This is a genomic window from Kitasatospora sp. NE20-6 (assembly GCF_045862635.1).
This window is the reverse complement of sequence record NZ_BPRL01000017.1, coordinates 1-53,658: the sequence shown is the minus strand read 5'-3', so window position 1 is coordinate 53,658 and position 53,658 is coordinate 1. Positions and strand designations below refer to the sequence as shown.

58 protein-coding genes and 3 pseudogenes are annotated in these 53,658 nt (G+C 71.8%); 28 read left to right on the top strand and 33 right to left on the bottom strand.

Translation table 11 applies throughout. The features are described 5' to 3' along the window. The 4 genes from SNE206_RS15560 to SNE206_RS15545 all read right to left on the bottom strand — a co-directional run. Positions 1-147, bottom strand: a 147-nt coding sequence (locus SNE206_RS15560) for a transposase domain-containing protein (RefSeq protein ID WP_407913943.1), incomplete at its 3' end; no start/stop codon positions are given. Positions 148-312: 165 nt separating this feature from the next. After that, positions 313-684 carry a hypothetical protein gene (locus tag SNE206_RS15555; protein WP_407913941.1) on the bottom strand — a complete coding sequence of 124 codons (372 nt, stop codon included), beginning with the start codon at positions 682-684 and terminating at the stop codon, positions 313-315. After that, positions 681-1,187, bottom strand: coding sequence for an STAS domain-containing protein (locus tag SNE206_RS15550; RefSeq protein ID WP_407913940.1), 507 nt, complete (start codon positions 1,185-1,187; stop codon positions 681-683). The genes SNE206_RS15555 and SNE206_RS15550 overlap by 4 nt, the downstream gene beginning before the upstream one ends. Beyond that, a complete protein-coding gene (locus tag SNE206_RS15545; RefSeq protein ID WP_407913939.1) occupies positions 1,184-1,507 on the bottom strand; it encodes a hypothetical protein in 324 nt (107 codons plus the stop codon). Before SNE206_RS15545 ends, SNE206_RS15550 begins: the two co-directional genes overlap by 4 nt. 284 nt (positions 1,508-1,791) lie before the next feature. Here SNE206_RS15545 and SNE206_RS15540 point away from each other — a divergent pair, with 284 nt between their 5' ends. From SNE206_RS15540 to SNE206_RS15520, 5 genes and pseudogenes are all read left to right on the top strand, one after another. Further along, positions 1,792-3,255, top strand: coding sequence for a cation:proton antiporter (locus SNE206_RS15540; RefSeq protein ID WP_407913938.1), 1,464 nt, complete (start codon positions 1,792-1,794; stop codon positions 3,253-3,255). After that, positions 3,255-3,728 carry a CBS domain-containing protein gene (locus tag SNE206_RS15535; RefSeq protein ID WP_407913937.1) on the top strand — a complete coding sequence of 158 codons (474 nt, stop codon included), beginning with the start codon at positions 3,255-3,257 and terminating at the stop codon, positions 3,726-3,728. Before SNE206_RS15540 ends, SNE206_RS15535 begins: the two co-directional genes overlap by 1 nt. Continuing rightward, a complete protein-coding gene (locus tag SNE206_RS15530) occupies positions 3,725-5,023 on the top strand; it encodes an ArsB/NhaD family transporter (protein WP_407913936.1) in 1,299 nt (432 codons plus the stop codon). Before SNE206_RS15535 ends, SNE206_RS15530 begins: the two co-directional genes overlap by 4 nt. Before the next feature lie 141 nt (positions 5,024-5,164). Next, positions 5,165-5,404, top strand: coding sequence for a hypothetical protein (locus SNE206_RS15525; RefSeq protein WP_407913935.1), 240 nt, complete (start codon positions 5,165-5,167; stop codon positions 5,402-5,404). 310 nt (positions 5,405-5,714) lie between these two features. After that, positions 5,715-6,068: pseudogene (locus SNE206_RS15520) on the top strand (PucR family transcriptional regulator); the annotation flags it as partial. 107 nt (positions 6,069-6,175) lie between these two features. Here the strand turns inward: SNE206_RS15520 and SNE206_RS15515 are convergent. Beyond that, positions 6,176-7,039, bottom strand: a complete 864-nt coding sequence (locus SNE206_RS15515) for a potassium channel family protein (protein ID WP_407913934.1) — start codon at positions 7,037-7,039, stop codon at positions 6,176-6,178. Here SNE206_RS15515 and SNE206_RS15510 point away from each other — a divergent pair, their 5' ends adjacent. The 5 genes from SNE206_RS15510 (at position 7,040) to SNE206_RS15490 (ending at position 9,552) form a co-directional block, all read left to right on the top strand. Beyond that, entirely contained in the window at positions 7,040-7,168 is a 129-nt protein-coding gene (locus tag SNE206_RS15510) for a hypothetical protein (RefSeq protein ID WP_407913933.1), read from the top strand. A 90-nt stretch (positions 7,169-7,258) separates the two neighbouring features. Beyond that, positions 7,259-7,513, top strand: a complete 255-nt coding sequence (locus SNE206_RS15505) for a hypothetical protein (RefSeq protein WP_407913932.1) — start codon at positions 7,259-7,261, stop codon at positions 7,511-7,513. A 56-nt stretch (positions 7,514-7,569) separates the two neighbouring features. Continuing rightward, positions 7,570-7,959: a hypothetical protein gene (locus tag SNE206_RS15500; RefSeq protein WP_407913931.1), complete on the top strand. Its 390-nt coding sequence runs from the start codon at positions 7,570-7,572 to the stop codon at positions 7,957-7,959. Positions 7,960-8,699: 740 nt separating this feature from the next. Further along, the gene (locus tag SNE206_RS15495; RefSeq protein ID WP_407913930.1) at positions 8,700-9,155 is read left to right on the top strand and encodes a DUF1524 domain-containing protein; all 456 of its coding nucleotides are present in this window, start codon (positions 8,700-8,702) and stop codon (positions 9,153-9,155) included. 85 nt (positions 9,156-9,240) lie between these two features. Further along, on the top strand, positions 9,241-9,552 hold the full coding sequence (locus tag SNE206_RS15490) for a hypothetical protein (protein WP_407913929.1): 312 nt from the start codon (positions 9,241-9,243) through the stop codon (positions 9,550-9,552). A 615-nt stretch (positions 9,553-10,167) separates the two neighbouring features. Here the strand turns inward: SNE206_RS15490 and SNE206_RS15485 are convergent. Further along, positions 10,168-10,416: a hypothetical protein gene (locus tag SNE206_RS15485; protein WP_407913928.1), complete on the bottom strand. Its 249-nt coding sequence runs from the start codon at positions 10,414-10,416 to the stop codon at positions 10,168-10,170. Then, the gene (locus SNE206_RS15480) at positions 10,391-11,077 is read right to left on the bottom strand and encodes a hypothetical protein (protein ID WP_407913927.1); all 687 of its coding nucleotides are present in this window, start codon (positions 11,075-11,077) and stop codon (positions 10,391-10,393) included. Before SNE206_RS15480 ends, SNE206_RS15485 begins: the two co-directional genes overlap by 26 nt. A 109-nt stretch (positions 11,078-11,186) precedes the next feature. On the opposite strand from SNE206_RS15480, the gene SNE206_RS15475 reads away from it, so the two are divergent. The 6 genes from SNE206_RS15475 (at position 11,187) to SNE206_RS15450 (ending at position 13,265) form a co-directional block, all read left to right on the top strand. After that, positions 11,187-11,621 carry an Hsp20/alpha crystallin family protein gene (locus SNE206_RS15475; RefSeq protein ID WP_407913926.1) on the top strand — a complete coding sequence of 145 codons (435 nt, stop codon included), beginning with the start codon at positions 11,187-11,189 and terminating at the stop codon, positions 11,619-11,621. Between the two features lie 128 nt (positions 11,622-11,749). Further along, positions 11,750-11,887, top strand: coding sequence for an STAS domain-containing protein (locus tag SNE206_RS15470; RefSeq protein ID WP_407913925.1), 138 nt, complete (start codon positions 11,750-11,752; stop codon positions 11,885-11,887). 5 nt (positions 11,888-11,892) lie between these two features. After that, positions 11,893-12,042, top strand: a complete 150-nt coding sequence (locus tag SNE206_RS15465; protein ID WP_407913942.1) for an STAS domain-containing protein — start codon at positions 11,893-11,895, stop codon at positions 12,040-12,042. 41 nt (positions 12,043-12,083) lie between these two features. Continuing rightward, a complete protein-coding gene (locus tag SNE206_RS15460; RefSeq protein ID WP_407913924.1) occupies positions 12,084-12,488 on the top strand; it encodes a DUF2267 domain-containing protein in 405 nt (134 codons plus the stop codon). A 57-nt stretch (positions 12,489-12,545) separates the two neighbouring features. Beyond that, a complete protein-coding gene (locus tag SNE206_RS15455) occupies positions 12,546-12,944 on the top strand; it encodes a DUF2267 domain-containing protein (RefSeq protein WP_407913923.1) in 399 nt (132 codons plus the stop codon). 87 nt (positions 12,945-13,031) lie between these two features. After that, positions 13,032-13,265: a DUF6296 family protein gene (locus SNE206_RS15450; protein WP_407913922.1), complete on the top strand. Its 234-nt coding sequence runs from the start codon at positions 13,032-13,034 to the stop codon at positions 13,263-13,265. Between the two features lie 562 nt (positions 13,266-13,827). Here SNE206_RS15450 and SNE206_RS15445 read toward each other — a convergent pair. Then, complete coding sequence (locus tag SNE206_RS15445; protein WP_407913921.1) at positions 13,828-14,265, bottom strand: ATP-binding protein; 438 nt, start codon at positions 14,263-14,265, stop codon at positions 13,828-13,830. 212 nt (positions 14,266-14,477) lie between these two features. Here SNE206_RS15445 and SNE206_RS15440 point away from each other — a divergent pair, with 212 nt between their 5' ends. Continuing rightward, complete coding sequence (locus SNE206_RS15440) at positions 14,478-14,810, top strand: STAS domain-containing protein (protein WP_407913920.1); 333 nt, start codon at positions 14,478-14,480, stop codon at positions 14,808-14,810. A gap of 202 nt (positions 14,811-15,012) precedes the next feature. Here SNE206_RS15440 and SNE206_RS15435 read toward each other — a convergent pair whose 3' ends face one another. From SNE206_RS15435 to SNE206_RS15410, 6 genes and pseudogenes are all read right to left on the bottom strand, one after another. Further along, entirely contained in the window at positions 15,013-15,267 is a 255-nt protein-coding gene (locus SNE206_RS15435) for a hypothetical protein (protein WP_407913919.1), read from the bottom strand. A gap of 124 nt (positions 15,268-15,391) precedes the next feature. Then, positions 15,392-15,976: pseudogene (locus SNE206_RS15430) on the bottom strand (transposase family protein); the annotation flags it as partial. Positions 15,977-16,056: 80 nt separating this feature from the next. After that, positions 16,057-16,599 carry an MOSC domain-containing protein gene (locus SNE206_RS15425; protein WP_407913918.1) on the bottom strand — a complete coding sequence of 181 codons (543 nt, stop codon included), beginning with the start codon at positions 16,597-16,599 and terminating at the stop codon, positions 16,057-16,059. 76 nt (positions 16,600-16,675) lie between these two features. Further along, a complete protein-coding gene (locus tag SNE206_RS15420) occupies positions 16,676-17,215 on the bottom strand; it encodes an ATP-binding protein (protein WP_407913917.1) in 540 nt (179 codons plus the stop codon). A 133-nt stretch (positions 17,216-17,348) separates the two neighbouring features. Further along, positions 17,349-17,732, bottom strand: coding sequence for a hypothetical protein (locus tag SNE206_RS15415; RefSeq protein ID WP_407913916.1), 384 nt, complete (start codon positions 17,730-17,732; stop codon positions 17,349-17,351). Positions 17,733-18,121: 389 nt separating this feature from the next. Next, positions 18,122-18,427: a chaplin gene (locus SNE206_RS15410; RefSeq protein WP_407913915.1), complete on the bottom strand. Its 306-nt coding sequence runs from the start codon at positions 18,425-18,427 to the stop codon at positions 18,122-18,124. A gap of 260 nt (positions 18,428-18,687) precedes the next feature. On the opposite strand from SNE206_RS15410, the gene SNE206_RS15405 reads away from it, so the two are divergent. The 6 genes from SNE206_RS15405 to SNE206_RS15380 all read left to right on the top strand — a co-directional run bounded on the left by SNE206_RS15405 (position 18,688) and on the right by SNE206_RS15380 (position 23,118). Then, the gene (locus SNE206_RS15405; protein ID WP_407913914.1) at positions 18,688-19,185 is read left to right on the top strand and encodes a hypothetical protein; all 498 of its coding nucleotides are present in this window, start codon (positions 18,688-18,690) and stop codon (positions 19,183-19,185) included. A gap of 203 nt (positions 19,186-19,388) precedes the next feature. After that, complete coding sequence (locus SNE206_RS15400; protein WP_407913913.1) at positions 19,389-20,288, top strand: DUF4394 domain-containing protein; 900 nt, start codon at positions 19,389-19,391, stop codon at positions 20,286-20,288. 413 nt (positions 20,289-20,701) lie between these two features. Further along, complete coding sequence (locus SNE206_RS15395) at positions 20,702-21,058, top strand: hypothetical protein (RefSeq protein WP_407913912.1); 357 nt, start codon at positions 20,702-20,704, stop codon at positions 21,056-21,058. 125 nt (positions 21,059-21,183) lie between these two features. Further along, positions 21,184-21,399, top strand: a complete 216-nt coding sequence (locus tag SNE206_RS15390) for a DUF6296 family protein (RefSeq protein WP_407913911.1) — start codon at positions 21,184-21,186, stop codon at positions 21,397-21,399. Positions 21,400-21,982: 583 nt separating this feature from the next. After that, complete coding sequence (locus SNE206_RS15385) at positions 21,983-22,396, top strand: hypothetical protein (RefSeq protein ID WP_407913910.1); 414 nt, start codon at positions 21,983-21,985, stop codon at positions 22,394-22,396. A 272-nt stretch (positions 22,397-22,668) separates the two neighbouring features. Next, positions 22,669-23,118, top strand: coding sequence for an SRPBCC family protein (locus tag SNE206_RS15380; RefSeq protein WP_407913909.1), 450 nt, complete (start codon positions 22,669-22,671; stop codon positions 23,116-23,118). A gap of 172 nt (positions 23,119-23,290) precedes the next feature. On the opposite strand, the gene SNE206_RS15375 is transcribed toward SNE206_RS15380, so the two are convergent. The 3 genes from SNE206_RS15375 to SNE206_RS15365 all read right to left on the bottom strand — a co-directional run bounded on the left by SNE206_RS15375 (position 23,291) and on the right by SNE206_RS15365 (position 26,564). Further along, positions 23,291-23,476 carry a hypothetical protein gene (locus SNE206_RS15375; protein WP_407913908.1) on the bottom strand — a complete coding sequence of 62 codons (186 nt, stop codon included), beginning with the start codon at positions 23,474-23,476 and terminating at the stop codon, positions 23,291-23,293. Between the two features lie 156 nt (positions 23,477-23,632). Further along, positions 23,633-23,911, bottom strand: coding sequence for a hypothetical protein (locus tag SNE206_RS15370; protein ID WP_407913907.1), 279 nt, complete (start codon positions 23,909-23,911; stop codon positions 23,633-23,635). A 1,078-nt stretch (positions 23,912-24,989) separates the two neighbouring features. Beyond that, positions 24,990-26,564: a sensor histidine kinase gene (locus SNE206_RS15365; RefSeq protein ID WP_407913906.1), complete on the bottom strand. Its 1,575-nt coding sequence runs from the start codon at positions 26,562-26,564 to the stop codon at positions 24,990-24,992. Positions 26,565-26,694: 130 nt separating this feature from the next. Between SNE206_RS15365 and SNE206_RS15360 the strand changes: the two genes are divergently transcribed. Together SNE206_RS15360 and SNE206_RS15355 are read left to right on the top strand one after the other, a co-directional pair. Then, a complete protein-coding gene (locus SNE206_RS15360) occupies positions 26,695-27,216 on the top strand; it encodes a response regulator (RefSeq protein WP_407913905.1) in 522 nt (173 codons plus the stop codon). 340 nt (positions 27,217-27,556) lie between these two features. After that, the gene (locus SNE206_RS15355; RefSeq protein WP_407913904.1) at positions 27,557-28,195 is read left to right on the top strand and encodes a carbonic anhydrase; all 639 of its coding nucleotides are present in this window, start codon (positions 27,557-27,559) and stop codon (positions 28,193-28,195) included. Positions 28,196-29,064: 869 nt separating this feature from the next. Here SNE206_RS15355 and SNE206_RS15350 read toward each other — a convergent pair. Continuing rightward, positions 29,065-29,754, bottom strand: coding sequence for an HNH endonuclease family protein (locus SNE206_RS15350; protein WP_407913903.1), 690 nt, complete (start codon positions 29,752-29,754; stop codon positions 29,065-29,067). A gap of 825 nt (positions 29,755-30,579) precedes the next feature. Here SNE206_RS15350 and SNE206_RS15345 point away from each other — a divergent pair. Continuing rightward, complete coding sequence (locus SNE206_RS15345; protein ID WP_407913902.1) at positions 30,580-31,248, top strand: helix-turn-helix domain-containing protein; 669 nt, start codon at positions 30,580-30,582, stop codon at positions 31,246-31,248. 187 nt (positions 31,249-31,435) lie between these two features. On the opposite strand, the gene SNE206_RS15340 is transcribed toward SNE206_RS15345, so the two are convergent. Together SNE206_RS15340 and SNE206_RS15335 are read right to left on the bottom strand one after the other, a co-directional pair. Further along, positions 31,436-32,071: a hypothetical protein gene (locus SNE206_RS15340; protein ID WP_407913901.1), complete on the bottom strand. Its 636-nt coding sequence runs from the start codon at positions 32,069-32,071 to the stop codon at positions 31,436-31,438. Between the two features lie 757 nt (positions 32,072-32,828). Then, entirely contained in the window at positions 32,829-35,042 is a 2,214-nt protein-coding gene (locus SNE206_RS15335) for a tetratricopeptide repeat protein (protein WP_407913900.1), read from the bottom strand. Between the two features lie 99 nt (positions 35,043-35,141). Between SNE206_RS15335 and SNE206_RS15330 the strand changes: the two genes are divergently transcribed. Further along, positions 35,142-35,318: a hypothetical protein gene (locus SNE206_RS15330; protein ID WP_407913899.1), complete on the top strand. Its 177-nt coding sequence runs from the start codon at positions 35,142-35,144 to the stop codon at positions 35,316-35,318. A 179-nt stretch (positions 35,319-35,497) separates the two neighbouring features. Here SNE206_RS15330 and SNE206_RS15325 read toward each other — a convergent pair whose 3' ends face one another. Together SNE206_RS15325 and SNE206_RS15320 are read right to left on the bottom strand one after the other, a co-directional pair. Then, positions 35,498-35,947, bottom strand: a complete 450-nt coding sequence (locus SNE206_RS15325; RefSeq protein ID WP_407913898.1) for a hypothetical protein — start codon at positions 35,945-35,947, stop codon at positions 35,498-35,500. A gap of 155 nt (positions 35,948-36,102) precedes the next feature. Next, the gene (locus SNE206_RS15320; RefSeq protein ID WP_407913897.1) at positions 36,103-37,992 is read right to left on the bottom strand and encodes a tetratricopeptide repeat protein; all 1,890 of its coding nucleotides are present in this window, start codon (positions 37,990-37,992) and stop codon (positions 36,103-36,105) included. 915 nt (positions 37,993-38,907) lie between these two features. Between SNE206_RS15320 and SNE206_RS15315 the strand changes: the two genes are divergently transcribed. Continuing rightward, positions 38,908-39,126 (top strand): hypothetical protein, encoded by a 219-nt coding sequence (locus SNE206_RS15315; protein ID WP_407913896.1) that lies wholly within the window; start codon positions 38,908-38,910, stop codon positions 39,124-39,126. 151 nt (positions 39,127-39,277) lie between these two features. Here SNE206_RS15315 and SNE206_RS15310 read toward each other — a convergent pair whose 3' ends face one another. The 11 genes and pseudogenes from SNE206_RS15310 to SNE206_RS15260 form a co-directional block, all read right to left on the bottom strand. Continuing rightward, positions 39,278-39,700 carry a transposase gene (locus SNE206_RS15310; RefSeq protein ID WP_407913895.1) on the bottom strand — a complete coding sequence of 141 codons (423 nt, stop codon included), beginning with the start codon at positions 39,698-39,700 and terminating at the stop codon, positions 39,278-39,280. A 33-nt stretch (positions 39,701-39,733) separates the two neighbouring features. Beyond that, complete coding sequence (locus SNE206_RS15305) at positions 39,734-40,753, bottom strand: hypothetical protein (protein ID WP_407913894.1); 1,020 nt, start codon at positions 40,751-40,753, stop codon at positions 39,734-39,736. A gap of 140 nt (positions 40,754-40,893) precedes the next feature. Further along, on the bottom strand, positions 40,894-42,999 hold the full coding sequence (fxlM, locus tag SNE206_RS15300) for a methyltransferase, FxLD system (RefSeq protein WP_407913893.1): 2,106 nt from the start codon (positions 42,997-42,999) through the stop codon (positions 40,894-40,896). Positions 43,000-43,020: 21 nt separating this feature from the next. Further along, positions 43,021-44,277 carry a lanthionine synthetase C family protein gene (locus tag SNE206_RS15295; RefSeq protein ID WP_407913892.1) on the bottom strand — a complete coding sequence of 419 codons (1,257 nt, stop codon included), beginning with the start codon at positions 44,275-44,277 and terminating at the stop codon, positions 43,021-43,023. Then, positions 44,274-47,228 (bottom strand): lantibiotic dehydratase, encoded by a 2,955-nt coding sequence (locus tag SNE206_RS15290; RefSeq protein WP_407913891.1) that lies wholly within the window; start codon positions 47,226-47,228, stop codon positions 44,274-44,276. The genes SNE206_RS15295 and SNE206_RS15290 overlap by 4 nt, the downstream gene beginning before the upstream one ends. Positions 47,229-47,319: 91 nt before the next feature. Next, a complete protein-coding gene (gene fxlA, locus SNE206_RS15285; protein WP_407913890.1) occupies positions 47,320-47,481 on the bottom strand; it encodes an FxLD family lanthipeptide in 162 nt (53 codons plus the stop codon). Between the two features lie 296 nt (positions 47,482-47,777). Then, positions 47,778-49,550: pseudogene (locus SNE206_RS15280) on the bottom strand (glycoside hydrolase family 15 protein); the annotation flags it as partial. A 220-nt stretch (positions 49,551-49,770) separates the two neighbouring features. Then, a complete protein-coding gene (locus SNE206_RS15275; RefSeq protein WP_407913889.1) occupies positions 49,771-49,998 on the bottom strand; it encodes a hypothetical protein in 228 nt (75 codons plus the stop codon). After that, positions 49,995-50,477 (bottom strand): LuxR C-terminal-related transcriptional regulator, encoded by a 483-nt coding sequence (locus SNE206_RS15270; protein WP_407913888.1) that lies wholly within the window; start codon positions 50,475-50,477, stop codon positions 49,995-49,997. Before SNE206_RS15270 ends, SNE206_RS15275 begins: the two co-directional genes overlap by 4 nt. Before the next feature lie 83 nt (positions 50,478-50,560). Then, a complete protein-coding gene (locus SNE206_RS15265) occupies positions 50,561-52,018 on the bottom strand; it encodes a Mur ligase domain-containing protein (protein WP_407913887.1) in 1,458 nt (485 codons plus the stop codon). A 101-nt stretch (positions 52,019-52,119) separates the two neighbouring features. Continuing rightward, positions 52,120-53,382: a cytochrome P450 gene (locus tag SNE206_RS15260; protein ID WP_407913886.1), complete on the bottom strand. Its 1,263-nt coding sequence runs from the start codon at positions 53,380-53,382 to the stop codon at positions 52,120-52,122. Between the last annotated feature and the right edge of the window lie 276 nt (positions 53,383-53,658).

The following is a 53,658-nucleotide window of genomic DNA, read 5'->3' as shown; positions in this document are numbered from 1 at the left end:
CGAGGGCAGGTCCCGCAGCCGACGCTGCACGCACCCGGTCTCCTCCAGGACCGCGTCGACGAGCTCGAATGGTATGACCTGCGTCAACTCGCCCAGATGGCCGGGCGCGAACCGTCCGGCGGCCACGGTGAACTCACGGGAGAGCATCGCCAGACCCGGCGGCGCGGCACAATGACGTACGGGCAACGGGGCACCTCGAAGATCAGCAGTCTTGGCGGACTATCTGATCAACGCGGCCCCGTTGCCCACGTCACGACCCGGCGCTGAAACCCCTTGCCACCAGCGGAAATCCGTTAACTACCCGGCCTTGGGTCAAGGCCCGTCGGCCATGGGCCGGTCGAGGTGGCTGCGGAGTTCGTCGGCGATGAGGAACGCCGTGATCGTGCCGGTGGCCGTGGCATCGGCAGCGGGCCGGGTGTGCTGTGGATGGCGCTGCAGGAAGCGGTGGCCGATGAAGGCCACGGGCAGCGCCGGTACGGGGATGTGGGGTGCGCCGGTGACGGCGTCGACGGCGTAGGCGGTGGCACAGCCGAGCCAGCCCGCGGCCAGGAGCTGTAGCCCTTGGGGCCAGGTGACGGGTGGCGTGGTGCCCGGGCCGAGGGGCGAGGTCCGTCGTAGGCGCGTTGTCCTGCGCTCCTGCGAGGTGCCTGCCGCAGATGAGGAGGTGGGTCCGGGGTGTTTCATGGCCGGGTGTCGTTTCGGTAGGTGACCAGGTGGTCGAGGCCGCTGTAGTGGAGGGTGCGGCGCACGCCGGGGCCGGCGCCTTGGACGGTGACGGGCACGTGGTCGCGGGCCGCCTTGCCGGCGGTGGCCAGGAGGACGGTGCTTCCGGCAGCATCGATGACACGGACGTGCGTCAGATCGATGGTCAGGCCTCCGGCGGGGGTGGCGGCTTTGCGCGCGGTGTCGAGGTGGCGGGCGGTGCGGGCGGCGGTGCGGGCGTCCAGGCTGCCGCGGAGGGTGACGACGACGGGCCGCCGGCGGGCGGTGAGGCTGAAGCGCCGCCACAGTTGCTGCAGGGTGATCCGGATCTCCAGGACGGCCTGTCTCAGGACGAACGGGATGGCGATCACCACGGCGTACTGGGACCAGCGCTGGTCGGCGTAGCGGACGCCGATCCAGGTCGTGGCGAGGGTAACGGCGCCGAACGCGGCGGCGAACGCAGCCTTCTCGGCCCGGGACCTCATCGCGTGTTCGGATTCGGGTCGGCCCCGGCCTGCTTCTTCTTCCGTCGGCTGTCGGCGATGAACAGGACGAGGAGGCCGGCGAGCATGCAGGGGGCGGCTGCCGCGGTGCACAGCAGCACGATGCCGGGTGCGGCGCCAATGGCGCGGGGGATCGCGTTGAGGGCCATGGCGAGGTAACACGTGATCAGGCTCCAGCCGCGGGCCCGTACGGGCTCCAGTCGCCGGCGCAGCCGTCGCGGTGCCCGGCCCGCCGTCAGGGCGAGGGCCGGGGGCAGGAACAGCACGGTGACCGAGAGGAGGAGGATCCACTGGAGGTTCACTGGCGCACCGTCACCGGGGCGGTGGGGGCGGGGTGGTGGTGCTGGTGCACGGGGCGGCTCCTGGGCATGGGAGGGTCACATGCCGACCAGGCTTCCCGGCTCACCTGCGGCAGAGCGTAGCGTGCGCCGGGGCCGGGGTGTGACGGCCGGGGCGCGCGCCACGGGCTGCCTGCGGTGGGCGGGGCTGTCGGGGAGGGGTGAACGTCGGTTAAAGTCATGACCGGAGTGCCGGGAAGCCTGGTCGGCGATCAAGGGACAGTTCTCTCCATCGCCCGGGGGTTTCCATGGTGCTCATCGCTGTTTTCGGGGTCGCGCTGCTGGTCGCGGTCCTGCTGTCCGGGCTGGCGGCCCGAACCGTGCTGTCCACGTCGCTGCTGTTCCTCCTCGCCGGTGCGCTGGCCGGGGACGGCTTCCTCGGTCTGGTGCACATCGACGCGCACGACCCGATCGTGACGGTGACGGCGGATCTGGCGCTGTTCACGGTGCTGTTCACCGACGGCATGCACCTGGCCTTCCCGGCTCTGCGCGCGGCCTGGCGCCACCCGGCCAGGGCGCTGGGGCTGGGCATGCCGCTCGCCTTCGCGGGCATGGCTGTGGTCACCCACTACGCGGTGGGCCTCGACTGGACGACCTCGCTCCTCGTGGGCGCCGTCCTCGCCCCGACCGACCCGGTGTTCGCCTCCGCGATCGTCGGGCGCAAGGAAGTACCCGCCCGCCTGCGGCAGCTGCTCAACGTCGAGTCCGGCCTCAACGACGGCCTGGCTCTGCCCGTCGTGCTGATCCTCATCGCCGCCGCCGGGCCGACCGCCGCCGGTACGGAGTCCTCCCTCCCCGTCATCGGCGCGGAACTGGCCGGCGGCCTGCTCCTCGGCATCACGGTGCCGCTGCTGCTCAACGGGCTGGTCCGGCTGCCCGGCCTGGGCGCCGAGCCCAAACTGCAGCCGCTGCTGCCGCTGGCCGCGGGCGTGATCCTCTACGCGGGGTGCCACCTCACGCACGCCAACCCCTACCTGGCGGCGTTCTCCGCGGGCGCGGTGCTGGCCGCGGTGGCGCCCGGGCCGAAGGCGGCGTTCGGACCGCTGGGCCAGGCGCTGGCGGAACTGGCGAAGTTCGCCGCGCTGCTGGTCTTCGGCGCCCTGCTCACTCCGGCCCTGTTCGGGGCCCTGTCCTGGGGCGGGTACGCGGCGGTGGTGCTGGCGATCGTGCTGATCCGCCCCGCCTCGCTGCTGCTCTCGCTGGTCCGCTCCCGGATCGAGCGGCGCGAACAGCTGGTCGCTGCGTGGTTCGGCCCCAAGGGCTTCGCGTCCGTGGTGTACGGACTGCTCGTGCTGCAGGCCGGCATCCCGCAGGGCGAACAGGCATACACCCTGATCGCGGTGTGCATCGCCGCCTCCATCGTGGTGCACGCCAGCTCGGACGTGCCCGTCGCCCGCCTCTTCGACATCACCCCGACGGACACCACGAACACCACGAGCGCTGCCGGTACGGACACCGCGGACATTGCCTCCGCGGGAGCCGCTGCCGGTACGGATACCGCAGGCGCCGCGGACAGCACAAATGCGACCTCCGGGCCGACGGGATCCGGTACCGCGACCGGCCTGCTTGTGCAGCCGGGCCCGCCGACGATTCCCGCCCCGGCTGCCGTGCCCACCGGGGAGGCCACTCTTCTTCCCGCTTCTGCTCTTCCCGCTTCTGCGGAACGCGTCCCGAGCGGCGCCCCCACCCTGACGACCAAGGAGATGCCCTGATGCGTGCGCGTGACCTCGTCGAGCCCTACCCGACTGTCGGTCTGGACGACCAGGCCCTGGATGCGGCCCGCCTCCTGGCGGAGCGCCGGCTGCCCGGGGTGCTGGTCGTCGACGACCGGGGCCTGCCGAAGGCGGTGCTGCCCGCCTCGCAACTGGTGCGCCTGCTGGTGCCCGGCTACGTGCTGGAGGACCCCTCGCTCGCCGCGGTGATCGACGAGGCCCACGCCGACCGGATGTGCGCCGCCCTGGCCGGCCTGCGGGTCCGCGAGTGCCTGCCCAGGGACGCCCCGCCCCCACCCCTGGCCGACGCGGACGACACCACCGTCGAGGTCGCCGCCCTCATGGCATCCGGCCGCACCCCGCTGGTCGCCGTCCTGGAACACCCCGCCGACCGCGACCCCACCGGGATCCGCCTGCTCGGCGCGATCACCGCCGCCAACCTCCTGCAGCACCTGCTGGAGGCCGCCCGATGAACAACTGGCACGCCTGGGCGGCCCTCGCGGTGTTCGCCGCCGTCTACGTCCTGATCGTCACCGAATGGGTCCACCGCGTCGCCGCCGCCCTCGGCGGCGCCGCCCTCATGCTCGCCATCCGCGCCACCGACGACCACGCCGCGTTCTTCTCCACCGACACCGGCATCGACTGGAACGTCATCTTCCTGCTCCTCGGCATGATGACGATCGTCGGCGTGCTGCGCCGCACCGGCGTCTTCGAGTACCTGGCCATCTGGTCCGTCAAACGGGCCCGCGCGAAGCCGTTCCGGGTGATGGCCATGCTCATCGTCATCACCGCGTCGGCGTCCGCCCTCCTCGACAACGTCACCACGGTGCTGCTGGTCGCCCCCGTCACCCTGCTGGTGTGCGACCGCCTCGCGCTGAAGGCGGCGCCGTTCCTGATCGCCGAGGTGTTCGCCTCGAACATCGGCGGCACCGCCACCCTCGTCGGCGACCCCCCGAACATCATCATCGCCAGCCGCGCAGGCCTGGCCTTCAACGACTTCCTTATCCACCTCGCCCCGCTCGCGATCGTGCTGACCGGCGTGCTGCTGGTGATCTGCCGGGTGATGTTCCGCCGCTCGTTCGTCTTCGACGAGGACCGGGCCGCGGAGGTGATGGCCCTGGACGAACGGGAGGCGATCCACGACCCGCGGCTGCTCGCCCAGGGCCTGGCCATCCTGGCCCTGGTCGTGGCGGGCTTCGTCCTCCACCCCGTGGTGCACTACGCCCCGTCCGTGGTGGCCCTGCTCGGAGCCGGCCTGCTGGTGGCCGTCTCGAAGGTGGAGGTCAAGGACGCCCTGGCGGACGTGGAGTGGCCCACCCTCGCCTTCTTCGCCGGGCTGTTCGTGATGGTCGGCGCGCTCATCGAGACCGGTGTCATCGCCACCGTCTCCGAAGCGCTCGCGGACGCGACCGGCGGCAAGGCACTGGCCGCCACCATGACCCTGCTCGGCGCCTCCGCCGTCCTGTCCGCGATCGTCGACAACATCCCCTACGTCGCCACCATGGCCCCCATCACCGCCGACCTCGTGAACACCGTGGGCGAGCCCCACGGGCAGGTCCTGTGGTGGGCCCTCGCGCTCGGTGCCGACCTCGGCGGCAACGCCACCGCCATCGGCGCCTCCGCCAACGTCGTCGTCCTCGGCATCGCGGAGCGCAACCGGCAGCCCATCTCCTTCTGGACCTTCACCCGCTACGGCATCCCCGTCACCGCCGCCACCATCGCCATCTCCGCCCTCTACCTCTGGCTCCGCTACTTCACCCTCGTCTGACGGAACCCCCTGGACCCGCACGTCCCGGACCGTTCGACGGGCTCCCGAAGTCGTGCCCCGCCCGCCCGATCCCCACCCCGCCCCGCCAGTGTCCCCCGGGGCGTACCGCCGGCCGTCGCGTACGCACCCATCCGGAGCGACATGAAGAACCCGTTCGAAGACGGCAGTGCACTCGCCCGGGCGATCCCCTGGATCTCCATTGCCCTGGTCACCGGCCTTGCCACCAACGCCACCGCCGCTGACCTCCCCAGCGGCGTCAAGCTCCTCGCCTGGTGCGCGACAGCCGCTGTCGCAGCCCGTTCCGCCCGGCAGATCACAACGCGCCGACAGCGCCGGAAACAAGAGCCCGGGCCGCTGGCGCCCGCTGCCGGGAACGAATGACCGACCCGGGGCCGGCCGCCCCCACCTGCCCCTGATCCGAGCCCCGTCCCCGCAAGGCCTCAAGGCCCCCTGCCATGCCTGCCCGCCGCCACTGGGGCCTCATCGCCCTCGCCGGGATCTTCCTCACCAGCGTCGTCGGCTACATCCTCAACGGCCACCGGTCCAGCCCCGCAGCGGGCACCGCCGGCCTGATCCTGGCCGGGCGACCCTCACCGCCCTGCACCTGCGCCACCGCCGGCAATCCCCGGCCCTCCGTCCGCAGCCCCTCGACGACGCTTCCCCGTTCCCGGAAACGGTCGTGGTGCCGCGCCGGATGGATCTGGACGGGCAGGTGCTGCGGGCCGCGGACCTGCTCGTCTTCCCTGTCCTGACCCGGGACCGGCAGGCCATGGCCGACCTCGTGAACAGCGTGCTGGGCCCGCTCCGGCGGGCCCGCGGCGGTCCGGCCCCGCTACTGGAAACGCTGTCCGTGTACTTTGATTCCGGATGCGTGTCAGCCGAGGCCGCACGCCGCCTCAAGCTCAGCGTCCGGGCCCTGACCTACCGTCTGTAACGCATCCACCAGCTCACCGGTTCCAACCCGGCCGACTCGATGCACCGCTACACCCTGCAGACCGCGGCCATCGGCGCCCGACTGCTGGACTGGCCCGCCAGCGGGCTCTGAACACAGCGACCACCGCCGTGCGTGTCCCCCCGGGGCCCCGGGGCAGGCGAGGCGGAGCTGTTCGGTGAGTGTCAGGTTCCGCGTGAGCAGTGGGGTGCGACCGGCCCTCAGGTGCTCTCAGCGGGTCGGGGCGTGCCGGTTTCTCCGAGCGGCTGGGGGTTCAGGAGCTGCCCCAGGCCCTCGCGGGTGGCGGCGAGGACGACCAGGTCGCCGCCCGCCAGCAGGCGGTTGGGTGGTGGGTTCCACAGGAGTTCGGTGGCGGCGGGGTGGGAGTGGGCGAGGTCGGGGGTGCGGTCGGCGGGTTCGGCGAGGTCGACGGCCAGGATGCGCCAGGCGCCGGTGCGGTGGGCCTGCTCGATGGTGCGGCCGTTCAGGTGCGCGTTGGCGGCCACGTCGACGGCGGCGATCAGGATCACCTCGCGGCCGACGGCGACGGCGCCGATCACCTGACGGCCCATCATGGCGGAGGCGAGGGATGGTGCCGCGGGGAAGGACACGCTGCGGCTGCGGGTGACGGCCGAGGGATAGGAACTCTTCAGGGCCCGGTAGACGTCGTTGGCGAAGTCGTCGTCGAACAGGCGCAGAACGGCGCGGATGTCCGGGTGGCACTCACGCGCGTAGAGCGCGGCCTCGACGTTGGTGCTGTCGTCACTGGTGAGGCAGACCAGGGCCTGGGCGCGGGTGATGCGCGCGGCTTCCAGCACGCCGTCCTGGGTGGCGTCCCCGATCACCACCGGCACCCCGTATGCGCGGGCCTGCGCGACGCCGAGCGCCGAAGGGTCCTTCTCGTCGCAGACCACCGGGACGTCCAGCTCCCACAGCCGCTCCAGCACCCGGCTGCCGACCCGGCCAAGGCCCACCAGCACCGTGTGGTCCTCCAGGCGGCGCGGCGGTCGGCGCAGGACGGAGTAGGTACGGAACGTGCCGAGGACCTCCAGCGCGACGGCGAGCTGATGATGCCGGCCACCCACGTGACCGCCTTCGCTCACGCCGATGCGCACGGGCGGCCCGGCCCGGGCCCGGTGGCGGACCGCGCGCGGGCGGACGAACTCGCGCAGTACCTGGCCGAGGTGACCGGCGCCTACCTCGCTGCCGGGTAGCCCTCTCCGGCACCGGCTGCCGGCTGCCCCCCACGCCTCCGTCCCGGGCCCGTACCGGCCGGGACGGACCCCGCTTCCCGAAGGAGACGAGTGACCACCCACACCACCCGGCAGCCGCCGAAGATCTCCTGGTACGCGCAGTGGGAATGCAGCTGCGGCGACGGCGGCGACGAGCTGTTCGAGGACGGCACCATGGTCGACGCCGACCACGACTGCGACGAGGAAGGCGGCGGCGAGATCAGCTGGGAGGGCCGCGCCGAGTGCACCTGCCGCTGGTCCCATCAGACCCAGTTCGCCGACGGCGACTGGGTCGAGGCCGACCACGACTGCGCCACCGACCAATAGCACCCTCGTTCTCGTCTCCGCAGGCACCCCTTGGACCACACCACCAGGAGGAAGCAATGTCATACCCTCAACTGCTCACCCCCGAGGAGAAACTCGCCGACGCGAAGAAGCTGTTGAGCCTCCCGCGTATCGTCGTGATCTGCGGCTCCACCCGCTTCATGACCGAGATGACCGAGGCCGATCTGCGGGAGACCACAGCCGGAAAGATTGTCGTCAAACCGGGCTGTGACATGAAGTCGCCCCACGCACTGTGGTCCGATCCTGTCGAGGCCGAGGCGCTGAAGGCTCGACTCGACGACCTGCACCGGGCGAAGATCCGGCTCGCTGATGAGGTGCTCGTAGTCGGCGACTACATCGGAGACAGCACCCGAGCCGAAATCGCCTACGCCCGGTCGCTGGGCAAGCCCGTGCGGTTCACGCACCCCGAAGTCGACCCTGACGCCTGACCGCCCGCTGCCACCTCGACAACCAGGGTCGGCAGCCCGCCGCCTGACCGTCTCGCGGTGGCTTCGGCCGCCGCCCAGGCAGCGGCGGCCGCAACCGCCGAGGTGAAGCGCACCAAGTCCCGGTGGCGCCGCTGACCAGCCGCCGCCCCGCTGTTCCCGGTGCGGGGCCGCTGACCTGCACCCGGGGTTCGGGCACGCCCGCTGTCCTGGGGCGGTGAGTTCACCGTCCGGCTGGTGAGTTCCGTTCCCGGGGCCGGTGAGTTTGCCCGGCTCAGCTGGCTGCCGGCCGGTGAGTTTCGGGAATCTGCCCAGGTCAGCGGCCGGTGAGAACGAGGTCACCTCCTCACCGGCCTATGGTCACGCCCCGGGCATGGGTCCGGGCGCACGGCGCCGGGCAGAGTCAGCGGTGGTTGACGCGGCGCTGGTCGAACAGCTCCCATGCCTTGCTGGTGATCATTCGGAGTGAGGGCCTGTCAGTTCCTCGTCGGTGGCGGCGTGGTGTGGCCGGTGGTCGGCGTGGAGGCGGGTATCAGTGGGGTATGGCACGATCACTCTCCGCCCGTCGGGCGCCGCTGCTTGTCCTGTCCGCCGGCGTCTTCGCGGTGGTGGCGGTCTCCTGTTCGGGCAGTGTCCCGCCCGGTGGCGGGGCCTCTGCCGACAGTGCCCGCCCCGGCACACCGGCCACCGCGTCGGGCCCGGCCAGGGCGGGGGGTGTCTGGCCGGGGCCGCAGCATGCGCCGGTGGAGCAGGCCAGGGCGGAGGTGGCCGCGCTCACCGTCGCACCCGTGCACTCGATGGCCGGCTACAGCCGGACCAAGTTTCCGCACTGGGCCGCCCAGGGGAAGAACTGCGACACCCGCGAGAAGGTCCTTGCGCGCGACGGGCAGAGCGTCCAGGGTGACGCCGCGTGCAAGGCGATCTCCGGCACGTGGTTCAGCGTGTACGACAACGCCACGATCACCGACTCCTCCAAGGCCGACGCCGACCACCTGGTCCCCCTGGCGAACGCCTGGCGCGCCGGGGCCTGGCAGTGGACCACCGAGCAGCGCAAGGCCTTCGCCAACGACCTCACCCACCCCCAGCTCCTCGCCGTCTCCGCGTCCTCCAACCGGGCCAAGGGAGACCAGGGCCCCGAAGCCTGGAAGCCGCGTCGCGCACCATCTGGTGCGCCTACGCCCGGGCCTGGGCCGATGTGAAGAGCACCTACCGGCTCACCGTCACCACCGAGGAGAAGGCCGCCCTGAACCAGATGCTCGACACCTGCATCACCGGAGCCGCCCGATGAACCCCCACCCCAACACCGACCCCGCCCCCGGACCCGGCCCGGAGGGGCCGCTCCTCACCCGGCACATCACCGCAGGCCCCGGCGGCGTCATGACCATCGAGGTCGGCGTCATCACCGGCGACCTCACCCTGCGCACCACCCGGCACGGAAGCCAGGTGGCACTGGAGGTGCAGTACGACGACGCCGAAGAGTGGTACACCGTCCAGGACAGCCCCCTCGACGCACCCGCCGGCACCGGCCTGCACACCGTCCACCAGGCAATGACCGATGCCATCGAAGCGGGCAACGCGGCCACCGCACCCCACTGAGAAACCTCCTGACACGGTGCCGGACCCCGAGGGACGAGGGTCGGCGGCGGCGCGGACTCCTTGTAGGCGTTACCGCCGAAGAGTACGTCGATGCCCGCGGCCCGGCTGCTCGCGACGGTGTCCTGGAGTGAGGCACCCTTCGGCGCTTCGAAGACGATCTGGGCGCTCTGCCGGTCGGAGGCCCTGAAGTGTTCGTCCATCTTCTGCAGGGCACTTGGCGCGGCCGATCCCGGGATCTGCGACTTGGTGTCGAAGGTTCCCGCGAAGGCCGTCCTGAAGTTCCTCCGGCCCGCGCCGCTTGTTGAACACATCGAGCGCCCCGACCGGGGCGCGGCGCAGCACACCGGCCCGGCCCGTACATCCCCCACGGCCCGGGTCTGCAGCATCACCACCCAGGCGGCCGGACACTGCACACTGGCCGCCCGCACCGCCTGTTGCGGCTTCCCGCTGCGGCAAGCCGGCTCCCTTCCTCGGCCGCTGGCTCAAACAGCACCCCGCCACTGGAGGCCTGTCCATCAACATCGCCAAGATCACCACGGAGGCCCGCCTCGACGCCAAGTACCTGCTGGCCACCAGCGACCCCAACCTGTCCGGTTGCGGTGGCTTCCGGCCCTGTCAGGCCGGCGGGTTGTTTGCCGGTGTGGTTTGGGGACTGCCCAGATCAGGGGCGGACAGTGGCCAGTTGGGGTGTGCGAGGTGGTGGCGCAGGGCGTCGAGCCGGGCGAGGTGGTGGTCGAGGGCGGCGTTGACGGTGCTCGTGGTGGCGGCCACTCGTGCTTCGAGGTCGCGGATCCGGTTCAGTAGGTCCTGCCAGCGCCTTTCGGTGGCGGCGACAGGGTCAGGCGCGGTGTCGGTCGCTGTCATCGCGGAGCTGGGTGGTGTGGTGGGTGAGGGCGTCGAGGCGGGTGGCGAGGTCGCTCTGGCCGGTGCCGAGGTGGGGGCGGATGGCGGCGAGGAGCTCTATGAGGTCGGCGGGGTCGGTGGTGCCGAGGGCGGCGGTCAGGGCGGCCTGGGCGGGGCGGGCGCCGGGGGCGAGTGCGGTCATGGTGATCTGGGCGGCGAGGACCCGCAGCTCGGCGGCGTTGTCGCGGGCCCAGGCGGTGACCGTTCGGTCGGCGGCCCGCCGGTCGCGGACAGCCTTGACGCGTTCCACGCCGGTACCGGCCTGAATCGTGCCGCCGGCGGGCTTGAGGCGCAGGTAGCGGTTCTCGGCGGCCTGGCGGCTGGCGACGCCCATGGGCCGGGCGAGGTCGGCCCAGGTGGCGCCGGCCTCTCGGGCGCTCTCCACGAGGCCGGCTTCCCAGCCGGCGAGTTGGCCGCGTAGTTCGCGCAGCAGGACGAGTGCGGCCAGGGCCTGCTCGGGGCCTTCATGCTCGTCAGGGGTGGTCGGGGGCTGGGACGCGGGGTTCTGGGCGGTGCGGACGGCGTCGTCGATGGCGGCCAGCGCCGCCGCGGCTGCCAGGAACGAGGCGGGCCCGACCGGCGGGGAGGCGTCGGGGGCCGCTCCACGGAACTTCTCGCTCATGTAGTCACTCTATAGGCGACACGACAACTTGTCATCGGATGGATGACGCGCTAGAAAGGAGTCAGGTGAAGCGCACTGGCGCCCATTCGATCAGTGGAGGTGTTTCGCGATGCTGCTGCGCACTGACCCGTTCCGCGAGCTGGACCGGCTGACCCAGCAGTTCCTCAACACGACCGGCACCTGGTCGCGTCCCACGCCCATGCCGCTGGACGCCTACCGGGCCGGCGACGAGTACGTGATCTGCTTCGACCTGCCGGGGGTTGACCCGGACGCGATCGACATCGACGTCGAGCGGAACATGGTGACCGTCAAGGCCGAGCGCCGCCCGCGCCAGGAAGGCGAGGGCATCAAGTGGGAGCTGTCCGAGCGCCCGCTCGGCGTGTTCTCCCGCCAGGTCATGCTCTCCGACACCCTCGACCCCGCCGGGATCACCGCCGACTACGACACCGGCGTGCTGACCCTGAAGATCCCGGTCGCGGAGAAGGCCAAGCCCCGCAAGGTCGCGATCAGCCACAGCGGAAGCCGCAAGCAGATCCAGGCCTGACCCGTCCCCCGATGCCGTTCCGGCCGCCCCTGATCTCTCCCCCCTCGATCGAAAGGGGCGGCCGGAACACCCCTCGACCGCCGGACCGGCCTCGCCCGGACCGGCCTACGCAGCGACGCGGAAACGCCATGAACGGCGAGAGCAACGAACCCTCCACCGTGCAGGTGAACGGCGAGATCGACCTCGACACCGCACCCTCGCTGCGCCGTGCTCTGGCCGCCGCGCTCGAGTCGCACCGGGAGGTGGTGCTGGATCTGTCGGGGTGACGTTCATGGACTGCGCGGGCCTGGGCGCCCTGGTCCGGGCCCGCAACCAGGCCGACCGGTGTGGTGCCCGTTTGGTCCTGTGTGGGGCCGGGCGCTGCGTGGTGCGGCTGCTCAAGCTGACCGGTCTGTACCGGCGCCTGGCCGTCGAGCCCTGAATTGGCGGGGTGCAGCAGGCCGGGACGGAGGGAGAACCGCGATGACGCTTCGATGGGAGGCGTTCCTGGAGAAGGTCCGGGAGCGCGGTGAGTACGACACCCCGCAGGAGGCCGAGCGGGCCGCCCGAGTGGTCCTGGCCCTGCTTGGCGCCCATCTGGTCGGCGACGCGCGGGCCGAACTGGCCGCCCGCCTGCCCGAGACCATGGCCCTGATCCTGCTCAACCCGCTGCAGGCCGCCGAGCCCCTCAGCACCGAGCGGTTCGTGCGCGCGACCGCGGCCTGGATCGAGGGCGCCACCGAGGCCACGGCCCTGTGGGACATCGGCGCCGTCCTGTCCACGGTGGCCGACGCCGCCGGCGACGACCTCATGGACCAGCTCTTGCTCCAGCTACCCCCCGGATACGACCTGCTGTTCGGCCGCCCGACCGCAGGCGAACGACCCTGACCACCCCTCACGCGCCGCTGGCCCGCCAGCGGCCAGCCCCTGGAAGGCCCCTCGGTCATGACCCGCTACCGCCACCTCCTCCAGCAGGTCCGCAACCTCGGCCGCTACCCCACCGACGAGGAAGCCGAACGGGTCCTTGACGCCGTCCTGGCCCTCCTCGGCTCCCAGCTCACCGGCGACGAACGCTGTGACCTCGCCGCTGTCCTGCCCGAGCGGGTCCGCGCCGCCTTCGCCGCCCAGATCCCCCTGCCCCATCCCGTTACCGCCCCCGCCTTCGTCGAAGGCCTCGCCCACACCCTGGACACCAGCCTCACCGCCGCCCGCTGGGACGCCTCCTCCGCCCTGGCCGCCCTCACCACCATCACCGACGACAACCTCACCGACCGCCTCCTCGCCCACCTGCCCCGCGGCTACGCCCTGCTGTTCGGCCGCGCGGACTTGGCCGCCGTCGCCTGAAGCAGCGGGCCCGACCCGCCAGCGCGGGAGCGCTCCGCGCCGCCCTGGCAAGCACCGAACCGCACACCGGATGAGGCGAGGCGACCGATGGACAGACCCCAGCGCTACGCGATCACCCTGCCCGGCCCGCCCGGCCGGCATGGGCCGCCCGAGGTCGTCGTCGTCCATCTCACCAGCGCGTACACCGCTGCCGGGGAACCGGTGTACGCAGATGGGGCGGCCGCATTCCGGGTGGCGATCGAAGAAGAGGTGGCCCGGCCGCTCACCGCGTTGCCGGGGCCCGGCCGCCATACCTGCCTTCACGCCGTACCACTGCCCTGACCGGGTGCTCGCGGCCTTCGGTTCCCGGGCCTCGTGCCGCGCTCCCGAGCCGGTGGGCGGCCGTTTACGGGCCGAGTTCCCGTCACCGCCGTGACATCGACGGTTGCACATGCACCCTCACGCCTGTGCACGCAGAGTAGTAGGCCGAGCGGAACTCGCTACTTCACTAAACGCGATCTCACCAGACAAGTCCCTGCCGCTGGCCTGCGGCTCTACCAGCCGTCATCGCCCGGACGGCGCCGGAGATCGCGTAGCGGCAGACGAGGATCTCCTCGGTGATGATGCCGATGCCGTGGGCGAGGCGGACGAGGTCGGCGTCCTTCGGCCTGGCGGGCGCCGATGTAGGCCGGGACGGTCTCCAGGGCGAGGACGCCGATTCGGTCAAAAGTGATCATGGCAGACCCGGGAGCTGACCCCGAAAGGGCAGGCCAGGGCCGAACAGGCAGGGGGTGGGGGCCAGCTTGCACCGTTCCTCGGCGGGGCCACTCGCGTCCCGTCACGCCGGGGGTGAGAAACAACACCGTCCTAGCCAGGTCCCGTTCCTGCGCGTGGGGTTCGCCGTCTACCAGGGCAGGACGGCGTGGATCTCCTTGCCGCCGGTGTGGGTGGTGATGTCGACCTGGGTGGCGAGAGGCCCGATGATGGCGGACCAGCCGAAGCCGCCGGTCCCGGTGGCCAGGTCGGGGATGCGGGGCCGGGGCAGGGCGGGACTGGTGTCGCGGACGCTGACGCGCACACCTGCGGGACGGGCACCGGTGGCGGGCTCGGCGCCGAGGGTGAGGATGACCGGCCCGGGGGCGTGGCGCACGGCGTTGGTGACCAGTTCGGAGACGACCAGCAGGATCCTGTCGACGGCCTTGCCCTCACGGGCGGGGACACGTGCCGCGAGCGCGCCGAGGTAGGTGGCGGCACTCTCACGGGCATGCACACAGGTGCCCGGACCGCCGTCGAACGCAGCCACGAACGGCACCCGGCCCACACCGGCAACCTCCGTCACCATGATCGCCTCGCCTTCGACCTCAATCCTGTACCGCCTCTGCCCGAAACCGGCAGCGGCCACCCCCGAGCAGCCATACTCCCATCCGCCCGGCGCTCCATGTCACCCGTACGGGCGCGCCACCGAGGTGGCTGCGCCGGGCGGCCGGCCTGCTCTACGGTTGTCCCGTCCCGTCCCGTCCCAGCCACGCCGGACCGACCGGAAGGAGTGCCCCGGTGAACACCACCGATCCCGTACTGAGTGTCACCACCCGCACCACCGAGACGGGTCCCGTGATCGAAGCCGCCGGCCAGCTCGACTTCGACACCGCACCCCACGTCCGCGCCGCCATCACCACCGCACTCACCACGACCCCAGCCCCGGACACAGTCGACCTGGACCTCGCGCACCTGACCTTCTGCGACTCCTCCGGCCTCACCGCCCTCATCCGCGCCCGCCACGAAGCAGCAGGCACCGGCACCCGGCTGCGCCTGGCCGCGGTCTCCACACCCGTGGCGGATCTCCTGGAGCTGACCGGGACCGCGCGCCTGTTCCCTCTCGCCTCCTGACCCTCGGGCCGCACACAGGCTCTGAAGGCGCGATCCACCCGGTACCGGCCGCCCGGCGCCGACGTCGCCGCCGTCGTTTGGCCGCTCCGATCCACGCAGCCAAGCCGCTGACGTTGCCGGGCCGGGCGGCGAGTGCTGCCGCGTACTGTCCTTGGTGGAGTGCGGCGTTCGGGAGGCGTTACGAGCTGACCCGCGATTGAAGTTAGGTCGTGCCGGCCTGGCGGTTTGGCTTGCGGGTGATTCGGCAGGCCGTCGCGCGAACGTGTACCAGTTCGGTGCTCGGCTGGTGGTGGGTGGTCCGGCGTGCGGCGCGGTCGGAGACCAGGCTGGCGACGGCTCGGTGGACTTCGCTGTAGTTCTCGCGGCGGCCGGTGTATCGCTGCAGGGGCCGCCACTGGCGGTGCTCGGCGTTGGCGTGCTCGACGCAGATCCGGCGAGAGGACTGGCGGCGGTGCATCTCGCGCCATCCGTACCGCTCGGTCAGTGGCGCGTTGTCGCTGTCCTTCGGTCTCGTTGGCCAGGCCCCGGTAGCCCTCGTCGACCTCGGCTTTGACCCGCGGGTACTGGCGGAACTGCTCCGCGATGCCCTCGGTGCGCACAGCGGTCTGATCGTGCATCCGGCCGGGCCGCTCGGCGCCGGACCACAGGGTCCGGCCCTGATGGTCGCTGATCGTGGTCGTCTTGATGGTGTTCTGCTTGCGCTTGCCGGAGATGAACGCCCGCCTGCCGGGACGGCCCGCCTTCGGTCGGCGAACCTGGGTCTCCATGCCGTCGATGCGCAAGGTCACGCCCTCCGCGTGGGCGTAAGCGAACACGTCCGCCAGCGTGCGCAGCCGGATGCCGGGGCGGTCCGGCACGGCGAACCCGCGCGCGGCCAGCAGCGGTCGGACCTCGCTGATCGCCCGGCCGACGGTGGAAGAGCCCACCTCGTAGATCACGCCCAGCGCCGCATGCGTCAGCCCGGTCCGCAGATGAACCAGTGTCACCAACACCCGGTCGGTGAAAACCAGTTCGTACTTCGGGCCGGCTCCGATCTCGCGTTGCCGGGCACCATCGCGTCGTTCGTGGCGTCCGGACTCGCAGCGTGCTTCCCAGCGCGGCGCGAGCTCTTCGATCAACTCGCCGAGGTGTTGGCGCGAGATGCCGCAGAGGGCATGATGAGCCATGGCCGCGCGGGCCTGCTTGATGTTCACACCACAAGAACCAGTGCAGCCGTCGACACGTCACGGCCTGCTCGGGCAGGAGATCAGACCCGGTCGAGGGACCGATGCGGCTCGTCCGGGAGCTCCACTGTGATCGTGTCGCCGGGACTCACCACGCCGCTCGCTTGGACGACGCTCATGATTCCGGCCTTGCGAACGATGTTCCCGGCCTCGTCCCGGCCGATGACCTTCTTCAGCAGTCCATCCTGGAAGTTGTCGATCTGCAGGCAGGGATTGCGCAGACCGGTGACCTCCACGATCGCCTCGTCGCCGATGCGCAGCAGTGTCCCGACAGGCAGGCCGAGCAGGTCGATGCCGCTCGTGGTGATGTTCTCGCCGAGCTCGCCGGGCGCCACGTTGAATCCCTCTTCACCGACTTCGGTGAAGAGCTCCTCGTGGATCAGGTGGACCTGGCGCAGGTTCGGCTGGGTGGGGTCCTGTGCGACACGCGAGCGGTGCTTGACCGTGACGCCGGCATGCACGTCCCCCTCCACTCCCAGCCCGGCGAGCAACATGATGCCGGCCCGGTTGGGCTTGGTGAACGAGTACTCGCTGTTGCTGCTGACCGCTATTACAGTCCCGCCCATCCTGCAGACCCCCTTCTCGGTAGCGATGATTCGCCACGAGCCTAGTCTGCGGCCTTCAGCGCACAGCACCCTGCGATCAATCGCGGGGCAAGCCGTTACCAGCGCCGGGGCGCGGTGGGGCTGTCGGTTGCGCGGGGGCCGGGGGTGCGAGGTGTGCGTGGACGGTCTTGCCGCTGCCGGCGTCGAGGGTCACGGACACGGTGTCGCACAGGGCGGTGACCAGGGCCAGGCCGCGGCCGTCGATCGCGGTGTCCGTGGTGGTGACGCGGGGCAGTGGCATCAGGCGGCTGGTGTCGCTGACGGACACCTCGATGCCGTCCGGGCCGCCGGTCAGGTGGAGAGTGCCGGGGCCGCGGGTGTGGAGGATGGAGTTGGTGACGAGTTCGCTGACCACCAGCAGGGTGTCCTCGCGGACCGTGCGTGGCAGGCGGGCCCTGATCAGGTAGGTGCGGGCATGGGCCCGGATGTCCGCCACGCACTGCAGCCGGTCGGTGAACGGCTCCTCGAGTCCCCCGTCCGTAGGAGCGGGACCGGGCGCGGGTGCGTTGGCGGTGGGGAGGGCCGTCGGTGGTTCCAGGCGCCGGCAGGCCGGTCGGGGGTGTGCGACGGTGGTCATGGCCTGGTCTCTTTCCGGGCGGCGGTCGTGGTCCTGGTGGTCGGTGCGGCAAGCGGTGGTTGTCCGCCGGCCGGTGGGGGCCCGGCGCCCGATGGCGCCGGGCCTTTCGGTCGGACCGGCAGTGCCGGTCCTGTCAGCGGCAGTACCAGCCGGCCGCGACCCAGGTCTTCTCCCAGTGGGCCGGGATCCACTTGTTCTCCCAGCCGGCCTTGTGCCACATCTTGTGCCAGTAGCCGTGGTGCCACTGGTGGTGGGAGTCGTACCAGCCCGCGTGCCACACGTTGTGCCAGTAACCGGCGTGCCAGACCTTCTGCCAGTGGCCGCCCACCCACTTGTTCTCCCAGTGCGCCGGGTACCACCGGCACTCCTTGGCGTGGGAGGTCGAGGACACGCTCGTGCTGGTGGTGGTGGTGGCGGCCGCCGCCGAGGTGGCCGAGGTGGCCACCGCCGCACCGCCGCCGAGCATCACACAGGTCGCCGCAACGGCCAGCGACCGCTTGGTGCTTATCGCATGCATCGCCCTGTTCCCTTTCCGTGGACCCGGCCCGCCCGGCACCCGATGCGCCGGCCGTGACAGGTCCCACGCTCCTGATTCGCCCCCGCTGCTCGCACGGACGGGAAACAACCCGAAGAAATCCGATCAAAACCTCAACAATCGGACCCCCTGCTGCCTGCTGCCGGTCATCGTGAACGGGCACGGCAGCACCGATGGTGCTCTTCGAAGGGCCCGGGCCCACTCGCGCCGGTGGCCCTTGTCCCGCAGACGAAGAGTCTGCGGGACAAGGGCCACCGGCGCGGACGCTGCCGACAGGGAGGCGTGTCCGGTCCGCCGCAGGGCCTGCCGTTGAAACGCCGCGCGCCAGGCCTGCGGAAGCCTTCAAAGGGGGGTACCGCTACGGCGGCGGGTCACATGTGGTGGCCGTGGCCGCTCTCGTGAGGCGCGTCGTACTCCTCGTCCTGGTCGTCGTCCAGCGAGATGTTGGCGCAGCTGTTGCCGAAGGCAGGGTTGAGGGCGCCGATGACGTTGATGCTGTTGCCGCAGGCGTTGACGGGCACGTGGACGGGGATCTGGATGAGGTTGCCGGACAGGACGCCGGGCGAGCCGGCGGCGATGCCCTCGGCCTCGGCGTTCGCAGCGGCCAGCTGGGCGGAGCCGAGCAGGGCCGCACCGGCAAGCAGGGCGGCGGCACTGCCACGGGTCAGACGGGACATACGGATCTTCTCCCTGAGATGCGTAACGGCTACCAGATCACCGGCAGCCTGCACCGCCCAACTGGCCGGGCAGGGATACGGACACGCCCGGTTGAGCCGTTCGGCGGTACGGCCTCACCCGGCCGGGAACCGCTTCCCGCCGCCGTCGGCCGGTCCCTGCGCGAGTTCGTATTCCCGCGTGGTAGGTCTGCGAGGGTGGCTGCCCCGGCCCGCCAGGCCGCTGCTGCGCCACCGAGGACGGTCAGGGACGGTGAGGGGCTGTGGAACTGTCATGGCGTCATCTCACTGCGTGGCGTGTGCGCCGGCGGGTGGCGGTGTGGGCCGCGCACCGCTCCCGGCGGCGCCGTCACGGCCCGCGCCACCTGCGGGTCCTCGCCGAGACCGGCCGCCATGCCGCCTTCCTGCGCACTGCGGCCGGTATCGGGGCCTGCGCGGTCGTCTGCTCGTGGGACACCTGGTTCTTCATCACGACGGCCTGCCGTCGCACCCGCGGCTTCGAAAGCCCGTCGGTGTTCGCCATGACGGCGCTCGGCGAAGAGCTCGTCGAAGTGCCCCTGGATGGCCCGGTGCTGGCCGCGCTCCTGGACGGCCTGCGTGCCACCGCCACCCGGGCCCGCACTCCTCGGTGTGACCGGACCCACGCCGAGCACCTGTACCGGGCCACTGCCGCCGCCCTGCCCGCAGCCACCGGTTCGGGCACCGTGCCACTGGAGTTCATCCTGCCCGTGGCGGTCCCGGCCGCCCGCACGCGCTTGTGAACACACGCACCCGCGTGCACACCGGCCCTTCCCCGCACCGGCCGCACCGGCCCGGCCGCGCGTCGCCTGTCGTACCGGAGTATGAGCTGTGCGGGTGAGCGTCCGGAGTGGCCTGACCGGCACGACGGTTGGCCTGTGTGTTGCTGAGGGCACGGCCCCCGTCACGGGACGGGGGTCGATCCCCTTCACGACAGGAGCCCGTCTTGCGCAAGACCCTGCTGGCCACGGCCATGGTGCTGCTCGCCGCCACCGCTGCCGTTCCTGCCCAGAGCGCCACCGCCTCCACCGCCCACCGCCTCGCGCTGCCCGCCGGCGGCAAGGTCGGGGAGGGCCTGGCGTCGATCGGCCTGACCGACGACCAGCGCCTGGTGTCCTTCCCGGTCCTGCACCCCGAGCAGACCCGCACCATCGGCCACATCGACGGCCTGACCGGCGATACCCGCCTGGTCGGCATCGACTACCGCGTCCAGAACGGCATGCTCTACGGCGTCGGCGACCAGGGCGGCATCTACACGATCGACGACACCACCGGCTGCGCGACCAAGGTCTCGCAGCTCTCCGTGGCCCTGCAGGGCACCTACTTCGGCGTCGACTTCAACCCGGCCGCGAACCGGCTGCGGATCGTCTCCGACACCGGCCAGAACCTGCGCCACAACATCGACGACCCCAACGGCGCCCCCGCCGCCGGCACCACCGCCGTCGACGGCACCCTCACCAACCCCGCCGTCCCCCCGGCGACCACCGGCACCACCGCGCTCGGCGTCACCGGCGCCGCCTACACCAACAACGACCTCGATGCCGCCACCGCCACCACCCTTTTCGACGTCGACACCACCAACGACCGCATCTGTCTGCAGTCCCCGGCCAACGCCGGCACCCTCGCCCCCACCGGCCGCCTCGGCGTCGACGCCGAACCCGACGCGGGCTTCGACATCTACTACTCACCCAGCCGAGGCAGCAACCACGGCTACGCCGCCCTCGGCGTCGGCGGACAGCGGTCCTTCTACCGGGTCGACGTCCTCACCGGCCAGGCCCTGGCCCTCGGCGACTTCCCCGCCGACGCCTCCGTGGTCGACATCGCCGTGCCACTCGCCCAGGACTGAACCACCAGCCCACCAAGCCGCATGAACCGTCACCGGCATGACGACTGACGGCGGAGCCGCCCACCACGACCAGGTGCGTCAGCGGCCCCGCCAGCGACCGGCAGTTCCCCAGAAGCACCGGTCGCACCCCTACTTCGCCGCAGCCGGCTCCCCGGATTGCGGCCGTCCGGGTGACAGCCCCGCACGACGAGCTCCCCGGGTCTTCGTCCGGGCCCCTCCCGCTCCCGCTCTGGAAAGCAGCACTGCACCGCGGCACACGGATCCTTTCCCTGCCTCAACTTCATGCAGCGACCCGGCGGGAGGACACTGCTTCCGCGTTCGGGCAGGTTCACCGGGTGGGCGTCACCGGTGGTGACCACCTGGTTGGCTTGCACCGGCAGGTTCCGGGATGCGGAGCGGGTTGGCTTCGGCCCATGACGGCACTGGAGACGGTCAGCGCACCGGTCGGCGTACGGCATTCGCACGAGGTCAGCGAGGTGCTGGCAGTGGCCAGCGCCGTTCCGTTCTGCACGGAGCGGTTCGGCCGCGGTGTCCTGGGAGCGCTTCGCTGGGTCCTGGGCCATCAGGTGGCCGCACCCATCACAGCGGCGTCGTCAGGCGGTGTTCCCCCATGGGCGCAGTTGTTGGACGAGGCGTACGCCGCACGCGAGGAACTGCTGGGGCGTGACGGTCGCACGGTGGAGTTGGACTACGCCCACGGCGTGTACGAGTCGCTTGCCTGGGTGTGCGGCCATCATGAGCACCCGCCGGTGAACACTGCCGGTCACTGAGCCCCCGGCTGTCGGCGGATGGCCGCCGTTCGTTCCTTCGGCGGGTGTGTGGGCGGACACTGGAATTGCCCACCCTAGCCGAGTGATGGGGCGTGATCGTTGTGGTAGCGGATACGACCCGCTGGATGCTGACGTTCCCCGGGCCGGCGGGCTCCCACGGCGGGCAGGACACCGTGGTGGTGGAGCAGCAGGCCGGCTACGGGCCGCACGGGTCTGCGCTCTACGCGGACGCCGAGCACACCCTGCGGGTGGAGATCGAGGACGGTGGCCTGGTCCACGTCCTGTCCTGCGTGGGTCGGCCGGTCCCGGACACACCCGTCCACGCCCAGCGGCTCGGCTGACCGCCCCCTACCGGGCCCTCGTGGTCCACTGCCCGTGGTGCGGGGTTGGGCGTTCCTTCCCGGCGCCGGGGCGGGAACCCGCCCTGCCGCCGGCCGGGGCGCGAGCGTGTGAACCACCGGGCTTGGTCGGTGTGCCCGTGCCCGGTCGGCCACGGTCCGCCGTAGGGTCGGTGTCGGGAAGCGGTGTGTTGGCACTCCCGTCCCCATCCGGCCCGGTCGCACCCCACTCCTGGCGGCCGGGCCGCATCGCCCTTGACGCGGGGGCCGTAGGACGTGAACCACGACCTGGACGGCACGCTCGTGCCGGAGCCCCTTTCCTGTCGGCGACCGGCGCGGCAGGTGGGCCGCCCGCGACGTCCTCGCCCATCACACGGCCTGAGGGTGATCTCGCAGTCGTGTCATCGCGGGCCCTGGCCCTTGCCGGTCCTGTGGCGTCGCGGGCCTGCCGGCGTCCGGCTTCACCGCGCTGTGTGGCCCGTTTCGCCGCGCCCTGCCGCTGCGGCCCGGCCGGCGGGCGGGAACAAGCTGTCCAGTGGGTGGCTGCCCGTCCATGTGTCGGGCCGTCTGCGGTTATCGTGCGGGCATGGACATGCAGGCGCAGGTCGCGGCGCTGATCGGGGAGGCGGAGCAGCAACTCGTTGACGGGGTGTGGGATCTGACGCGGGGTGGCCGTGCTCTGGCGCTCCAGGTCGCGGCCGGCCTCGGGAATGCCGTCGGTGCGCCGGAGGGCCGGGAGGACATGGCGGACATCGAGCGGCTGGAGCATCTGCGGGAGGCTCTCGCGGTGCTGGCGATCGCCCTCGCCCGTACCCACGGCCGTCTGGCCTGGTTCCTCGCCCAGGGCAGCGCGGCACTCACCCCCGTCCTCCACTGGCGGGCCCTGCCCGCCGGCGACGGCCCGGCCTTCAACACCGTCCTGCCCACCGCAGAACAGTTCACCCGGGCCGAGGACGCGGTGCGCCGACTGAGCGCCATGCTCACCCGGCTCGGAACCTGACCTGCACCGCGGCGCCGTACCGTACTCCGTGGCCGGCCGTCGCGGCCGTCTCTGTGAGCGTCACCCGGCCTGCCGATCTGCGCCGGGTCGTTGCCCGTGTGCGGGCCCGGTCCGTCGGACGCGATGGTCACTGACCGTGCCCGGCGAAGGGTTCCCGGGTTGCCGGGCCCGTGTTCGGGAGGCGGAATCGGTATCACCCGGCCTGAGGGTCGGTGGCCGGGCAGGCGCGTGCCCGATCGCCATGAGGTATCGATACGAAGGTGAGTGGAACGATGAGCAAGGTGCAGGAATCGATCGACGTGGATGTGCCGGTCAGCACCGCGTACAACCAGTGGACGCAGTTCGAGGACTTCCCGCGGTTCATGGACGGTGTCGAGGAGATCACCCAGATCGACGACCGGCACAACCACTGGAAGACGAAGATCGCCGGGGTGTCGCGCGAGTTCGACACGGAGATCGTCGACCAGGTCCCGGACGACCACGTCGCCTGGCGCACGACCAGCGGAGACGTGAAGCAGACGGGCATGGTGCGCTTCGAGCCGATCGACGCGACCCATACCCGGGTCATGATGGAGATGGACTTCCAGCCCGGCGGGATGGCCGAGAAGGCCGCCGACATGGTCGGCATGCTGGACCGGCAGGTGAAGGGCGACCTCAAGCGGTTCAAGCACTTCATCGAGGAACGCGGCACCGCCGGCGGCGGTTACCGCGGCCGGCTCTGACAACCCCCGCATGGTCCCGCCTGCCCGGGCAGGCGGGACCATGCGGCTGCCGCGGCCGAAGCTCCACGCCGGCCCGGCATGGCGGACCCGCCGGGCTGAGCCGCCTCTGGTGGCGGAATACTGCCACCGGGTCGGCTGCTGGCCGCCAGCCACTGTGTGGTGCGGCTGGCTGCTACCGGTGGGGCGGGCCGGGGATGAGGTGGTACATGCCGCGGGCGGTCTTGCGGAAGCGGCCGCCCTCCAGTTCGGCGAGACGTGCGCGCCGCAGATCCTCGTGGTCGGCCTCGGTGCCGTCGTCGAGGTCGATGTAGCGGCGGATGAACTCGCGTTCCTGACCGGTGAGCTCCTCGTCGGCCACCTGCTCCTCCGCACGCCGCGCCGTGCTGCCGGTATGTCCCCGCGGGGCAAGGGCACCGGCCCCGGCATCCAGCCGGCTGCCACGGGCGGGAGCGTCCGCCACCGAGAGGCTGTCCAAGGTGGCGGACGCGGCATCGTGAGGGGCTGGCAGGCCGGTCTATCGAAGATCCAGGTTGTCCGCCTCCAGTCTGCTCTTCATCGCCAGGATCGCCGTCATCGGCACGCTCAGCTGGAGCCGGTCGGCGACGGTTCCGGCGGCCCGGCCGATCGGCTCACCGGTGAACGAGAGGGAGAACTGCCCGAGCAGCGCGACCGCCGCCTCCAGCAGGGCCTCGTCCACCCGCACGCTCTTCGCGTCTTTTCCGGGTGCGGCCGGCAGGCGATCGACGAGCGCCGCAAGCTGGTCCCGCCCGCTACGGTCAAGTGCTGTTGTCATACAGGCGATCGTTCGGCCGCCCCCGGTGGACCGCAACACCGCCGCATCCAGATAGAGCAGCCGGCAGCGCGCCGCCTCGGCCGTCCTGACGGGGCGGCCACCGGGGCGTCACCATCTCTGCGCTCCCGCCGGTCCCCGGCGAGGTGCCAGGCTTTCGACCCCTGGCTTCGGCTACTGATGGCCGGGCACGGTGAAATGCCCGGGCGGCCTACGCGGGATGGCATCCGCGGCCCGGCATCCCCTTCCAGGAGAACGATGGCTCGTACGCTGCCCGCCATGAACCCAGCGCCCGACGCGCCGAAGTCCCTGAAGCCCGCCCGTGTCCTTCGGGCGCGCAAGGCCCTGGAGAGGGCCTGCGCCATCGTGGTCGTGGCAACCCAGCACGTGGATGACTTCGGCCCGCTGGGCACCGGGGAACTTCCCGCGGCCATGGCCGCGCTCCAGGCCCCGAGTACCTCGACCAGGACGAGGCCCGCGCCCGCCTGGTGTCACGGGCATTCACCGCCCGGCCCGAAGACATGCCGGCGAAAAGCCCGGCAGGCCGCGCCTTCACCGACGCCGTACTGATGATGCGCGACGCACTGCTCGACCTGGACGAAACCCTCGACACAGCCCCGCTCTCGGCAACGACCGTATCCAGGACGGCGCCCTCCCCCTGACCCACCAGGCCGGGCCTCCTCGTCCCGCAGCAACCCGCCGCCGGGCCCGCCCAGGCAGCGGCCGACCCCACGACCCGCACCTCGCTCCGGCGACGCCGAAGAACGCCCCGGGCAGGCAAAGAGGCGGCCAGGAACGGCCCTGGCAACGGGCTGGGGGCTTCGTACGGACCTCGATGCCCAGCACGCCCAACAAGGTTCCGCCTCACCTGCGGCAGACGAAGGTGCCCGCCACCTTCGCGCGCACCATCTGACCAGCGCCCCACCCGAAGGTGCCCTCCGCCGGTAGAACGCTGCCGCCAGACCGTCGGCGAACCGCTGCGCATGCCGCGCCGCTGCCTGGATTTCCCCGAGCCATCGACGTCGACCTCGTGCCTCTGTTGCTGGAGTCGCCATGCTCGCTGCCGCTGCCGGGCGGCGGGTCACCCGCCGGTGAGGGTGAGGGTGAAGGTGATGCGGGTGCCGGGCGTGTGGTCGGGGTCCAGGGCGATGGTGCCGCCGTGGTATTCGACGATCTTCTTGCACATGGCCAGGCCGATGCCGTTCCCCTCGTAGTCCTCGCGGGTGTGCAGGCGCTGGAAGATGACGAAGATCCGCTCGGCGAACTCGGGTTCGATGCCGATGCCGTTGTCCTCGACCGCGAACGTCCAGGTGCCGTCGTTGCCTGGGGCCGCACTGAGGTGGATGCGCGGGGGGCGTTCGGGGGAGCGGAACTTGATGGCGTTGCCGATCAGGTTCTGCAGGAGCATGCCGAGCTGGGTGGGGTCGCCGGCCAGGGTCGGCAGCGGGTCGTGGGTGATTTGGGCGCCGCTCTCCTCGATGGCGATGCTCAGTGTGTCGAGCGTTCGGTCGGCCAGGGCGTCGAGGTCGACGTTCACCCGGGCGTCCATGGTCCGTCCGACGCGGGAGAAGGCGAGGAGGTCGTTGATGAGGGTCTGCATGCGGCTCGCGCCGTCGACGGCGAAGTCGATGTACTGGTTGGCCCGCTCGTCCAGTGATCCGGCGTAGCGTCGCTGCAGGAGCTGGCAGAAGCTGGCGACCTTGCGTAGGGGCTCCTGGAGGTCGTGGGAGGCCACGTAGGCGAACTGTTCGAGTTCTTCGTTGGAGCGGCGCAGGTCGGCGGCGTGCTGGTCGAGGTCGAGGCGGGCCTGTTCCTTGAGGGTGATCTCCTCGGTCATCCGGCGGCGCATCGCGTCCACGTCGGCGGCGAGCTCGCGTATGTCGGCCGGGCCGGTGGGGGTGATGCGGTGGGTGAAGTCCCCGGCGCTGACCCGGCGGGCGTTCCGGCCGAGGAGGGTGAGGGGGCGGGTGACACCCCGGCGCAGGCCCTCGAAGACGAGGGCGGTCATGAGGAGGACGACCAGGGCGATGACGCTGAAGACGGTGTTGCGCAGGTGCCGGGCAGCGGCAAGGTCCGCGCGGCCGGCGGCCCGTTCGTCCTGCAGGTGCTGCTGCTGGGAGGTCAGCGCGGTGCGGACGGCGTCGAACGCCTGCTTGGCCCGGTCGGCGCCGCGGATGTCCTCCGGGGCCGGGGCGCCGGGGGGCAGGGCCGCGATCGGCCGGGCGATGTTCTCCTGCCACATCCTGGCGCTGGCAAGGACGGAGTCCAGGTCGGCACGGGCGCGGCCGTCACCGTCGGTCAGACCCTGCAGCACGGTGGCCGCGGCGCTCTGCTGCTCAAGGCCCATGGTGTAGGGGGCCAGGAAGTCCGTGCGGCCGGTGGCGCCGTAGCCGCGTATGCCGGTCTCCTGGTTGATCAGGGCGTTCTCCAGCCGGACGGAGGCGATCAGCGCGGGCGAGGAGCGGTCCACCAGGTGGTTGGAGACGGCGGCGGCGTGGCCGAGCGCCCAGGCCCCGACCGCGCTCAGCACGCACAGCACCGCCAACGCGCTGCCGACACCGGCCCGCAGCCACTGCCGCGTCGTCCACCGTGTGGCCCGACCGCCGCGGGTGGCGGGCGGGTGCTCCGCCGCTGCGGTGTACGCGTCCTGGGCCATGCTGGTGTCCTCCCCCGGGGGCGGCCCTTCGGCCGTCCCGCCCCTGCACCGCGCTGTTGCCGCGGCGGCCTCACTGTACTTGGCCGTCCCGGCGCCCCGGACGGCTTTCCCCGCCCCTTATGATGCGCGCATGCCGGGCACCGCCGGCGCCGCTACAGGGGGGACGGCGGGCACGAGCACCACAGCCGCCACCGCGCCGCCGACCCCCCAGGAGTCCACCGTGATCACGCTCGCCCCCGGGCGCCCGTACCGTGTTCTGCTCGTCGAGGACGACCTTGCCGACGCCATGCTCATCGAGGAGGCACTGGAGGAGAAGGCACAGCGCGAGATCGTCCGGGTCAGCAACGGCCAGGCGGCCCTGGAGCGCCTGCGGGAGCAGGGGACGCCGCTGCCGGATCTGATCGTGCTGGACCTCAACATGCCCCGTATGAGCGGTCGGGAGCTGCTGGACGTCATCAAGGTCGACGAGAACCTCAAGTCCATCCCGGTCGTCGTGCTCACCACCTCCGCCGCGCCCGACGACGTCTCCGGTGCCTACCGGCGGCATGCCAACGCTTACGTGACCAAGCCCGTGGAGCTCGACGACTTCACCCGGGCTGTCCAGAGCATCGACAGCTTCTACCTCGACACTGCCCTGACCCCCCACGACTGACCAGCGCGATGACATGCGTGAGGTGCCCGGCACCGAACGCGGGGCGAAGCCGTCGTCTCTTCGTGGCTGACTGAGAACCGGTGACGGCAGGTGGCTGTCGGCCTGCGTGTGGGATCGGCGGGTTCGCCGGACAGCACAGCAGGGCTCCTGGTAGATACCCGAGCACCACGAGGCCATGGTCAATGATCATCCTCATGACCCGCCGGCTCGCCCGTCCAGTCGCCCGACCTCGCGCCGCGTGACCGGTTCTCAGTCAGCCGGTCAAACCTGGCGGATGGGTGCCGGTCATTCCTGGGCCCCGGGCGGTACCGGTCGCCGCCATGCGTCGTACGCTGCCGCTATGACCAGTGATCGAATGACTGTCCCTGCCGCCCTGGAGATGCTGCTGGCCGGCAACCGGCGCTTCACCGGGGGAACCCCTGAGCACCCGAACCAGGACGCCGCCCGCCGGGCTGCCACCGCCCCGGCCCAGAGTCCCTTCGCGGTGCTGTTCGGCTGCTCGGATTCCCGTCTTGCAGCGGAGATCATCTTCGACCGGGGGCTGGGCGACCTGTTCGTGGTCCGCACGGCCGGCCACGTCATGGGGCCGGAGGTGCTCGGCAGCATCGAGTACGGCGTCAGCGTTCTGGGCAGCCCGCTGGTCGTGGTCCTCGGACACGACTCCTGCGGGGCGGTGGCCGCCGCACGGGCTGCCGTGCAGGACGGGACCACGGCTACCGGCTACGTGCGCGACGTGATCGAACGCGTCACCCCGAGCGTCCTGGCCGCCCGGGCCGCCGGCCACACCGACGACACCGACTTCGTCGACACGCACATACGGCATACCGTGGACCTGCTGGTGGAACGCTCCCGCGCTCTCGCCGTCGCCGTCGATGCGGGTACGGCCGGCGTGGTCGGCCTGTCCTACCGGCTCGCGGACGGCACCGCCCGCCTGGTCACCGCCCGCGGCCTGGACATCTCCGCCCCCGCGGCCGTGTGAGCGGCCGCTGACGGCTGCGGCTTGTCAGCAGCGGTGGCCGAAGGCCAGGAGGCGGCGGGCGAGAGTCGGGGTGAGCCGCACACCGCAGGGCCCGCACGGCCGGCCGGGCCGGGAGGCGCCGTGGCAGGTGGCGCAGTCCGGGTCGGCAAGGCGTACCGCCCCCTGGGCCGAAGGGTCCGTCGTCCTGCGCACGTGCGCCACCATCCCGTCCCACGAGTGCATCGCCCCGCTGCCGCCGGCAGCACGGCATGTCGAGAACAGACCGTATTCCGATGCCGCATCCACCCCATGTCGCAGCATTTGTGCACCGCTTTGACCTGCCGCGGGCAGCCGCATGATCACCGCTGGTCATTGCTCCGCTCGGCGAACCTCTCCACGCGCCGGGGCGTCGGCAGATGCCACTGGACGCCCTCCTCCGCCCTGCTCCGCGTGGGCGTGATCGGCTGCCTCCCGGGCCTTGCCGAGGGCCTGCACCGTTTTCGTCGTGGTCCCGTTCCGTGCTGCGGCGGATGCGGCGGATGCGGCCGTGGCCGGTCCGGCGGGCTTTCGTGCCTTGTCCCTGTGCTGGTCCTGGCTGCCCATGAGAGGTCCCGCCTTCTGTTGTGATGGCTGGTCGTCAGCATTGCTGGAGTTCCCGTCACCTGGGCGCTCATGCCGCCGCTCACCCGTACGGCCGCAGGTGCCCGGCCTGCCGCAGGCACCCGCCCGGGCTCTTCCGGCAGAGCTGATCGTCGACCTGTCCCGAGGCGCGCCGCCGGGCCCTCGGGCCGCCGTCAGGCCCCGCTTGCGGTCGACGCTCCCTCGTCACCTTCTCGGGGTTCCGCAGCCGGGCCCCGCTGTCCGATCGGATGATCACCATCGCCTGGCGGTCACCGGGCGATGGTGACGGTGAGGTCCCGGTTGGGGCAGTCGGCCTTGAGGGCTTCCAGGGCGGCCTTCTCGGCCGGGTCGGCGGCCAGGTGCCAGCGGGTCTTGATGGCGGTCCAGTCCGCGGCATACCGGCAGCGGTATGCGGTGGCGGGCGGCTGCCAGTCGGCGGGGTCCTTGTCGGCCTTGGACCGGTTGGAGGCGGCGGAGACGGCGATCAGTGCGCGGTCCTCGTCGAGGTCGTTCGCGTAGGCCTGCCGTTCGGCCGCGGTCCAGGCGGACGCGCCGGAGTCCCAGGCTTCGGCGAGCGGCACCAGGTGGTCGACGTCCAGGCGGCCGGGGTCGGTGAACTCCAGGTTGTCGTACAGGGACAGCCAGCGGCCGCCGGCGATGACGCACCTGGCCCCGACGACGGGCTGTTCCAGGGATTCGGCGATCAGGACCTCCTGGCGGGCGTTGCAGCCGTCCTTGTCCGCGTCGATCCAGTGCCGGAACGCGGTGCGGACATAGCCGTCACGGGCCTCGTCCGCTTCGGGCAGCGCGTCCAGGGCCTCGTACCAGGTGGTGGTCACGGACTCCCCGGGCGCTGCGCGCAGGGCACCGGCGTTGTCGGCGGGGGAGGGGGTGGCGGCGAGCAGGCAGGTCGCGGCCACCGCTGCGAGGGCGGCGGTCATCAGGGGGTGCAGGCGCACGGCAGGAGTACTCCGCGGTGGGGACGGGTCGTGGTCGACCGGCCCAACGGTGGAGCGGCGCCGCACGTCACGGGTGGGTTCGGCGGATTCACCGGTCCGTGGACGGATGCCAGCGGCGGTGGCGGGCTGTCAGCACCGACTGAGACCAGTGGTGGTGGGGCGACGCGGTGATGTTCCACGGTCCTGGGCCGGTCGGGAGGGACCGGCCCAGGAAGGAGGTTCTGCGGCCACAGAGGTCCTCCGGGTGTGTTCGGGTGCCCAAGACGATCGGCCCCGTCGAGCCCGCCCAGTGCAGGGCGGGGATTCAAGGCTGGCCGCTCCGGCCCGGCGAATCAAGCAGTTGACAGCCTCTGGGGGCAACTGGCCGGGCCTGCGGCGGCAGGGGCCCATGACCTGCAGGCGCTCGAAGGAAGCCGACTTGTTCACAGCGACACGACGAGGAGGGCGGATTGTTCACTGCCATGGTCCAGGACAAGTCCGTGACGTCCGGCGCGCAGACGGGATGTGCGCAGATATAGGCAAGTGCTGGCGGCACATGCCGCCGGTGGCTCACTGTGTCCGTGGCACTACGCCTGCTCCGCGGCGGCCACCGCGGAGCAGCAGCGATGTCCAAGACGCAATCGATTCCGTCGACAGAAGGAGTGGCGCGATGGCGCTGCCCGTATGGGAAATTACACCGGGTTGGGTCCTGGTGGTCGTGATGGTTCTCGCCCTCGTGCGGCGGGCCCGCGAGAGGGTGTCCTGCTCGCTCGGGATGCGTCGGACCCCCGGCGGGGGCGCCGTCCTGCAGGGAGGCGTGGCGCTCCGGTCGGTGCCGAGGGCGCGGTGAGCGGCAGCGGGCGGCCCGAGCGTCGCCTGGACCGCAACGCCAGCCCCCTGGCCGCGTTCGCCTGCGACCTCAGGCTCGTCCGGGAGCAGGCCAAACTGACCTACCGCCAGATGTCCTCCAAGGCCGGGTACTCCCACAACGCGCTCGCCCAGGCCGCCGGCGGCGCACGGTTCCCCTCGCTCGAGCTCTCCCTGGCGTTCGCACGGGCGTGCGGCGGCGACGAGCGGGAGTGGAAGCAGCGCTGGTACGACGCCAAGGAGGCGATCGAGCGGGAGCAGAAGCGTCCGGCCGCCGTCCGCGAGCCGGACCGGTGGCCAGACCTCGACGAGAACACCGCCGAGGGCCGGCTCGCTGCGTACCTGCGGCAGCTCTACCTGGTGCACGAACGCCCCGTCGACATCGTCGCCGGCGAGATCGGCCACGGGGCCGAGGCCGTCAGACGGTGGCTGGATGGAGTGTCCGTCCCGCTGCTGGAGGACCTGCTGAGCCTCCTGCAGGCCCTCCACGCCCCGCCCGGGCCCGTTGTGATCGCGCGCAGGCTCCACAAGGAGGCCTGCACCCCCACCGGAAACCAGCGATTGCAGGTGTCCGTCCGGATCGGCTGGCGCGGCCGCAGCTGGTCGAAGACCCTCATCGCACCGGACAGGAGAACAGTCGTGCGCTGAGGCAGAGCTGGGGCGGAGGGGCCAGCCCCTCCGCCCCAGCACCCCGGCCGCGGACATCGCCCAAGCCGCCATCGGCCGACCACAGCCGTTGGCGCTGGCCCCGAATGCCGGAAGGCCGTCACCCCGGTGCAGGGTTGACGGCCTCCTGGTGCTTTCTCAGCCCGAACAGCGCACAGACCCAGGGGCATTACCGGAGCATCTGCCTGAAGTCGACGTGCGCACTCGCGAGTGAAAACAGCCCGTGCATCACCGGCCCGTCCGGCCGGCTCCTCTCCCATCGCTCCTGCAGCTCCAGCACCGCCTTGACATCGGAGATCTCGTACATGTCGCTGAGCTGGTAGCCCCACTTCAGCCGCGCGAACTTATACGCGTGCCGGAACCGCAGGCCGAAAGCCGCCGCCACAAGTACGAGGGACGCACCCGTGATCAGCAGCACGAACAGCGTCAGCCCCGAGGCGTCACCCCTGGTCTTCTCGTCCCGTGCCATCTGGACCACCACCGCACCCAGTCCAAAGGCCAACCCCGCGCCACTCATCAGCAACAGGTACTGCCACCCGACATGCCGCTGCGCCGCACGGCGTAGGGCCTGGTAGCGCGCGACCCCCGCTTCGACCCGCGCATGGTCCGTGGTCGGCAGCTCGGTACCGGAACGGAACTCAAGAACGCTTTCCTTGATCACGTCCTTATACTCCTCGGCCAGCGACCTGGCTACCTCCGCATTGCCGCGCACGCCAGCCTGGAACTCGGCGATCAGGAGAAGGAGCAGCGCGGCCATGACCGCCGAGAGGATGGCAGCGAAGTCGTTCGACATGACGAGGTGCACGAATGGGCCTCCCAAGCCGTTGATGAAAGACGTCAGCGCGGTGGACGTCCACCTGTCCCAACGGATCCACCGTCAGAAAGTGTTCCAGCACCATGACCGACCCCGAGAGGGCCGGGTAGCAGTCAAAGCGTTCCCCCGCAGGCGCCGTGAAGCGCCGGAGGCACCACAGCCTATGCACCGTCAGAAACCGGCGCTAACATGCGCACAACCGCATCTCGCTGTGCGGCCGACCCAGGAAAAGAAAAGGTTGTGATCTTCATGGCGATTCGACTCATCCGCACAGGACCGGAGACCTCATGCACTCTGAACCCCTTGCCCTTCGGGCATACCGACTCACGCGGCACACCTGGCAGACGACATCCAGGCGAATCCGAGATCGCCGGGATCGTCTCCGGCTCTGGTCCAGCCGACTCGGCCGGCCCTACCGCTACCTACTGAACATCACCAACGCCGCAGCACTGATCGACCATTGGTGGACCTGGACTCACCCAGGTAACTCGAGCCTCATGGCCAAGGTCATCTGGACGATCATCAACTGGTGCATCGGCACCCTGTAGCAAGTAACTTTCGGTAACTAATGCTCCTGGGTCTCAGCCCGATCGCTCCCCAGCGATCGGGCTATCGTTTTTTTAGCCCAAAGCGAGGCTCTCCGGTGTAGCCGCCCGCCGATTCTGAGCAGCAGGGCAGCGGCGAGCTGGGGGTTTCGCACGTACTCGCTGCGCACTTTCGGCGAGCGTTGTGCAGTTCGGGTGGGCCGCTACACGGGGTCTGGGAGGTCGGTCTCCGGCTCCTCCAAGGCTTTCACGGCTTCCTCCGTCGCGCCGGCCCGCCGGTAGGCCTCGGCGGATGCCTCGCGCATGGCCCGGACCTTGCCGGGCGGGCGTCCGGCTGCCCGCAGGGTGGCGGCGAGTTCGCCGAGCGCCTCACCCTCGCGGTACGCGTCGTCCAGCTCGCGGAACACGGCGATGGCACGCTCGCCGGCCTTCACGGCTTGCTCGTACGCTCCGGTGCCCCGCCATGCGGTGCCGAGGTTGTTCCACGCCATGCCTTCGTTGTGGCGGTCGCCGAGGCCTTGGTGGATGTCGAGGGCGCTTTGGTGAGCGGTGAGGGCGTCGTCGAAGCGGCGCAGCTCCCTGAGGGCGAGGCCGAGGCTGTTCCACACCGTGCCTTCGCGGTAGCGGTCGCCGAGGCCTTGGTGGATGTCGAGGGCGCTCTGGTGGGCGTTGAGGGCGTCGTCGAAGCGGCGCAGCTCCCTGAGGGCGTTGCCGAGGTTGTTCCACGCCGTGCCTTCGCCATGGCGGTCGCCAAGGTCGCGGCAGATATCGAGATCGCATTGGTGGGCGTCGAGGGCTTCGTCGAAGCGGCGCAGTTCCTGGAGGGCGGTGCCGAGGTTGTTCCAGGCCATGCCTTCGCGGTGGCGGTCGCCGAGGCTGTGGTGGATGTCGAGGGCGTGCTGGTGGGCGTTGAGGGCTTCGTCGAAGCGGCGCAGTTCCTGGAGGGCGTTGCCGAGGTTGTTCCACGCCGTGCCTTCGCGGTGGCGGTCGCCGAGGTCGCGGTAGATGTCGAGGGCGCTTTGGTGGGCGTTGAGGGCGTCGTCGAAGCGGCGCAGCTCCTGCAGGGCGTTGCCGAGGTTGCCCCACGCCACGCCTTCGCTGTGGCGGTCGCCGAGGGAGGTGGCCGTCTCGTGGGCCAGGGTGGCCACGGCCAGATCGTCCTGCAGATATCGGCGTGAACGCAGGTAGTCCCCCAGAGCGGCCGCCAGGTTCACGGTGACCTCATGGCGGCCGGTGGCGTGTGCGGTGTGGACGGCGGTGACGAGATTGGCACGCTCTGCATCGAACCAGGCCATCGCCGCGTTCCGGTCGGGGAAGCGCTTCTTGTCGCCATGCATGTCGGGGTTGAGGTGGAGGGCGGCGGCTCGTGCGGTGCGGGTGTAGTGGGTCAGGAGACGGGTCAGGGCCAGGCCACTGTGCTGAGGGTTCAGGTCGGCTTGTTCGGCGGCGTAGGCGCGGACGAGGTCGTGCATGCGCCAGCGTCCGGTGTTCGGGTCCTGTCGGATGAGGCTGGCGTCGGCAAGGGCTTCCAGTCGTCTGCCGACGTCCCGGGGCTTGCCGATCCCGGTGAAGGCGACGGCAGTCTCGGTGGACACATCAGGCCCGGGATTCACCGCGAGCATGCGGAACAGCTCCGCGTGCGTGGGCACCAGACGCCGGTAGGAACTGGCCAGCACGGTCCGCACAGCGGCATTGCGGCCCTCCAACACATCCAGACGCTCCGCGAGATCCTCCAGATCTTGTGCCAGCTGCGCCGGCTTGAGATTGCGACCCAGCTGGGCGGTGGCGATGCGCAGGGCGAGTGGCAGGTGTCCGCACAGCTCCGCGATCCTGGCTGCGCTGGCGGGGTCGTCGGCGATCCGTCCGTCCTTGGGCTGGGTGATGCGCAGTGCGGTGTCCATCAGTGTCACGGACTGTTCGGAGGTGAAGATGTCGAGGTCGATGAGGCGGGCGCCGAGGTCGGGGGCGAGGTTGTCGCGGGAGGTGACCAGCATCCGGTGCGGCCCGTCCCCCGGCGGGATGAGCTGGCGGACCTGATCGGTGGTGGAGGCGTTGTCGGCAAGCAGCAGGACGCGTTCCCCTGCGCGGGTGCGGGCGGCGAGCTGGGCGCGGTAGAGGGCTGCGCGCTGGTCGGCCTCCGGCGGGATCCGCTCCGCCTCGACGCCCAGGTCGCGCAGTGCGGTGTCCAGGGCCTGGGCGGCGCCGGTGGGGGTGTCGTCGTAGCCGCGCAGGTCCAGGAACAGCACGCCCGTGAACAGCCCGCTCTTGAGGGCGGCGTGGGCGGTGGCGAGGGCGAGGGTGGTCTTGCCCATTCCGCCCATCCCCAGCACCGACGCCACCACCACCGCCTCCGTGGCCGGCCCCGTACCGTCGCCGTCGGCGGCCGTGGGGTCCAGGATCCCCAGGAGGTCTTCCAAGTCCTCGCCGCGGCCGGTGAAGCCGGGCGGGACGGCCGGGGGAGGAGCCAGCGGTGTCGGCGCCGGTTGTGCGACGGATGCCGGATCGGGGCGGGGGCCGTGGTGATGGTGCTCGTGGTGGTGGACGTCCCGGCCGGCCTGGTGGACGATCCCGCTGCCAGTGCTGTCAGCCCGCATCTGGGTGTGCTCGACACGGCTGCGCTCGCCGATCGCCGCATGCGCGATGTCGCCTCCGGCACCGACCGCGCCCTCGCCGGAAGCCTCGACCTGCCTTGACGAGGACCCTCCCGCCGCGGTGCCCGGACCTGCTTCCGTAACCGTGCTTCCGGGCCCGGCGGGGGACAGCGCCTGCGGCTGTCCTGCTTCCCTCTCGCCCGGCCCGGCCGATGGGCCGCTGCTGTCCGGGACGGCCTTGTCGAACGGCTTCTTGTCCCTGGTCCAGGGCAGACGGGGGGTCACGGGCGGGGTCCGCTCAGGTCGATGCCGGTGATGTCGCCTCCGGCGGCGATCGAGCCCGTTCCGGTGGCGCGTACCTCGCGCTTGTCGATTCCGGGCACGGCCTGGTTCCCGGTCTGAGCAGCCGGGCTACCGGCCCCGGCCCCGGTGATGTTGCCGGCGGCGGCCCTGGTGCCGGTGATGTTGCCGGCGGCGGCGATACCGCCCCGCTCGGAGTGCACCGTCACCTCCCGCACGCTCCCGCCCACAACGCCAGCCGCCGCGGTCTCCGCCGTACCGGCCGGGAGCACGGCCCCGGCACCGGCTTCCGGATCCGTGCCGCTGCCTGCGTCCGCGGGCTGGCGCAGTCCGAGTAGGGCCAGCGGAACACCGGTCAGGGCGGCGACCGCACCGGTCACGCTCGCGATCTTGTCCGCGCTCTCCAGGTCCCCCAGCACCGCGACCGCCACCAGCCCGGTCCCGGCCGCCCCACAGACCGCCGCAACGGCCCACCACACCCACCGACGCACCACACACCCCCAACTACCCGGCCGGAAAGCTCCCGTGACGGAGGATTATCCCACCCGATGAACTGCCGCCACCCCGCCTGATCGTCACCCTGCCGCTACTCGTCGGCCTTCCCCAGCGCTTCCACAGCTTCGTCCTCGGCGCCGGCCCGCCGGTAGGCCTCGGCGGATGCCTCGCGCGTGGCCCGGACCTCGCCGGGCGGGCGTCCGGCAGCGAGGAGGGTGGCGGCGAGTTCGCCGAGCGCCTGGCCCTCGCGGTATGGGTCGTCCAGCTCGCGGAACACGGCCACAGCACGCTCGCCGGCCTCCACGGCCTGCTCGTACGCCCCGGTGCTCCGCCATGCGGTGCCGAGGTTGTTCCAGGCCGGGCCTTCGCGGTGGCGGTCGCCGAGGTCGCGGCGGATGTCGAGGGCGCGTTGGTGGGCGGTGAGGGCGTCGTCGAAGCGGCGCAGCTTCTGGAGGGCGACACCGAGGTTGCCCCACGCCGTGCCTTCGCGGTAGCGGTCACCGAGGTCGCGGTAGATGTCGAGGGAGTGTTGGTGGGCGGCGATGGCGTCGTCGAAGCGCCGCAGCTCCCTGAGGGCGAGGCCGAGGTTGTTCCACGCCGTGCCTTCGCTGCGACGGTTGTCGAGGGTCTGGTGGATGTCGAGGGAGTGTTGGTGGGCGTTGAGGGCATCGTCGAAGCGGCGCAGCTCCCTGAGGGCGAGGCCGAGGTTGTTCCACGCACTGCCTTCGCGGTGGCGGTCGCCGAGGGAGGTTGCCGCGTCGTGGGCGAGGGTGGCGACGGCCAGGTCGTCCTGCAGATACCGGCGTGAACGCAGATAGGTCCCCAGAAGGAATGCCAGTTCGATGGTGGTCTCGCGGTGGCCGGCGGCGTGGGCGGTGTGGACGGCGGCGACGAGGTTCACGCGTTCGGCGTCCAGCCAGGCCATTGCCGCACCCCGGTCCTTGAACTGCAGTCCTCGGCTGCTGCTGTTCGTCGTCGGGTCCAGGTAGGCGTCCGCGTTGCGTGCGGTGAGGGCGTAGTGGTCCAGGAGGCGGTGCAGAGCGGTGCGGGTGTGCTGGGGGTTCTGCCGGGCTTGTTCGGTGGCGTAGGCGCGGACGAGGTCGTGCATGCGCCAGCGTCCGGTGTGGGGGTCCTGGCGGATGAGGCTGGCTCTGGACAGGGCGACGAGCCGTGCGCGGACGTCCCGGGTCTTGGTGATGCCGGTGACGGCGGCGGCGGTCTCCGTGGACAGGTCGGGTCCGGGGTTGACCGCGAGGAGGCGGAACAGTTCGGCGTGGGGGAGGGCAAGGCGTCGGTAGGAGCGTTCCAGCACGGCGCGTACCGCCCGCGGTCCGTCCTCCAGGACGTCGAGGCGCTCGCCGAGGTCTTCCAGGTCGCCGGCGAGCCGGCCGGAGGTGAGGGAGCGGTCCGCCACCAGCTGGGCGGCGGCGATCTGCAGGGCCAGCGGCAGGTGCCCGCACAGCTCGGCAACCCGGGCCGTGCCGTCGGGGTCGGCGGCGATCCGCCCGTCCTTGGGCAGGGTGATGCGCAGTGCGGTGTCCATCAGGGCCATGGACCGGTCGGGGGTGAGGACGTCGAGGTCGATCAGGCGGGCGCCGAGGGTGGTGGCGAAGTCGTCGCGGGAGGTGACCAGCAGTCGGTGCGGGCCGTTCCCGGGATCGAGATGCTCCACCTGCCCGGCGTCGCAGGCGTTGTCGGCCACGACCAGGACCCGCTGGCCGGCCCGGGTGCGGGCGGCGAGCTGGGCGCGGTAGAGGGCGGCGCGTTGGTCGGTCTCGGGCGGGATCCGTTCGGGGTTGGTGCCCAGGGCGCGCAGGGCTGCGTCCAGGGTCTGGCCCGCGTCGAGGGTGTTGTCGTCGTAGCCGTGGAGATCGAGGAACAGCACCCCGGTGAACAGGCCCCGTTCCAGGACGGTCTCGGCGGTGGCCAGGGCGAGGGTGGTCTTGCCCATCCCGCCCATACCGAGCACGGATGCCACCATCACCGCCTCCGGGTGCGGCTCGCCCGCGGCAGCCGTGGGGCCGGGACCGCTGCCGGGGGAAGGGTTCAGGAGGGCAAGGAGGTGTTCCAGGTCCTCGTCCCGGCCGGTGAACCCCCGCGGTACGGCACGCGGAGGCGCAATCGGCGGCAGCACCGGCCCGGCCGGCTCCACCACCGGCCCGACCGGCACGAGCCCGTCCGAAGGCCCCGCTGTGACCGATGTGCTGTTGCTGTCGAATTCATCGACATCCCTGACGAGAGTCCCGTGCATTTTCCGCCAGTGGCGAATATCCCCCACCGGCTCTTCCAGTGGGAATCCTTCTTTTTTGGAATGCTTTTCGCAGGCAGTGTGGAAGGCGGCGATCTTGTCCCAGCTCGGAACGCGGAAGGTGCCGTTCTTTCCTTCCAGGAGCTCGCTGATCACGCTGGTACTCAGGACCGAGCCCGATTCCTTGACGAGCTGCGGCCCGGTGGGGCTGCCGGCATCGACCCGCAGGTCCTTCAGCCGGCGGGCGAACTCGCGCAGTGCCTGCTGTGCTTGTGGGCTGTGTCCTGGCGCCATCGTGGCCCCCTGCCTGTCCTTCTCCCGCACCGCCGACCCGTGCGCGCGAGTCCCGCGCGGCAGGCCGGGGTGTCCTCCCCTTGTCCACGGACCCGCGGCCTGACCGCGGTCTCCGACGCAGCCCTCGCGGGTGGTGCCGGTGGCCGGGCGTGCGGTCCGCGGTTGTCCGTACCGGTCCGTGATCGTCCGTCGGACCGGCCTCCAACCCTAGTGCTCACCTGCGGCGACGGGGGCGGTTTCCGGGATGGTCCGGGTGTATCCGCAGATCGTCACCGGGCCTTCGCGGGCCGGGATCGTGGTGGTCAAGCCGGCCGGCTGACCCGTGTTCACCACGACCCGCAAGGGGAGGACCTGATGTCCCGCAAGCAGCAGCGCACCCACAGCGAGAAGACCCCGCGCACCACGGTGGTTCCCGAGCAGCCGGCCGCACCCCGCCACGACCAGGAGCCGGCCCCGGCCCTGGCCTCTGCCGGGAACCGGCTCGCCGGGCAGGCCGTCCGCGGTGCAGCCACCGGCACCGCCCGCTCGGTCACCGACTGGCTCATCGAGCGCATCACCGAGCACTTCGGCTGACAGCGAGGATTGGTTGTGGCATCGTCCGAAGGTCTGACTCCTTGGCTGACCGGCGCTCCGGCTGTCCTTGGTCGGAATCGTCGGCCTCTCGGGCGATGCCGCTTGGCGCGTGGCCGGCCGGGCGACTGTGACTTCATAGCGCCTCTGTGTGTCAAGCTGCTGCGGCGAGTTGGGCCCGATGGTCGCGTTTCATGATCCGGTAGACCACGTTGGACAGCCGTCGTTTCAGGGCTCGGCGGGCCTCGGACGGTGTCTTCCCCTCGGCGATCTTGCGCTGGTAGTACTCCTGCCCGCGGCCACCGTCGCGGATCTGGACGATGGCGATGACGTGCAGGACCGAGTTCAGTGCCCGGTTGCCGCCGGTGTTGAGCCGGTGTCGGACGTTGTTGCCGCTGGAGGCGTCCAACGGTGCGCTGCCGGTGTAGCTGGCGAAGTGGTGCTCGGCCGGGAAGCGGGTGACGCCGCCGACGTGCCCGAGGACCTTGGCGGCCAGCACGGTGCCCAGGCCCGGCAGGCAGACACAGACGGTGCGCGGACAGGTCGGACACCCGCCGGACGTGCGAGAAGATCCCAAGTGGCCATTGATTGACCGAAGTTGGGGACTTCTTCACCGGTGGGGAGCGTCTGATGATGGTGCTGTTCGAGTGCGGCGTTCAAGCGGATTACCTCCGGGCGAGCCCGGGTCGAACGGGGACTTTTCGAGCACCGTGCAGGCGCGGGCCAGAGCGCTCTCCAGTCGGTTGTGGTCGGCGGCGGCCGGGAAGCCGGACCCCAGTGCGTAGGCGTCGAGAGCCTGTTCGATGATCTTGGTTCGGGCGGGTCCGAGACGGCTCCGGGCACCGGGGTGGGTGAGGAGATCACGCAGTGCGTAGCCGTCACCGGATTCACCCGTTCGGCTGGTCAGTTGTCGCAGCAGGTTTCGGGCTGCGGGCGTGTCCGGTCCGGCCGCGTCGAAGGCGGTCAGGGTGAGGCGGGTGGTGAACGCGGTCAGGCCCTCGCCGACTTCGAGTGCGAGGCAGTGGCCGATGGCGTGCTCGGCGGCCCGCCGGTCGCCGGGTCGGCACAGCGCGGAGAGCACCGCGGTGACGGCTCCCTCCCAGGGATCGCCCGGTTCCGTGGCCTCCAGCAGGGTGAGCGCTCCGGGCAGGTCGCCGGTGGTGGCAGCGGCCAGGACGGCGACCTGACGGCCGTCCAGGATCCGCAGGCCGAACCCGCGGTGCTCCTGGATGTGCCGCAGAGCTTCCGTCCAGCGGCCGGCCGCGGTGAGGGCCCGGGTGCCGTCGGCGATGACGACCCGCCACAGCCACGCCCGGACCTCGCCACGCTGCTGATCGGTCTCGGTGAGCTCGGCAGGCACGGTGATGCCGTCCAGCACCGCCTCGGTGCCGGTGGTGACGGCCCGGTAGAGGTCGAGGAGAAGCAGGTGGCCGTCGTCGCCTCGGTGCGCGCGGATGTGGAGGCGGGCGAGGTTGACGAGGGGCTCCAGACCTCGGATGGCGCTCATCGCGGGGAGCGGGCCGCGGGTGAGGTGGAGGGCGGCGTGGCGGTGGCACAGCTCGCGTGCGTACTGCGGCAGGTCGAGGTCGGAGGCGAGGAGGGCGGCCTGGTTGAAGACAGTGGATGCCATGCCCGGGTCCTGCCGCTGGGCGGCCGTGTCGGCCAGCTCGCTGAGCCGGCCGACACGGGTCTCCAGGGGCGGGCACGCGGGCCGGATCCGGGCCACCAGCGGGAAGCGCCGGGCTATGGGTCCGGTCGGGTGCACGGGCACTACTCCCAGGTGACGGTGATCGGACGGGTCGGGCGGTCCAGCACGAACCGGCCGACGGTTGGGTCGGCGGGGGCCGGCGGGGCGTCGGGCAGGGTGATGCGCAGGGTGCGGTCGCGAAAGCCGCTGTCCCAGGTGCGGATCTGGTGGGCGACGAGATGGGCGAGCGCTGCGCCGTCGGGGCCGTGCCCGACGATGCCGGTCTCGTAGGTCTTGCGGCCCTCGGCGTCCACCTCGCCGGGGCGCAGGGTGAGGTAGGCGAGGGAGCCGCCCTGGACCGTGGCCATGGCGCCCCAGCCGAGCATCGGGGTGACGCCGCGCTCGCGGGCGGAGCCGGTGACGCTCATCCGCATGATGGAGTTCGGCAGGGTGAGGGCCAGCCACAGGTCGTGGTACTCGTAGGTGGTCCCGCCCGCGATGGTCACCCCGGTCCACTCCTCGTGACGTCCGCTGTCGAGGACGCCGAGCAGCATGGCGGTGTCGACCGCCTCGTCCTGGTCCTTGTGGACCTGGAGGGTGACGTCGCCCGTGCCGGTGAGGTCGACGGTGCGGCGGGCGTCGTCCATGCTGCCGCGCAGCGGCATGAAGACGGCCAGCTGGTCGTCCACCGACACCCAGCCGTCCTCGCCGCGCTCGAAGGCGACGGTGCGCGAGGCCGTCCCGCGCAGCCGCAGCGGCAGCACGATCCGCCCGGTCGGCTTGACCTGCTCCACCCAGGCGGTGGGCATCTCGCTGGTGCTCACCGTGGCGATCACCCGGTCGAACGGTACACGCGGGGGGTGGCCGAGGGCGCCGTCCCCGAGAACCACCTCGACATTGGTGATCCCGGCGTCCGCGAGGTGCTTGCGAGCGCCGTCGGTGAGGTCCTCGTCCACGTCCACAGCCGTCACGTGCCCCTCGGACCCGACGATGGTGGCCATGTAGGCGGCGTTCACACCGGTGCCGGCCCCGGCCTCGAAGATGTTCTCGCCGGGCCGGGCATCTAGCTGCTCCAGCATCAGGGCGACGATGGCGGGCTGGGAGGCGGCGCTGATCTGGGTGCCGGACCCGTCGGCCTTGGTGTAGGTGGGGTTGTCCGCGTACGCGGCTTCCAGGGGGAAGCCGGGCAGGAAGCATTCGCGCGGCACGGTGCGGAACGCGTTCTCCACCGCGGTGCTGGTGACGGAGTGCTGGGCGAGGAGCCGGTCGGTGAGCTCGTCGCGCAGCCGCCCGGCGAGGGCGGGGTCGGAGGCGGAGCGAGCGGAGGCGGCACTGTCGCTGAGAGTAGTCATGTGGGTGACCTTAGTGGTTGTGTGGATGGTGGTGTCCGAGGGTGGGAGTCCCTCGTCAGAGTGGAAGACGGCATCCAACGCCCTTGCGGCCAAGGCGGATTGGTGTCCCAGTGGCAGCCCGGCGCGGTTGGCGTGGAAGAGCAGGTGATGGGTGAGGACGGCCCGAAGTCCGCGGGTGAGACGGCCCTTCCGGGCCAGCCGGACGAGGTCTTGTCCGGCCTTTTCGAAGGCGTCGACCCAACCGCCCTGGCCGGCCAGCGGTGCGCCGTCGCGGGTGAGGGCCCGGGTGTCCAGGCGCATCAGGTGCTGGGCGGCCCGGGTCAGGTCGAAAGCCCGGCCGGGAACGGCCGGATCGGGGGTCTCGCGCTGGAGTGCGAACCTCGCCCACACGTCGCCCTGCTCGTACCAGTCGAGTCCGGCCGCGCGCAGCATCGTGGAGACGAGGACGACGAAGGTCTCGGTGCGGCCGAGCGGGGGTGGTCCGGGCTGGGCGGCGCGGGCCAGCAGGTGCGCGCTGTCGGTGTGGAAGAGACGGTGGGCGATCTCCATCGCCTCCTGGCCGCCGAAGGCTTCGGTCTCGGGTTCGTAGATCTCGGTGAACCAACCTGTGAGGAGCCCCTCCTCGGCGAGCACGTCCAGGAGTGCGGTGACGACGGGGGCTGGGGCGGCGGCCCGGTAGCGCAGCCGCAGCCCGTTTTTACGCATGTACCACCAGTCTTCCAGCCCGCCGTTGTTCTGGGCGAAGGCGAGTGCGGGGGCCAGGTGGTGGGCGGCGATCTGTTCAACGGTGGCGGCGTCGGCGAAGGTGAGGTCGTGCTGGATCCAGTCGGGTTTCATTTCGGTTCGCTCCTCGGTGGGTCAGGCGGTCAGGAGACAGGCGTCCCAGGAGGTGGCCGGGGAGGTGCCGGTGGCGGGGGCGAGCAGGGCAAGCGCGGTGCCGGCGGCACCTTCGAGGAAGTCGGGCCCGGTGGTGGCGAGCAGCTCGCGGGCCTGCTCGTCGGGATCGGTGCACGGGGGGTGGGTGGTGTCCAGGAGCAGGGCGGCGGCCGAACGCAGTCGGGCAGCGGTGCTGGGGGTGGCGTCGGTGGCGGCGCGGTGCGCGATGTGGGCGAGTCCGGCATAGCCGTGGCAGGCGGAGACGTCGGTGGTCGCGGCGAGCGCGAGCGGGTCCAGCAGGGCGGCGGCCAGAGTATTCTCGGCTTCGAGGCGCAGCCGCTGGTCGCCGAGGGCGAGGGCGGCGAGCTGCTGGGCGCGGGCGATCCCGGCGGTGCCGTAGCACCAGCTGGGCCGCTGTGGCGGAAGCGGCCTGCGGTCGGGACCGGTCAGGTGCGCGGTGGTGGTCCAGTACGGCCAGGCGTGGCGGTCGCGCCAGCGCTCCAGCCAGGCCAGGACGGTGCGCATCGCCGCGCGCTGTCCATCCACCTCGATGTCCTGCAGTAGGGCGAGGGAGAGCAGGGCGAGGGGACCGGCGATGCCGTGGGCGAGCCCGTTGTTGGCGTGCCCGCCGGGCATCCGCGGGTCCGTCCGCCCCGACGGGCCGCTCAAAGTCCACCAGCCCGGCATCACCTGGCCCTCGTGCTTGACGTCATCGGTGAGGCGGACCAGACAGGTCAGGACACGGCGGAGCGCCTCGCCACCGGGGGCCTGGCGCAGGAGGACGGAGCCGATGCCGGCCAGGCCGCGGATGGCGTCGAACTCGGCCAGCTCCGGCAGATCACCCCGCTCGATCCGAGCCAGGGCCTGCTCACTGCGACGGGCCGTGTCGTCGGCCACGACCCGGTCGAGGCGCTCCAGGGCCCGCTGGTAGGAGCCGGGCTGGGCCTGGGCAGCGCAGGTGAGGGCGTGGGCGAGCGCCGGGGCGCCGTAGTACAGGTAGCTGTCCGCTCCGGTGGTGACCGGGACGGCGGCGGCGACCTTGAGCCAGGCGCTGGCGTGCTCCCACGGGCCCCGGCCGGTGGCGGCGCGTTCGATGTGCAGCAGCGCAATCCCCGGGGTGCCCTGGGCGAGGGACTGGGCCCACTGCGGGCGGGACGTCCAGACGGCGGCCACCGAGTTCGGGTCGGCGAGCAGGCCGGCGATCCGGTCCGACAGCTGCAGCGCGGGGTGCGTGGTCACAGGTCACCGTCCCGGGAGAGGCGGCCGAGGGCGGCGGCGCGTGCCAGGTAGAGGACCTGGGCCTCGTCGTCGAAGTCGATCCGGTGCGCGCGGACATAGGCGCAGTGCAGGAGGGAGCCGAGTACGTCATCCGTCTCCACGCCCCGGGTGCGAGGGCCGGGGAAGAGCTGGCGGTAGGCGTCCAGGGCTTGGTGGCGCCAGGCCCAGGCGTCCACGACCGCGGCGCCCCCCGGCTCGGCACGCAGCGCAGCCCAGCCGTCGGCCGGATCCGCGAGACGGACGGCTTCGCGGAAGAGTGGCCGTGCGACGGCCGCCGGGGGCTTGGCGGGGACGTTGCCGACGAGCCAGTGCAGCCCCGCCGTGGTGGAGCCGGTGAAGGCGGTGGCGGTGGCGACGGCGTGGGCGGCCAGCAGCGCGAGCCGCCCCGGCAGTGCGGGCTGGGACAGCTGAGCGAGGACGGCGGCGGAGTCGCCGCGGAACACTTCCTCGGCGGCGGTCCACGCGGGCCCTTCGCCCCAGCGGCCCCTCTCGGCGTACGAGGTGGGGTACACGACCTCGGCGAGCAGCCCGGCTTGGTGGAGTTCGGCGGCCCAGGTGCTGATCATGCTTGCGGTGGGGCCGAAGGCGTCCGGGTCGGGCAGGGCGATGCGCAGTCGCAGGTGCTGGCGCGGGTCGCGGAAGCGGACGAACCACCATGCCGGGTTCCCGAGGCGCTCCAGGAGGTCGGGCAGGTGGCGGGCCAGGACGGTGTCCTGGCGTTCCAGGTCGCCGTACAGCGAAGCGAGGAGAACCCGGGAGGTGCCGGGGGCGTCGCCGTGGCCGCGCCGCAGGAGGCGGGCGGTCGTCGGTTTGGGCAGGCGTGGCCAGGCCGGGGCCAGGGTGGCGGTGACAGGGACGGCGATCTCGTGGGCCCGGCCGCAAGCCCAGCCGAGGTCGGCCGGGCCGGGAGCCTCAACCAGGCCGGCGTGCGGCGCGGAGCCGAGGTGGGCGCGCAGCAGGACGCGATGCCCCGGGTGGTCGAGGTCGAGCGGTAGACCTTGGCCGGCGGCGTTCAGCGTGACGTGTTGTGGTGCCCGGCGCCGCTCCCGCCACCGGGCGAAGGCCCGGTCCCATTCCTTCCACGGCTCGCTCGGGGCGGGCAATTCGGCGGCGGTGAGGCGCCAGGTGGCGGGGGAGAGGATGACGCGGCCGTGTCGCAGGCGGGGTCGGAACGGCAGCGCGTGGAGCGAGCCCCAGGAGAAACGTGTGACCTGGGCACCCTGGGCACGGGAGAGTTCGGTGATGAACCGGGCCAGCGGCGGGGTATGGGTGCGCAGGTTCAGGGCGTGGGTGGCAGATGCCTCGATCCGCACACCGAGCGCCGGAGCCGCCAGGTACATCCGCCGCCCGTCGCAGCCCACCGCCAGGTCCTCCGGCCGCAGGACTCCCTCGGCTGCCAGCCGGTGTTCGGCGAGGCTGATGACCAGCTGGCCGGTCGCCGCGCTGCGGGCCACGTGCCCGGTCGCCGCGTCCAGCGGCGGGAAGGACAGCTGCGCGGTCACCGCGTGCTCGTCCATGGTCGGCAGGCCGGTCAGGACGTCGGTGAACGCAGCCTGGTGCTGCGGGTCGAGGAGGTGCAGGAAGCGGCCGACGGATACTCCGGCCGCGCGAGAGACGGAGGCCACCTCCAGCCGGAACTCGCCCCGGTTCAGGGCCTCCTGACTGGGGGCGTGGAGGCGGGCGACGATCTCCAGGTGCGGTGGCAGGCGTGGCTCGTCCGGACCGAGGGCGGCCAGCAGGTTCTCGTCGAGGACGACCTCGCGTTCGCCGTCGAGCACGGCCTGCTGGGCGAGCGCGGCCAACAGCTCGTCACGCTCCCCGAACCGGGGTGGCTCGGCGGGCCGGGCCCCGGGGTAGCCGTCGGGCCAGCCGATCCCGCTGTCGGCCACCACGTCCAGCAGCGGCACCAGCGTTCCGCGGCCGTAGCGCTCGTAGAACCGCTGATGGTAGGCGCGCCAGGCGCCGGATCCGTTGGGCAGGGCACTGAGCCGGCCGAGCAGGCCTGCCGCCCGCGCAGCCTCCTCGGCCACCGTCTGCGGGAGCACGAGGTCGGCGTCCAGCCGCACATCCACCGCCTGCTCCGGGCGGAACAGCAGTGCGGGGTCGGCGCCGGCCTTCGCCACGGCGGTGGTGAGATGACCGAGCGGGTCGGGTTCGGTCGCCGGGGCGTGGAGGCTGGTGATCAGCGCCCGCCGGGCGACGAGCTCGGTCAGCACCCCGGTGATCTGCTCGGTGGGCGTCGTGGGGAACTCGGCGGCGAGCTTGTCGGCCAGCTCCTGGAAGGGAACCGGGCGGCGGGCGGCGGCGAGGGCGAACACGACGGGTCGGCTGTGGCGCAGGGTGACCTCGGCCGCCCGGACGGTGCCATCCGGGCCGGGCAGGGGCTGGTGGGAGATCACGAGGCGCTCGCCTCGCACCAGGGCGGTGTTGTTCGCGGCCACGTCGAGCCGGACCAGCACTCCAGGGTCCTGTTCCAGCCGGTCGGTCAGCCCGGCGAGCCAGGCTGCCGACGCCCGCGCGACGGCACGGTGCCGGTTGCCCCAGCGCAGGTCGGCTTCCGGGCCGAAGCCGGCTGCCTGGACGCCGGCGAAGTACCCGAACGGGGTCGGCCGCCCCGCTGCCCGCAACAGGTACCGGGCCGTGGACAGTGCGGCACGGCGCACCTCCCGCGGCACCGGCTCCGCGGCATCGGCCAGATGCTGGACGCGGTCGCAGAGCACGGGACTGGCCAGGGCCAGCGCCTGCGCGAGCTCCTTGTCGGCCCACACCATGCGCAGCCACTCCACCTGTTCACCTGTGTTCGCGGTGGCGAGGTCGGGCCAGGCGGGCACTGGCAGGCCGGGGCGGGTGACGGCGCGCACGAGCGCCACGCCGGCGGCGCGGTAGGAAGCCGGGGGAGCGGACGAACGCATGGGTGCACCTCGTCGGGTCAGGCAGGACAGCGGAAGGGGAAGCGGAGCGAGGGTGCCGCCGGGTACGGGCCCGACGGCACCCCCGGGTGGGTCAGTGCAGGCCGGTGGTGCAGGCGCCGCAGGTGCTGCCGCAGCCGTCGTCGGTCAGCACCTGCAGGCTGGCCACGTCGACCGCCTCGACGAGACGTACGTCGAGGTCGAACTCGTCGGAAGCCGCAGCGGCGGCGGTGTCGGCGATGACCTTCTGAGCCATGGTGGGTTCCTCCTGGGTGTGTTTTTGCGGGCCTGGCGTCGGGGCGCGGAGTGCGCCCCGCATCACCAGGAGAGGGTGAGACGGATGTGCCGCATACCGACATCGAGCCGGCGGTCCGCGGGCAGCACCGAGGGCGGGCATTCGATCCACTCCTTCGCGTTCATGAGGGCAGGCGGGGCAGCCGGTCCGGCAGATGTGATCGCTACGCTCTTTCCGCTGTTGGGAGAAGGGCGGTCCGGCCCGGCGAGCGTTTCGCGGGCGGCCGCGGTGCGCTGGAGCGGCGGGAGGCGTGGCTGGGCCGACAGCGTCCGACAGGCGCCTGCCAGTGCCCAAGCGGAGAACGCCTGGGGGAAGTTGCCGAGTTGGCGGCGGCTGAGCGGGTCGTACTCCTCGGCGAGCAGGCCGACGTCGTTGGGCAGGGCGAGGAGACGGGCGAGGAGCTGGCGGGCCTCGTCGGTGCGGCCGATCGTGTGGAGGGCGTCGGCGAGCCAGAACGAGCAGGCGAGGAAGGCACCCTCGTGCCCGGTCAGGCCGTCCACGTTCGTGCCCTGCCCGGAGTGGGTCGGGTAGCGCAGCACCAGCCTGTCAGCGGTGGTGAGTTCACGCTGGACGGCTTCGACGGTGCCGATCACCCGCTTGTCGTCCGGAGGAAGGAATCCCGTGGCGGGGATGAGCAGAAGGGAGGCGTCGAGGTCCTGCCCGCCGTAAGACTGGGTGAAGGTGTTCCGGTCGGGGTCGAAGCCTCGGGCACAGACGTCGGAGTGGATCTCCTCGCGCAGTGTTCGCAGGCGCTCCAGCATCCGGATGGTGCGGTCGACGAACACCCAGGCCATGATCTTGGAGTGGGTGAAGTGCCGGCGCGGGCCGCGGACCTCCCAGATGCCTTCGTCCAGCTCACGCCACAGGGCTTCCAGACGCGTGGCCAGGCCGAGGAGCAGACGGTCGTAGGCCGGATGGGCGGGCAGGCCTGCGTCCTCCGCGAGCAGGAGAGCGTCGGCTAGCTCTCCGTAGACGTCGAGCTGCAGCTGCCCGGCGGCGCCGTTGCCGATGCGCACCGGTCGCGATGCCTCGTAGCCGGGCAGGTGCTCCAGGACTTCCTCCTCCAGGTCCTGCCGACTGCTGACCCGGTAGATGGATCGCAGGTCGGCAGGGTCGCTGACCGAAGTGATCCATTCGCGCCAGGCGCGGGCTTCCCCGGTGAAGCCGAGCCGCAGGAGTGCCGAGACGGTCAGGGCGCTGTCGCGGGGCCAGCAGAAGCGGTAGTCCCAGTTGCGTTCGCCGCCGAGTTGCTCGGGCAGGGAGGTGGTCGGCGCGGAGACGATGCCCCCGCCCGGGTGGCACATTGCCTTGAGGGTGAGCGCCGCCCGCAGCACGGCGTCGCGGTCGGGGCCCTGGTAGGTGCAGGCGCTGGACCAGCGTTCCCAGAACGTGAGGGCCGCGTTGCCGTCAGGCACCGGCGGTATGGGCCGACGGGTGTCGCTCCAGGTGAGGGCGAGGGTGATGTTCTGGCCGGCGGTGATGGTGAAGTCCGCGGAGGAGGTGCCGCGGCGGCCAGGGCTGTGCCGGAGGCCGTCCAGCCAATAGGCGTCGGGGCCGCTGGTGGCGACCAGCCGGAAGCGGCCGTGTCGTTCGGTGCGGCGGATGGTGGGGGTGAGGTGGCCATAGCCGGGGCGGGGCCGGAAGACAGAGCGATGCGGACGGTGCCGGTCAGGCCCTCGATGCGGCGAATGACCTGCGCAGGAGCGTGGCCTGCAGCGTGGGGGGCTGGCATGAAATCGCTTACCCGGACAGAGCCGTCGGGGGTGTCCCAGTCCTGTTCGAGGATCAGGGAATTGCCTCGGTAGCGGCGGCGGGTGCACGGCAGCGGCGGAGCGCCGCCGTAGGCGGCCGGGCCCAGGCGCCAGAAACCGTGGGCGACGGTGCCAAGGAGAGAGGCGAAGACCGCTGAGGAGTCGAAGCCCGGCAGGCAGCCAGTTGATGGTGCCATCGGTGCGCACGAGAGCAGCCGAGACGGTGTTGCCGATGAGTGCATGGTCCTCGATCCGGCCGGCGTGGGCGGAGGCGGGCATGGGGTGTCCTGACATGGAGTGGGAGCGGTGGTCAGACCTTGGCGGCGCTTCGGCACAGCAGGAAGTTGGCAGTTCCGTGATCCCGGTGCCGCGGGCCGTGCCAGGCGTGCTGTCCGGCACGGGGCCGGGAGAGATGGTCATGGTCTCTTCTCGTCGTGGCTGATGGGTGCGGCCCTGACCCGGACGGCCGCCATGGGTGTGGTGCAGGTGGGAGCGGTACTCAGGAGCGGTGCGAGCGGCCGGGCCTCGACCGCCTGCCGTTCCACAGGCGGTCGCAGAGGGCCATCACGCTGAAGGCAGCGATGGTGAACAGGGCCAGGAGCGCCGGGTTGTTGACGGTGTCGCGGTGCCGGTGCAGCCAGGCTGCTGCAGCGACACCCGCCGGGAAGCCGGCGGTGAGACAGACGGCCAGCAGTGCCGCCCGGCGTCGTCGCCGTTGGCCTCTCACCGCGACCGCCGCGCCGGTGCCGCGGGGGCGTACAGCGGGACGGGCAGCCAGGAGGGGTCGATCCGGTCGAGGCGGACCAGGCCACCCAGGACACCGACGACGGCCGCACGGACCTGGCTGCGGACGCCGAGGCAGCGCAGGACTTCCTTGCCGTAGCCGCGGACCGTGCCCACCGAGATCCCCATTTCGGTGGCCAGCTCCTCGTTGGTGCGCCCAGAGGCCCAGCCGGACAGGATCTCCGAGAACCGCGTCGCCCGTGGCATATCCGGGATCGGCTGCGGCGTGCCAGCCAGGCCGCGAGCGGCGGCCCAGGCGGCGGCATGCACGCGGTTGACGGTGCCGGTGCGTTGCAGCATCTGCCGGACGGCGTCGGGGACGGTGTGGGCGGACAGGCCGGTGTCGAGGGAGATCTGCTTGTTCGTGGCGTTAACAGCGACCAGGGTCAGCAGGGCGGTGTCGGTGCGGGTGAGGTGCGGCACCGGCGGCAGCACCGGCTGGACCGCAGGCGGCTGGGCGGCTGGCCCAGGCTTTCCCTGCGCGTAGGAACGAAGACGTGGACTGCTCACGGCACGACCGGAGCTGGTGCGGCGAGGTGGGCCAGGAGAGCAGGCGCAAGGCTTCGTGCCTGCCCAGTGCCGATCGTCAGGACCAGGTCACCGCTCTGCGCGAGTCCGGCGACCAACTGCTCGGGGCCCGGCCCGCACGGGATGGGCCGATGCCGGTGCACGGCACGTCCGCCGTCGGCGAAGGCGCGTTCGATGGCGTCGGCGCCGTCGTCGAGGCAGGTGCCCGCGATGGGGCTGTTGACGGGCAGCAGCACCACCTCGTCGGCACCCGCCACCGCGGTGGCGATCTCCTTGGCGAGCGCCAGCGAGCGCGCGTGCCCGTCGGGTTCGAGGACGGCAATGACGGCTCCCTCGGTGAGGAACCGGGCGGCCTGCACGTCGGCCGTGATCTCGGCGGGGTGACGGGCGATCGACCTGGCCACGGTGATCCTGCCCTGGGTGCCTGCGGTGACGAGGGAGTCTTCGACGCCGCGGAAGTGCGTACTGATGTTCTCCGTGAGGACGTCACCGTCGACCTCCAGGAGCAGGCCCGCGGCGAAGGCCGCGGCGGCGGCCAGCGCGTGATGCCGGCCCGGCATCGCCACCGTGAAGTCGTACCGCGATTCGTCGTGCTGCACGGTGACGTGGTGTTCACTGCCGCTCCACAGCACCCGCAGGACACGCACCTGGCAGCGGTCGCTCTCCCCGACGGTGATCACCCGCGGACCCGGCCGGTCGGCGAGGCGCTCGGAGAGGATCCGGCAGCCCGCCTCCCACAGCGGCAGCACGACGGCCTGGCTGCGCCGGGCGAGGACCTCCAGTGCGCCCAAGGCCCCGATCCGGTCCTCGTAGTGGGGCGGGTTCGCGTCGGCGGCGGTGATCAAGGTGATGGCCGGGCGGACGTCCGGGTCGGAGCGGAGGAATCGCCAGCTGCCGCGCGCTGCCTCGTGCGCCGCGTTGTCCGGTCCCCAGTCCGCGATCAGGACCCGGGCGGCTCCGCTGTGCCCGGCCGTGGCGCCGGCCATGGGATGGGTGAGGATCCAGCCCGGGGCCAGGGTATGCAGGGCGGCGGTGAGTGCCCCGGCTGCGGTGGTGGTGGAGTGACTGCCGGCCACCGTCACCAGCTCGGTGGCGGTACGGCCGACGGCGGCCAGGGCCCTGGCCCGGTCCCACACTGGCACGCCCAGCTCGACGGCCTGGTCGAGCTCCGGGTGCGGGCCGACCACGGCCCCGTCCCAGATCACCACCGAGTGGCCCGCGTTCACGTTCCCGGCCGCGGCGCCGAAGAACAGCCGTACCCCGGCCCGCTCCAGGCGCTTGGCCGTCGCACTGCCGCGTTCGGACTCCGGAGCGGAGCCGCTCACCCGGGCACCGGACCCGGCGAGGTGCAGGGCGAGCCCGGCCATGCCGGGGACGGTTACGTTGACGATGTGCGGGGCGGCGAGGTTGGCCGCGGTCTCGAAGGGTCTGCTCATTGGATGACTCCGGGCTGGGACAGGGGAACAGGTGAGCTGGGAGGCTTCGGCGCAGGCGGGAGCCGGGAGCCGGGAGCGGGACGGGGCGGCCGGGATCTGGCTTACGGCTGCGGCAGGTCGGCCTTCGGGTGGCCCTGGCCGAGGAGGACGGCGGGGGCGCGGTGGCCGTGGGCGATGAAGCTGGGCACGTGCTCTAGGCCGTCGCCGGTCAGCTTCATGTCGGGGAAGGCCGCGAACAGGGCGGGCAGTGCGGTGAGGGCTTCGGTGTGGGCGAGCGGCGCACCGAGGCAGCGGTGCGCGCCGTGTCCGAAGGCGAGGTGGCCGGTGGGCGGGCGGGTGATGTCGAACAGGTCTGCGTCGTCGCCGTGGTGGGCGGGATCCCAGCCAGCCGCGCCGAAGGTGGCGAGGATTGCCTCGCCGGCGGCAATGATCGTGCCGCCGACCTCCAGCTCGTGGGTGACGTAGTAGAAGGGGAGGCTGGCGATCGGCGGGGCGAAGCGCAGGGTCTCCTCCACGGCGCGCTCCCAGGAGACGATGCCGTCCAGGAGCAGGGCCAACTGCTCGGGGTGCTGGAGCAGGAGGACGGCGGCGTTGCCGATCAGGTTGACGGTGGTCTCATGCCCGGCGCCCAGGACCAGCAACAGGGTGTCGACGAGCTCGGCCTCGCTGAGCCGGTCCTCACCGTCGCGGGCGGCGATCAGGGCGCTGGTCAGGTCCTTGCCCGGCGTGGTGCGCTTGCGCTCCACCAGCAGTGCGAGGGCCGCGCGGGTGCGTCCCAGGACGGTGACGGCCTGTTCCATGGGCGTAGTGGTGTCCATGATCATGGCGATGAACGCGGCGACCTCGGCCCGCTCGCTTTCGTCGAGGCCGAACAAGTCGCTGATGACCGTCATGGGCAGCGGGTGGGCGAAGGCTGCGCGAAGGTCGACCGACCGGCCGTCGGGCAGGGCTGCCATGTCGGCCAGCAGGGCGAGCGTGGTCTCCTCGACGACCGGCTTCAGGTCGGTGGTGCGGCGAGCGGTGAACGCGGGGGCGACCAGGCGCCGCAGCCGCTGGTGGTCGAAGCCGGAGGCGGTGAACATGTTCTGGACGCCGACCCAGGTGAAGATCCATGCCGCGGCGGGGTTGCCGGCGACCTCGCCGCTGGTCCAGGCTGCCCAGTGCTTGGGGTCCTTGCTGACCCGCGGGTCGACCAGCAGGTCCTTCAGGGCCTGGTGGCGGGTGACGGCCCAGGCCCGGATGCCGCCGGGAAGCTCTACCTGGACGACGGGGCCCAGGTCGCGGAGTCGGGCTGCCTCACCGGGGAGGTCACGTCCTGCGGGGTCGAGAACGAGGACGGGTCCGGGTGTGGGGAGCTGTGCCATGCGTGGTCTCCTTCGCTGGTGCGGGTGATGGGAGTGAAGCGGACGGGCAGGGACACGAGGGCGCGGTGGAAGGGACCCGGTCGCCACTGCAGCTGGTCGCGGCCGGTGGCGAGTTCGAGGTTGGGCAGGGTCGCCATGAGGCCGTCGATCGCGGTGGTGGCGATGATCAGGCCGGGGCTCTGGGCCGGGCAGGCGTGGGGGCCCGCCCCCCCCGCCCCCGGGGCCCCCCCCCGGCCCCCCCCGCCCCGGGCGCGGCCGGGGGGGGGGGGGGTGGGG

Bases quoted from the DNA above. Each gene is read 5' to 3' on its own strand.
- SNE206_RS15555 (WP_407913941.1), bottom strand. From the start codon at position 684: ATGAAACACCCCGGACCCACCTCCTCATCTGCGGCAGGCACCTCGCAG.
- SNE206_RS15550 (WP_407913940.1), bottom strand. From the start codon at position 1,187: ATGAGGTCCCGGGCCGAGAAGGCTGCGTTCGCCGCCGCGTTCGGCGCC.
- SNE206_RS15540 (WP_407913938.1), top strand. From the start codon at position 1,792: ATGGTGCTCATCGCTGTTTTCGGGGTCGCGCTGCTGGTCGCGGTCCTG.
- SNE206_RS15535 (WP_407913937.1), top strand. From the start codon at position 3,255: ATGCGTGCGCGTGACCTCGTCGAGCCCTACCCGACTGTCGGTCTGGAC.
- SNE206_RS15530 (WP_407913936.1), top strand. From the start codon at position 3,725: ATGAACAACTGGCACGCCTGGGCGGCCCTCGCGGTGTTCGCCGCCGTC.
- SNE206_RS15525 (WP_407913935.1), top strand. From the start codon at position 5,165: ATGAAGAACCCGTTCGAAGACGGCAGTGCACTCGCCCGGGCGATCCCC.
- SNE206_RS15500 (WP_407913931.1), top strand. From the start codon at position 7,570: ATGTCATACCCTCAACTGCTCACCCCCGAGGAGAAACTCGCCGACGCG.
- SNE206_RS15490 (WP_407913929.1), top strand. From the start codon at position 9,241: ATGAACCCCCACCCCAACACCGACCCCGCCCCCGGACCCGGCCCGGAG.
- SNE206_RS15485 (WP_407913928.1), bottom strand. From the start codon at position 10,416: ATGACAGCGACCGACACCGCGCCTGACCCTGTCGCCGCCACCGAAAGG.
- SNE206_RS15480 (WP_407913927.1), bottom strand. From the start codon at position 11,077: ATGAGCGAGAAGTTCCGTGGAGCGGCCCCCGACGCCTCCCCGCCGGTC.
- SNE206_RS15475 (WP_407913926.1), top strand. From the start codon at position 11,187: ATGCTGCTGCGCACTGACCCGTTCCGCGAGCTGGACCGGCTGACCCAG.
- SNE206_RS15470 (WP_407913925.1), top strand. From the start codon at position 11,750: ATGAACGGCGAGAGCAACGAACCCTCCACCGTGCAGGTGAACGGCGAG.
- SNE206_RS15465 (WP_407913942.1), top strand. From the start codon at position 11,893: ATGGACTGCGCGGGCCTGGGCGCCCTGGTCCGGGCCCGCAACCAGGCC.
- SNE206_RS15460 (WP_407913924.1), top strand. From the start codon at position 12,084: ATGACGCTTCGATGGGAGGCGTTCCTGGAGAAGGTCCGGGAGCGCGGT.
- SNE206_RS15455 (WP_407913923.1), top strand. From the start codon at position 12,546: ATGACCCGCTACCGCCACCTCCTCCAGCAGGTCCGCAACCTCGGCCGC.
- SNE206_RS15450 (WP_407913922.1), top strand. From the start codon at position 13,032: ATGGACAGACCCCAGCGCTACGCGATCACCCTGCCCGGCCCGCCCGGC.
- SNE206_RS15445 (WP_407913921.1), bottom strand. From the start codon at position 14,265: ATGGTGACGGAGGTTGCCGGTGTGGGCCGGGTGCCGTTCGTGGCTGCG.
- SNE206_RS15435 (WP_407913919.1), bottom strand. From the start codon at position 15,267: ATGCACCGCCGCCAGTCCTCTCGCCGGATCTGCGTCGAGCACGCCAAC.
- SNE206_RS15425 (WP_407913918.1), bottom strand. From the start codon at position 16,599: ATGGGCGGGACTGTAATAGCGGTCAGCAGCAACAGCGAGTACTCGTTC.
- SNE206_RS15420 (WP_407913917.1), bottom strand. From the start codon at position 17,215: ATGACCACCGTCGCACACCCCCGACCGGCCTGCCGGCGCCTGGAACCA.
- SNE206_RS15415 (WP_407913916.1), bottom strand. From the start codon at position 17,732: ATGCATGCGATAAGCACCAAGCGGTCGCTGGCCGTTGCGGCGACCTGT.
- SNE206_RS15410 (WP_407913915.1), bottom strand. From the start codon at position 18,427: ATGTCCCGTCTGACCCGTGGCAGTGCCGCCGCCCTGCTTGCCGGTGCG.
- SNE206_RS15395 (WP_407913912.1), top strand. From the start codon at position 20,702: ATGACGGCACTGGAGACGGTCAGCGCACCGGTCGGCGTACGGCATTCG.
- SNE206_RS15390 (WP_407913911.1), top strand. From the start codon at position 21,184: ATGCTGACGTTCCCCGGGCCGGCGGGCTCCCACGGCGGGCAGGACACC.
- SNE206_RS15385 (WP_407913910.1), top strand. From the start codon at position 21,983: ATGGACATGCAGGCGCAGGTCGCGGCGCTGATCGGGGAGGCGGAGCAG.
- SNE206_RS15380 (WP_407913909.1), top strand. From the start codon at position 22,669: ATGAGCAAGGTGCAGGAATCGATCGACGTGGATGTGCCGGTCAGCACC.
- SNE206_RS15370 (WP_407913907.1), bottom strand. From the start codon at position 23,911: ATGACAACAGCACTTGACCGTAGCGGGCGGGACCAGCTTGCGGCGCTC.
- SNE206_RS15365 (WP_407913906.1), bottom strand. From the start codon at position 26,564: ATGGCCCAGGACGCGTACACCGCAGCGGCGGAGCACCCGCCCGCCACC.
- SNE206_RS15360 (WP_407913905.1), top strand. From the start codon at position 26,695: ATGCCGGGCACCGCCGGCGCCGCTACAGGGGGGACGGCGGGCACGAGC.
- SNE206_RS15355 (WP_407913904.1), top strand. From the start codon at position 27,557: ATGACCAGTGATCGAATGACTGTCCCTGCCGCCCTGGAGATGCTGCTG.
- SNE206_RS15320 (WP_407913897.1), bottom strand. From the start codon at position 37,992: ATGGTGGCATCCGTGCTCGGTATGGGCGGGATGGGCAAGACCACCCTC.
- SNE206_RS15315 (WP_407913896.1), top strand. From the start codon at position 38,908: ATGTCCCGCAAGCAGCAGCGCACCCACAGCGAGAAGACCCCGCGCACC.
- SNE206_RS15305 (WP_407913894.1), bottom strand. From the start codon at position 40,753: ATGGCATCCACTGTCTTCAACCAGGCCGCCCTCCTCGCCTCCGACCTC.
- fxlM (WP_407913893.1), bottom strand. From the start codon at position 42,999: ATGAAACCCGACTGGATCCAGCACGACCTCACCTTCGCCGACGCCGCC.
- SNE206_RS15290 (WP_407913891.1), bottom strand. From the start codon at position 47,228: ATGCGTTCGTCCGCTCCCCCGGCTTCCTACCGCGCCGCCGGCGTGGCG.
- fxlA (WP_407913890.1), bottom strand. From the start codon at position 47,481: ATGGCTCAGAAGGTCATCGCCGACACCGCCGCCGCTGCGGCTTCCGAC.
- SNE206_RS15265 (WP_407913887.1), bottom strand. From the start codon at position 52,018: ATGAGCAGACCCTTCGAGACCGCGGCCAACCTCGCCGCCCCGCACATC.
- SNE206_RS15260 (WP_407913886.1), bottom strand. From the start codon at position 53,382: ATGGCACAGCTCCCCACACCCGGACCCGTCCTCGTTCTCGACCCCGCA.